Annotated in this window: 52 protein-coding genes and 1 tRNA gene (2 of these 53 running past the window's edge); 24 read left to right on the plus strand and 29 right to left on the minus strand. The window is 62.5% G+C overall.

Features of this window, described 5'->3' with window-relative positions; genetic code table 11:
• On the plus strand, window positions 1–355 hold the final stretch of the coding sequence (locus INT40_RS03210; RefSeq protein ID WP_193072495.1) for a class I adenylate-forming enzyme family protein. Its footprint begins 1,379 nt before the window's first position; only the last 355 of its 1,734 coding nucleotides appear in the window; its start codon lies off the left edge, out of view; the stop codon is at window positions 353–355.
• A gap of 130 nt (window positions 356–485) precedes the next feature.
• Window positions 486–2,192, plus strand: a complete 1,707-nt coding sequence (locus INT40_RS03215) for a class I adenylate-forming enzyme family protein (RefSeq protein ID WP_193095497.1) — start codon at window positions 486–488, stop codon at window positions 2,190–2,192.
• Here INT40_RS03215 and INT40_RS03220 read toward each other — a convergent pair.
• Both INT40_RS03220 and INT40_RS03225 read right to left on the minus strand, forming a co-directional pair.
• The gene (locus tag INT40_RS03220) at window positions 2,179–4,857 is read right to left on the minus strand and encodes an AAA family ATPase (RefSeq protein WP_193095498.1); all 2,679 of its coding nucleotides are present in this window, start codon (window positions 4,855–4,857) and stop codon (window positions 2,179–2,181) included. The genes INT40_RS03215 and INT40_RS03220 overlap by 14 nt on opposite strands.
• Window positions 4,854–5,987, minus strand: coding sequence for a metallophosphoesterase family protein (locus tag INT40_RS03225; protein ID WP_193072491.1), 1,134 nt, complete (start codon window positions 5,985–5,987; stop codon window positions 4,854–4,856). Before INT40_RS03225 ends, INT40_RS03220 begins: the two co-directional genes overlap by 4 nt.
• Before the next feature lie 192 nt (window positions 5,988–6,179).
• Here INT40_RS03225 and INT40_RS03230 point away from each other — a divergent pair, with 192 nt between their 5' ends.
• From INT40_RS03230 to INT40_RS03240, 3 genes are read left to right on the plus strand one after another with little or no spacing between them, the layout of a single operon-like run.
• Window positions 6,180–7,025 (plus strand): ABC transporter ATP-binding protein, encoded by an 846-nt coding sequence (locus tag INT40_RS03230; RefSeq protein ID WP_257929974.1) that lies wholly within the window; start codon window positions 6,180–6,182, stop codon window positions 7,023–7,025.
• A 50-nt stretch (window positions 7,026–7,075) separates the two neighbouring features.
• Window positions 7,076–8,131, plus strand: coding sequence for an iron-siderophore ABC transporter substrate-binding protein (locus INT40_RS03235; RefSeq protein ID WP_319020929.1), 1,056 nt, complete (start codon window positions 7,076–7,078; stop codon window positions 8,129–8,131).
• Between the two features lie 27 nt (window positions 8,132–8,158).
• Window positions 8,159–10,267, plus strand: coding sequence for an iron ABC transporter permease (locus INT40_RS03240; protein ID WP_226830701.1), 2,109 nt, complete (start codon window positions 8,159–8,161; stop codon window positions 10,265–10,267).
• 40 nt (window positions 10,268–10,307) lie between these two features.
• On the opposite strand, the gene INT40_RS03245 is transcribed toward INT40_RS03240, so the two are convergent.
• Window positions 10,308–11,210 carry a LysR family transcriptional regulator gene (locus tag INT40_RS03245; protein WP_101569645.1) on the minus strand — a complete coding sequence of 301 codons (903 nt, stop codon included), beginning with the start codon at window positions 11,208–11,210 and terminating at the stop codon, window positions 10,308–10,310.
• Between the two features lie 64 nt (window positions 11,211–11,274).
• Here INT40_RS03245 and INT40_RS03250 point away from each other — a divergent pair, with 64 nt between their 5' ends.
• The 8 genes from INT40_RS03250 (at window position 11,275) to nhaC (ending at window position 20,756) form a co-directional block, all read left to right on the plus strand.
• On the plus strand, window positions 11,275–12,795 hold the full coding sequence (locus INT40_RS03250) for a malate:quinone oxidoreductase (RefSeq protein ID WP_101569644.1): 1,521 nt from the start codon (window positions 11,275–11,277) through the stop codon (window positions 12,793–12,795).
• Window positions 12,796–12,907: 112 nt separating this feature from the next.
• A complete protein-coding gene (locus INT40_RS03255) occupies window positions 12,908–14,473 on the plus strand; it encodes an ABC transporter substrate-binding protein (RefSeq protein ID WP_101569643.1) in 1,566 nt (521 codons plus the stop codon).
• A gap of 2 nt (window positions 14,474–14,475) precedes the next feature.
• Window positions 14,476–15,576: an ABC transporter permease gene (locus tag INT40_RS03260; RefSeq protein WP_101569642.1), complete on the plus strand. Its 1,101-nt coding sequence runs from the start codon at window positions 14,476–14,478 to the stop codon at window positions 15,574–15,576.
• Entirely contained in the window at window positions 15,573–16,514 is a 942-nt protein-coding gene (locus INT40_RS03265; protein WP_193072488.1) for an ABC transporter permease, read from the plus strand. The genes INT40_RS03260 and INT40_RS03265 overlap by 4 nt, the downstream gene beginning before the upstream one ends.
• Window positions 16,511–17,302, plus strand: coding sequence for an ABC transporter ATP-binding protein (locus INT40_RS03270; RefSeq protein WP_193095499.1), 792 nt, complete (start codon window positions 16,511–16,513; stop codon window positions 17,300–17,302). The genes INT40_RS03265 and INT40_RS03270 overlap by 4 nt, the downstream gene beginning before the upstream one ends.
• Window positions 17,302–18,120: an ABC transporter ATP-binding protein gene (locus INT40_RS03275; protein WP_101569639.1), complete on the plus strand. Its 819-nt coding sequence runs from the start codon at window positions 17,302–17,304 to the stop codon at window positions 18,118–18,120. Before INT40_RS03270 ends, INT40_RS03275 begins: the two co-directional genes overlap by 1 nt.
• Window positions 18,121–18,156: 36 nt before the next feature.
• On the plus strand, window positions 18,157–19,299 hold the full coding sequence (gene iadA, locus INT40_RS03280) for a beta-aspartyl-peptidase (RefSeq protein ID WP_101569638.1): 1,143 nt from the start codon (window positions 18,157–18,159) through the stop codon (window positions 19,297–19,299).
• Entirely contained in the window at window positions 19,296–20,756 is a 1,461-nt protein-coding gene (nhaC, locus tag INT40_RS03285) for a Na+/H+ antiporter NhaC (protein ID WP_101569637.1), read from the plus strand. The genes iadA and nhaC overlap by 4 nt, the downstream gene beginning before the upstream one ends.
• Before the next feature lie 61 nt (window positions 20,757–20,817).
• Here nhaC and INT40_RS03290 read toward each other — a convergent pair whose 3' ends face one another.
• Window positions 20,818–21,717 carry a helix-turn-helix transcriptional regulator gene (locus INT40_RS03290; RefSeq protein WP_101569636.1) on the minus strand — a complete coding sequence of 300 codons (900 nt, stop codon included), beginning with the start codon at window positions 21,715–21,717 and terminating at the stop codon, window positions 20,818–20,820.
• A gap of 18 nt (window positions 21,718–21,735) precedes the next feature.
• On the opposite strand from INT40_RS03290, the gene INT40_RS03295 reads away from it, so the two are divergent.
• Window positions 21,736–22,155 carry a VOC family protein gene (locus INT40_RS03295; RefSeq protein ID WP_101569890.1) on the plus strand — a complete coding sequence of 140 codons (420 nt, stop codon included), beginning with the start codon at window positions 21,736–21,738 and terminating at the stop codon, window positions 22,153–22,155.
• Window positions 22,156–22,199: 44 nt separating this feature from the next.
• Here the strand turns inward: INT40_RS03295 and INT40_RS03300 are convergent, their stop codons facing one another.
• From INT40_RS03300 to INT40_RS03340, 9 genes are all read right to left on the minus strand, one after another.
• A complete protein-coding gene (locus INT40_RS03300; protein ID WP_101569635.1) occupies window positions 22,200–22,832 on the minus strand; it encodes a hypothetical protein in 633 nt (210 codons plus the stop codon).
• Entirely contained in the window at window positions 22,825–24,363 is a 1,539-nt protein-coding gene (locus INT40_RS03305; RefSeq protein ID WP_193072482.1) for a sodium/proline symporter, read from the minus strand. Before INT40_RS03305 ends, INT40_RS03300 begins: the two co-directional genes overlap by 8 nt.
• Window positions 24,360–24,542, minus strand: coding sequence for a hypothetical protein (locus INT40_RS03310; RefSeq protein ID WP_101569633.1), 183 nt, complete (start codon window positions 24,540–24,542; stop codon window positions 24,360–24,362). The genes INT40_RS03305 and INT40_RS03310 overlap by 4 nt, the downstream gene beginning before the upstream one ends.
• Window positions 24,543–24,693: 151 nt before the next feature.
• Window positions 24,694–26,268, minus strand: a complete 1,575-nt coding sequence (locus INT40_RS03315; RefSeq protein WP_101569632.1) for a molybdopterin-dependent oxidoreductase — start codon at window positions 26,266–26,268, stop codon at window positions 24,694–24,696.
• 78 nt (window positions 26,269–26,346) lie between these two features.
• Window positions 26,347–26,694 (minus strand): hypothetical protein, encoded by a 348-nt coding sequence (locus INT40_RS03320; protein ID WP_101569631.1) that lies wholly within the window; start codon window positions 26,692–26,694, stop codon window positions 26,347–26,349.
• Between the two features lie 65 nt (window positions 26,695–26,759).
• Complete coding sequence (locus INT40_RS03325; RefSeq protein WP_193095527.1) at window positions 26,760–27,554, minus strand: Bax inhibitor-1/YccA family protein; 795 nt, start codon at window positions 27,552–27,554, stop codon at window positions 26,760–26,762.
• 235 nt (window positions 27,555–27,789) lie between these two features.
• The gene (locus INT40_RS03330) at window positions 27,790–29,373 is read right to left on the minus strand and encodes an AbgT family transporter (RefSeq protein WP_193072480.1); all 1,584 of its coding nucleotides are present in this window, start codon (window positions 29,371–29,373) and stop codon (window positions 27,790–27,792) included.
• Between the two features lie 228 nt (window positions 29,374–29,601).
• Window positions 29,602–30,687 (minus strand): inositol-3-phosphate synthase, encoded by a 1,086-nt coding sequence (locus tag INT40_RS03335; protein ID WP_101569628.1) that lies wholly within the window; start codon window positions 30,685–30,687, stop codon window positions 29,602–29,604.
• A 185-nt stretch (window positions 30,688–30,872) separates the two neighbouring features.
• Window positions 30,873–32,465 carry a peptide chain release factor 3 gene (locus tag INT40_RS03340; RefSeq protein WP_101569889.1) on the minus strand — a complete coding sequence of 531 codons (1,593 nt, stop codon included), beginning with the start codon at window positions 32,463–32,465 and terminating at the stop codon, window positions 30,873–30,875.
• A gap of 127 nt (window positions 32,466–32,592) precedes the next feature.
• Here INT40_RS03340 and INT40_RS03345 point away from each other — a divergent pair, with 127 nt between their 5' ends.
• Window positions 32,593–32,967 carry a hypothetical protein gene (locus INT40_RS03345; RefSeq protein ID WP_193072479.1) on the plus strand — a complete coding sequence of 125 codons (375 nt, stop codon included), beginning with the start codon at window positions 32,593–32,595 and terminating at the stop codon, window positions 32,965–32,967.
• Between the two features lie 25 nt (window positions 32,968–32,992).
• On the opposite strand, the gene hrpA is transcribed toward INT40_RS03345, so the two are convergent.
• Complete coding sequence (gene hrpA, locus INT40_RS03350; RefSeq protein ID WP_226830703.1) at window positions 32,993–37,318, minus strand: ATP-dependent RNA helicase HrpA; 4,326 nt, start codon at window positions 37,316–37,318, stop codon at window positions 32,993–32,995.
• A gap of 110 nt (window positions 37,319–37,428) precedes the next feature.
• Window positions 37,429–38,016, minus strand: coding sequence for a DinB family protein (locus INT40_RS03355; protein WP_193072477.1), 588 nt, complete (start codon window positions 38,014–38,016; stop codon window positions 37,429–37,431).
• Between the two features lie 148 nt (window positions 38,017–38,164).
• On the opposite strand from INT40_RS03355, the gene INT40_RS03360 reads away from it, so the two are divergent.
• The 5 genes from INT40_RS03360 (at window position 38,165) to INT40_RS03380 (ending at window position 41,480) form a co-directional block, all read left to right on the plus strand.
• Window positions 38,165–38,545: a YidH family protein gene (locus INT40_RS03360; RefSeq protein WP_101569887.1), complete on the plus strand. Its 381-nt coding sequence runs from the start codon at window positions 38,165–38,167 to the stop codon at window positions 38,543–38,545.
• On the plus strand, window positions 38,542–38,892 hold the full coding sequence (locus INT40_RS03365; protein WP_193095500.1) for a DUF202 domain-containing protein: 351 nt from the start codon (window positions 38,542–38,544) through the stop codon (window positions 38,890–38,892). The genes INT40_RS03360 and INT40_RS03365 overlap by 4 nt, the downstream gene beginning before the upstream one ends.
• Before the next feature lie 59 nt (window positions 38,893–38,951).
• Window positions 38,952–39,269 (plus strand): hypothetical protein, encoded by a 318-nt coding sequence (locus INT40_RS03370; protein WP_219618816.1) that lies wholly within the window; start codon window positions 38,952–38,954, stop codon window positions 39,267–39,269.
• 104 nt (window positions 39,270–39,373) lie between these two features.
• Window positions 39,374–40,300 carry an AEC family transporter gene (locus INT40_RS03375; RefSeq protein WP_193095501.1) on the plus strand — a complete coding sequence of 309 codons (927 nt, stop codon included), beginning with the start codon at window positions 39,374–39,376 and terminating at the stop codon, window positions 40,298–40,300.
• Window positions 40,301–40,430: 130 nt separating this feature from the next.
• Window positions 40,431–41,480, plus strand: coding sequence for a TIGR01906 family membrane protein (locus INT40_RS03380; RefSeq protein WP_319021926.1), 1,050 nt, complete (start codon window positions 40,431–40,433; stop codon window positions 41,478–41,480).
• A gap of 227 nt (window positions 41,481–41,707) precedes the next feature.
• On the opposite strand, the gene ppk2 is transcribed toward INT40_RS03380, so the two are convergent.
• Together ppk2 and INT40_RS03390 are read right to left on the minus strand one after the other, a co-directional pair.
• On the minus strand, window positions 41,708–42,610 hold the full coding sequence (gene ppk2, locus INT40_RS03385; protein ID WP_193095502.1) for a polyphosphate kinase 2: 903 nt from the start codon (window positions 42,608–42,610) through the stop codon (window positions 41,708–41,710).
• A gap of 102 nt (window positions 42,611–42,712) precedes the next feature.
• On the minus strand, window positions 42,713–43,969 hold the full coding sequence (locus INT40_RS03390) for an MFS transporter (protein WP_193095503.1): 1,257 nt from the start codon (window positions 43,967–43,969) through the stop codon (window positions 42,713–42,715).
• A 163-nt stretch (window positions 43,970–44,132) separates the two neighbouring features.
• On the opposite strand from INT40_RS03390, the gene INT40_RS03395 reads away from it, so the two are divergent.
• The 3 genes from INT40_RS03395 (at window position 44,133) to INT40_RS03405 (ending at window position 45,370) form a co-directional block, all read left to right on the plus strand.
• A tRNA-Leu gene (locus INT40_RS03395) sits at window positions 44,133–44,206 on the plus strand.
• Window positions 44,207–44,285: 79 nt separating this feature from the next.
• Window positions 44,286–44,855: a dienelactone hydrolase family protein gene (locus tag INT40_RS03400; RefSeq protein WP_193095504.1), complete on the plus strand. Its 570-nt coding sequence runs from the start codon at window positions 44,286–44,288 to the stop codon at window positions 44,853–44,855.
• 89 nt (window positions 44,856–44,944) lie between these two features.
• Window positions 44,945–45,370: a hypothetical protein gene (locus INT40_RS03405; RefSeq protein WP_101569618.1), complete on the plus strand. Its 426-nt coding sequence runs from the start codon at window positions 44,945–44,947 to the stop codon at window positions 45,368–45,370.
• 15 nt (window positions 45,371–45,385) lie between these two features.
• Here INT40_RS03405 and INT40_RS03410 read toward each other — a convergent pair whose 3' ends face one another.
• A complete protein-coding gene (locus INT40_RS03410; RefSeq protein WP_193072655.1) occupies window positions 45,386–46,270 on the minus strand; it encodes a glutamate ABC transporter substrate-binding protein in 885 nt (294 codons plus the stop codon).
• A gap of 110 nt (window positions 46,271–46,380) precedes the next feature.
• Window positions 46,381–46,770 carry a winged helix-turn-helix transcriptional regulator gene (locus tag INT40_RS03415; protein WP_101569616.1) on the minus strand — a complete coding sequence of 130 codons (390 nt, stop codon included), beginning with the start codon at window positions 46,768–46,770 and terminating at the stop codon, window positions 46,381–46,383.
• A gap of 79 nt (window positions 46,771–46,849) precedes the next feature.
• On the opposite strand from INT40_RS03415, the gene INT40_RS03420 reads away from it, so the two are divergent.
• Complete coding sequence (locus INT40_RS03420; RefSeq protein WP_193072656.1) at window positions 46,850–47,455, plus strand: NAD(P)-dependent oxidoreductase; 606 nt, start codon at window positions 46,850–46,852, stop codon at window positions 47,453–47,455.
• A 137-nt stretch (window positions 47,456–47,592) separates the two neighbouring features.
• Here INT40_RS03420 and INT40_RS03425 read toward each other — a convergent pair whose 3' ends face one another.
• The 10 genes from INT40_RS03425 to mfd all read right to left on the minus strand — a co-directional run.
• Window positions 47,593–48,966 (minus strand): NAD(P)/FAD-dependent oxidoreductase, encoded by a 1,374-nt coding sequence (locus tag INT40_RS03425; RefSeq protein WP_193072657.1) that lies wholly within the window; start codon window positions 48,964–48,966, stop codon window positions 47,593–47,595.
• Between the two features lie 80 nt (window positions 48,967–49,046).
• Window positions 49,047–50,342, minus strand: coding sequence for a S8 family peptidase (locus tag INT40_RS03430; RefSeq protein ID WP_193072658.1), 1,296 nt, complete (start codon window positions 50,340–50,342; stop codon window positions 49,047–49,049).
• On the minus strand, window positions 50,339–51,286 hold the full coding sequence (locus INT40_RS03435) for a Ppx/GppA phosphatase family protein (RefSeq protein ID WP_193072659.1): 948 nt from the start codon (window positions 51,284–51,286) through the stop codon (window positions 50,339–50,341). Before INT40_RS03435 ends, INT40_RS03430 begins: the two co-directional genes overlap by 4 nt.
• Before the next feature lie 9 nt (window positions 51,287–51,295).
• A complete protein-coding gene (locus INT40_RS03440) occupies window positions 51,296–51,826 on the minus strand; it encodes a DUF501 domain-containing protein (protein ID WP_101569611.1) in 531 nt (176 codons plus the stop codon).
• A complete protein-coding gene (locus INT40_RS03445; protein WP_101569610.1) occupies window positions 51,826–52,317 on the minus strand; it encodes an FtsB family cell division protein in 492 nt (163 codons plus the stop codon). Before INT40_RS03445 ends, INT40_RS03440 begins: the two co-directional genes overlap by 1 nt.
• Window positions 52,318–52,732: 415 nt before the next feature.
• Window positions 52,733–54,013, minus strand: coding sequence for a phosphopyruvate hydratase (gene eno, locus INT40_RS03450; protein ID WP_101569609.1), 1,281 nt, complete (start codon window positions 54,011–54,013; stop codon window positions 52,733–52,735).
• Between the two features lie 107 nt (window positions 54,014–54,120).
• Complete coding sequence (locus INT40_RS03455) at window positions 54,121–54,927, minus strand: tyrosine-protein phosphatase (RefSeq protein ID WP_101569608.1); 807 nt, start codon at window positions 54,925–54,927, stop codon at window positions 54,121–54,123.
• On the minus strand, window positions 54,924–55,382 hold the full coding sequence (locus tag INT40_RS03460) for a MazG nucleotide pyrophosphohydrolase domain-containing protein (protein ID WP_257929966.1): 459 nt from the start codon (window positions 55,380–55,382) through the stop codon (window positions 54,924–54,926). The genes INT40_RS03455 and INT40_RS03460 overlap by 4 nt, the downstream gene beginning before the upstream one ends.
• Window positions 55,383–55,530: 148 nt before the next feature.
• Window positions 55,531–55,725, minus strand: a complete 195-nt coding sequence (locus tag INT40_RS03465) for a CsbD family protein (RefSeq protein WP_101569607.1) — start codon at window positions 55,723–55,725, stop codon at window positions 55,531–55,533.
• Between the two features lie 121 nt (window positions 55,726–55,846).
• On the minus strand, window positions 55,847–57,671 hold the 3' portion of the coding sequence (gene mfd / locus INT40_RS03470) for a transcription-repair coupling factor (protein WP_101569606.1). 1,766 nt of this gene lie beyond the right edge of the window; the window shows 1,825 of its 3,591 coding nt (coding positions 1,767–3,591); its start codon lies off the right edge, out of view; it ends in the stop codon at window positions 55,847–55,849.

The following is a 57,671-nucleotide window of genomic DNA, read 5'->3' on the forward strand; positions in this document are numbered from 1 at the left end:
GAAGGACATGATCAACGCCTCCGGCTTCAAGGTCTGGCCGCGGGAAGTCGAAGATGTCCTGTACATGCATCCCGCGATTCAGGAGGCAGCAGTTGTCGGCATTCCCGATGAGTATCGGGGAGAGAGTGTTGCTGCGTTTGTGACTCTGCAGTCAGGTCCCGAAGCCGACGAGGTCACAGAGGCCTCTATCGTCGAGTTCTGTCGCGAGAAGCTGGCCTCCTTCAAGGCTCCACGTCGGGTGACCATCATCGACGAGCTGCCGAAGACGAGCTCCGGCAAGATTCTGCGGCGCACCATTCGTGCCGATGCGGTTGCCGCAGCCAAGGCCGCGCAACAGGCAGCCGGCACGAACTGAACGGTACAGCACCCGATCCTGCCGCTATTCGATCGTTCGATTGCTCTCGGCAGGCAGTCGCAGTAGCGTACTTCTATGGAGCCGGTGACGTGCGCCGACCTGAAGAAACACGAAGAAGGTAAATTCGGATATGAGCGATTGGTGCGAGACGCGACCCTGGTTGGCAACACTGGGCGAGGATGCTCCACGGCCCTACAGACTGGAAGCGTCGACGCCTCTTGCGGATTTGTCCGACACCGTTGAACACCACGGCGAGCGAGAAGCCATCAGCTACTACGGCTTCTCGCTCACCTGGTCGCAGTTCGACCGCTGGTCGACAGCTTTCGCCGCGTACCTGGCGGCGCAGGGAATCACTCGCGGGGACAGGGTGGGCATCTATGACCAGAACACCCCGGAATTCGCTCTCGCCGCCTTCGGCATCTGGAAAGCAGGCGGCACCGTCGTCCCGCTCAACCCGATGTATCGCGGGGAACTCGAACATATCTTCTCAACTGCCGAGGTCAAGGGCCTCGTCGTGTCGAAAGCCGCCTACCTCGACCGGGTCAAGCCATATGCACAATCGCTTCCCGTGGTCGTGCTCAGCGATGACCTCAGCTATCAGGTTCACGGCCCGGAGGCCATCTTCTCCGGGTTCGCGAATCTACCAGCGACTCCTGAGCTCGACCTTGTCCACGAGATCATTGAGGCCTACCTCGAGACTGACTTCACTCCTTTCACTCCCTTGCCTGACGACGATGCGCTCGTGGTGTTCACATCAGGGACTTCCGGTAAGTCCAAGGGTGCGCTTGCATCGCACGGCAACGTCTCGAACAATGCTCGCCAGACCGTGCGCACCGCAGCATTCGCACCCGGTGATGGCTTCGCGACGTTGGCGCCGCTGTTCCACATCACCGGTTTCGTCAGCCAGTTCATCGCTGCTGTGGCCGGTGGTGCCCGACTCATCCTCAACTATCGCTTCGCGCCGGGTCCCATGCTGGAGCTGTGCCGGCGTGAACGGCCGACCTATATGGTCGGACCGGCGACTGTGTACACGGCGATGTTGGCGCATCCTGATTTCACGAGGGATCATTTCTCCTCGTTCACACGCCTCAAGTCGGGTGGCGCTCCGTTGCCCGAGGGCCTGGTCAGCAAGTTCGAGGACAGGACAGGTCTCTACCTCGCTCAAGGCTATGGTCTGACTGAAACCTGCGCTCAGGCCGCGACAGTGCCCACGAATCTGCGTGCTCCGGTGGATGAGAACAGCGGGAACCTCGCGTGCGGACTCCCCCAAGCGGACACGATGATCCGGATCCTCGATGCCTCGGGTCAGGCGCTGGGGCCCAACGAGATCGGGGAGATCGCAATCTCCGGCCCTCAGGTGATCTCCGAGTATCTCAATGACCCGCAGGCCACAGCCGAGCAGATTCCCGGCGGGGAGCTGCGCACGGGCGACGTGGGTTTCATGGATTCCGAAGGGTGGCTCTTCGTCGTCGACCGGATGAAAGACATGATCAACGCCTCCGGTTTCAAGGTCTGGCCGCGTGAGGTCGAGGATGTCCTCTACACTCATCCGGCCATCCAGGAGGCCGCAGTTGTCGGCATTCCCGATGAGTACCGTGGCGAGGACGTTGCTGCGTTCGTCACGCTCGCGCCCGGCGCCGAGGCCGACGCTGTCAGCGAGTCCGACATCATCGCCTACAGCCGCGAACATCTCGCTTCGTTCAAGGCTCCGCACCGGGTGACGTTCATCGGTGAGCTGCCGAAGACGACTTCGGGCAAGATCCTCCGGCGGACGCTGCGAGAGGATGCTGTCGAGGCAGCTCAGGATGCGCGCGAGGCCGCGCTCAGCTCAGACTGACCGTCGTTGCTCCGCCGATGTTCCCGAAGCGGTCGGGCTGGCAGGTGAGCAGGATGACCTGAGCGCGCTGACCGACTGTACCGAGGATGACGTTGAGAGCGTTGAGACGCTCAGCATCGGCGAAGCCGAAGGCATCGTCGAGAATGACCGGTGCCCCAGAATCACTGTCGACGAGCGTGGCCACAGCGAGGCGGCCGATGAGTGCCAGCTGCTCCTTCGTGCCTCCGGAGAGTGATTCGAATGCAACGGTGCGTTCATTGAGGGTCCGTGAGACGATTTCGAGGTTCTCCGACACATCGACGGAGAGTCCCGGTCCGAAGACCAGTCGTCCCAGTCGCTCGATCTGCTCCTTGAACGGAGCCACATATTTCCGCTGTGCTTCTTCCTTGTGCGCAAGAACCGTGGACCGCAGCAGGTCGATTGCTCGGGCCTGGCGTCTCAGACGTGACAGTCTCCGACGTGCCGATTCCATGGTCTCTTCGGCGGCAGCGAGCTTCTCGTAGATGCCTTCGCTCGCACGGTCGTCGATGAGTGCCGACAGCTGGTCGACTTTCTGCCGGTCGGTCTCCCGCTGCGTCTCCTTGCTGAGCACCAGTTGGCGGGCGTTCTGCAGCTGCATCTCCAACGTCTCGGGGTCGGCAGCCTCGTAGTTCGCTCTGGCCTCTGTCACCTTCGCAGCAATGGCCTCGGACTCCGATGCCGCCGCCTTCACTGCAGTTTCGAGATCCTCATCCGCTGCTGCGGCTCGGGCCTGTTCAAGTGATTCCTTGAGACGAACGTGCTGTGCGCTCGCTTCCTGCAGCGTCGTCTGGGCGCGGACGGTGGCGACGCGTGCTTCATCACGTGACGTGCGGAGACGGTCGAGACTTGTCCGGGCAGCATCGAGGTCACGCTGTGCTGTGTCGGCGGCCTTCTCTGCCTCCTCGACGGCAGCTTCGAATTCCTTGATGCTGCGGGTGGCGGTAGTATCAGCCTCATCAGCCGTATCGGTCTCACGTTCTGCAGATGATTCGTCGTCTGCACTGTCGTCGTCGCCTGCGCTGTCTTCGACGTTTGCACCGGCCAGTTCCTGAGCTCGGGCCAATTTCGCTTCGAGGGTCGTGCGCTCTTCGTTGCCCAGCAGCGCCTTGAGAGTCGACGTCGCTTCGGCCAGGACAGCTTCGGCATCGGCCCGCCGGTGGGCCCGCTCTCGTGCCTGCTCGACCGAATCGACTCCAAGCCGTTCACACTCGGTATCGAAGGCCCTCTTCGCCGAAGTGATCGCTTGGTCCAGTTCTGCTGGTGAGATTCCCGGCCGGATGGTGATGTCGGCGATTCCGCCGATCGTGATATGCACGTCTTTGACGACAGCAACGTCTTCAGTGGCCCCTTGCCCGACGACCGCATCATCGACCGTCACCGCTTGGTCTCCGACTTGGGTGGCGACGATCCGCGCCGCCGCGGACGTCTTCGCGTTCTCGGCGATGCGCAGGTCTGTCGCCAGCGAGTTCAGTGTCTCAACGTCCCGGCTGGTCACCGCGATCGACGCGATGGTCGCCTGCGCTTGGGTTCGACGTTCGTCATGGTCTCTGACGGTCTCGAGGCGCTGGCTCAGATCGGTCAGATCTGCCCGGGCACGAGCCCGTGTGAGTTCGCGAGTCAGATCCTTCGCCGAGGAACGCGAGGCGTTGAGCACCTCCTGCTTCGCATCGACGGCCTTCTGCGCTGTTTCGAACTCTGTGTCCTGTTCCTTCTGAGAGGATTCCAGCTCGGATACTTCTTTGGAACCAGCGTCCACGGCGTCTTCGGCTGCGGTCACTTCTTCGATGAGCGTTGTACGGCGGTCCAAGGACTCCCGGGCGATCTGTTCATCCCGAGCAGCGGATTTCGCGCGATCAGTGACCTGGTCGAGGACGGTTTTGAGCTCCGCAATCGCTGCCGAGGCCTTCTCTGCCTCTTCCTTGTCCTCGCTGGCCTGCGTCAACTGGATGCGCACGGTCTCCAATCGTGCCGCGGCCCGTGCATGATTGTCGACGAGGTCATCCATTCCGCGACTGCGTTCGAGCAGGTCCTCATAGGCGGCCTCGACGACAGGCACCTGCGCGATGAGTTCCTTGTACTCCCCCGTCTCCCGCCCCTTGGCGGTGAAGTACTTCAGGTACTCGGCCTCAACCCGGTCGAGGAAGTCATCGTGATCAGCGACTTCGGCGCCGGATTCGCTCAAGGCGCTGTGAAGCGCCTTGATCTGTGCCAGGGGTGCCTGTGCCAGGCTCTCCCCCTGCGCCACGTCGAGTGCAACGAGAAGGTCGACGTCGACGGTCTCGTCGAGGATCGCAAGGAACCTGTCGTGGGCATCGTCGCTGCTCAGCTGCTCGGGGGCCGGCCGCAGGACATTGAGCTGCGTCTCCTGCTGTTTGAGCCACCGTTTGCGATATTTGAGCTCATAGCCGCCGGTGCTCAGATGCAGCTCGACTTCAGGGCCCACATCGGCTCCGACGGGCTGTATGTCTTTGATGCTGCCTTTGCGTGAGCTCGATTTGTCGTCACGAAGGTGAGTGATGGCTTGGTGGATCGAAGATTTCCCGACCTCGTTCGGCCCTTCGACGACAGTGACGCCATCCGTGAATTCGACGCGCGCATCCGTGATCCCGCGATAGTTCTGCAGGTGGATGGAATGGAGTTTCATGATCCGCTCCTTGCAAACCGGTAGAGCAGTCCCAGGGCATCCTGTGCGACCACCGCGCTTTCCTCGTCGCCGGCCGCCTGCGTGGAGAGTTCGTCGAGCGATTCCTGCAGGTATCCGCTCAATCCCAGTCCGGCGAAGTCGTCATCGGCGGCGATGACTGCGATGTCGGTGTGTCGTTCCCACAGGGAGACGACAGCGAAGAGGTCCGAGGCGTGGTCGAGGACTTCATCGAGCTTCGTCTTAGCTGCAGTCGAGAGTGTTCCGCGCAGGATCAACCAGACAGCCGTCCGGTCCTTGTCGGGAATATCGGCCAGCCGCTGCTCGAAATGGGTGATGTCGTCATAGGAGTTCACGTCCTCCTCGACGACGAGATAGGACCAGGCTCCGACGTGCACCTTCTCCACGGAACTAGCATGAGTTTCGGGGTCGATGTCGACAAGGAGGATATTTCCCGGATCGTCCTCGCGGCGCGATGTCACCTCGGGAGCGCCCGGGTACCAGATGCGTTCAGTCACCGCATGGGTTGCGTGCCTATCACCCAATGCGACGAATTGGGCTCGGTCCTCGATCAGCACGCTTCGGAGGGAAGCGTCATCGATGGTCGCCAGCGAATCCCGGTCGGGGTCAAGGGAACTCACGGCCCCGTGACCGGCGATGATGCGCACATTCCCCGGGGCCACCTCGACGAGGTTCCGGGTTGCCTGAGCCAGCAGATCGGCCTGAGGACGCTTGGAGAACCATGGGGCGCCGACGATTTCGACGCCGGGGATGACGTCGAACGGTTCGCTGTCACGCAGGACGTGCACGTGGTCTGGCTGACGAGAGGTGAAATCCGAGGAGTCGTAGATAGAGGCAGCGTCGAGAGGATCGTGGTTACCCGGCAGCAGAACGACGGGCACAGTGAAGGTGTTGAGGACTTCGAAGGTGCGGGAGACGATCGCACGGTCGAGCTGGTTCGACTCGAAGACATCTCCGCAGACGAGGACGAATTCACAGTCGCGTTCGGCCGCGATCTCACCGATCCGCGCGACAGCGTCGAGGCGGGCACGGTGGAACCGGGGGCGGGCTTCGGCGCTGAGGTAGTGAGCCGTCATGCCCAGCTGCCAGTCACCAGTGGCGACGAATCTCATGGGTTCCTCCTCGGGGTCTCCCCCATCCTATGTATTCAGACCCCACCCTACGATTCGACACTGACATGGCATGTGAGGCGAGTCATATTCACCGGGAGTGCACCCAGCAAATTTGCCGCATGACGCGGTCGACCCTCGCTCGCAGGCTCGAATTTCAACCCACCCCACCCTTACTTAGGTTAGGCTATGCATGTGAACCGCACAGAGACCTTGAACCGAGCCCAGCTGCAGGCTTCGGGCCTGCACCTGGGCTACAACCATGCGTCGGTCGTCCATGACGTATCCGTCTCGATCGCCCCTGGGAAAGTCACAGCACTCATCGGCCCCAACGGAAGCGGGAAATCGACGGTGCTGCGGTCCCTGGCCCGCCTGCATCCCATCAGCTCGGGCGAGGTCACCATCTCCTCGGCAGGATCGACCACGCCGGCGGCTGCACTGTCGGTCCGCGAATTCGCTCGCACGGTCACCCTGCTCTCCCAATCGCGCCCCCATCCATCGGGGCTGAGCGTGCGCGAGATCGTGGCCTATGGCCGCCACCCGCACCGCCGCCGGTTCGCCTCACTCACCACCAACGACCGGGCCGCCATCGATCAGGCCCTGGAACTGACCGGCACCGATTCGATGGCCGATCGTTCCGTCGATCAGCTCTCCGGAGGCGAGCTCCAACGGGTGTGGCTGGCCACCTGCCTGGCCCAGGAGACCGGCGTCCTGCTCCTCGACGAGCCCACCAACCACCTGGATCTGCGCTACCAGGCGGAGATCCTGGACCTCATGCGCGACCTGGCCGATGATCACGGGACCGCCGTCGGCGTCGTCCTCCACGATCTCAACCATGCCGCTGCCGTCGCCGATGACATCGTCCTGCTCAGCCAGGGCCGGGTCAGGTCCGCCGGCACTTGCGAGGACGTGTTCACCGCCAATGTGCTCACCGAAGTCTATGGTCTTCCGATCACCACCCGCCTCGATGAGGACACCGGAATGGTCCGGATTGAGGCGCTGCCACGTCGGCGTCGTCGGACCCTCGACGCAGCTTCCTGACTTCTTCACTGAAATACCGCCGTTTCACCTCTCAAGAAAGAGACACCTCCGTGAAAATTTCGCCTCAGACACATCTGCGCAAGCCCGTATTCGTCCTCGCGTCCGTCTCGGCTGTCTGCGCCCTCACACTGTCGGCCTGCGGCACGACCTCCACCGATGTTTCGGCCGATGATGGCTCATCCACATCGACATCCGAAGCGTGTGCCGACGACTCAAGCACCACCTCGGCGGACCCTGTCTCCGTCAAGGACGACACTGGCCACCAGATCGATCTCGACAAACCTGCCGCGAAGGTCGTCTCACTCGAGTGGCAGTACACCGAGGATCTGGTTTCACTGTGCATCGACCCGGCTGCCGTGGCCGATGCGAAGGGCTTCACCACCTGGGACACTGCGGAGAAGCTGCCTGAGGGCGTCACCGATGTCGGTACCCGGCAGGAACCCAATGTGGAGTCGATCCTCTCGGCGAACCCCGATCTCGTCATCATCGAGACGACCTCTCGCGATGACAAGATCGTCGGTCAGCTCGAGGACCAGGGCATCCCCGTCATGGCGATGACCGGAGCGAACGGCAAGGATCCCATCGGCTACATGAAGGACACCTTCTCCACCCTCGCCGAGGTGACCGGCCGTGGCGAGCGCGCGAAGACTGTCCTGTCCGACTTCGATGCCAAGGTCGAGGAGTCGAAGAAAGAACTCGCCGACGCTGACCTGCCCACAAAGGACTTCGTCTACTTCGACGGCTGGGTCAACGGCTCCAATGTCGCCCTGCGCCCCTTTGGTCAGGGTTCCCTGTTCGGTGAGCTGGGTGAGGAACTGGGACTGAAGAACGTATGGACCGGTGAGGTCGACCCGGCCTATGGCCTGGGGCAGACCGATATCGAGGGCATCTCGAAGGTCGGTGACGCGAACTTCTTCTACACCGGTACCGACGACCCGGAATCAGAGGACTATGTCGAGCTGCTGAAGAAGAACGACATCTGGTCGAACATTCCTGCTGTCAAGGACAAGCGCACCTACCCATTCCCCTCCGGCATCTGGACCTTCGGCGGGCCCAAGTCCTCTGAACAGGCTCTCGACGCCTACGTCGAGGCGCTGACCAAGTAGTCCATGTCCGCTCACACACCCACGAAAATGCCTGCGAACACCTCGGCGATGTCGACGCCCGACGCTCCGGCACGGAGGTTCGGAGCCATCGGCGCACTTTCCGCCGGCGGCGTCCTGCTCGGACTGGCTGTCGTCCTTGCCCTGATCTCGGCTTGGCACATCACTCAGGGCACCTCGGGGATCGGATTCCGGGATCTGTTCGCTGCGCTGACAGGGGCCTCGGACTCCCCCGCCGAGGTGGGACCGAGTGCCCGTGACATCCTCATCGGGTCACGGCTGCCGCGCGTGGGTGCCGGAATACTCGTGGGCGTCGCCCTCGGCGTGGCAGGTGCACTGTTCCAGTCACTGGCACGCAACCCGCTGGCCTCACCGGACACCCTCGCCGTCACCGGAGGCTCGTACTTCGCCGTCACCGTGGTCACGGCATTCGGGATCTCGATTCCGATGTGGGCCTCCGGTGGTGTCGCCTTCGTCGGTGGCCTGCTCGCTGCCGCCCTCGTTCTCGGCCTCGCCGGAGGCGCAGCGTCCTCGACTACTCGCCTGGTGCTCGCAGGCACTGCGACCGCATTGGCCCTGCAAGCCGGCACCTCGACGCTGCTCATCCTCTTCCAGGAGGAGACGACGAGCCTCTACTCCTGGGGATCGGGTACCCTCAATCAGCTCGATGGGACGGCCGCGATCCGCAGCATCCCTGTCATCGCCGTCATCACCGCCGCCGCCATACTGCTCTCACGCCGCCTCGATCTGCTCAGTCTCGGTGATGATGCCGCCTCGGTTCTCGGCGTGCCGATCCGCTCGACTCGTGCGATCGGGATATTGCTCGCCGTCATCCTCACCGCCACGGCAGTGACCCTGGCCGGGCCGATCGGGTTCGTCGGGCTCTGCGCCCCGGTCATCGCCAGGCTGCTCACGCGCCTCGTTCCAGTGCTCGGCAAGCATGCGGTGATGATTCCGGCCACGGCGCTCATCGGCGCGATCATCGTCATCCTCGCCGACGCCGTGCTGCGCGCCATCGTCGGAGCCACCGAGGCGATCACCCTGCCCTCAGGGGTGACCACTACGGTGCTCGGCGCAATCGTCCTCGTGGTCCTGGCTCGTTCCATGCGCTCCTCGGGACCTGCTCAAGCGACCTCGGCCGCCCGATCGCGGGTGTTCGGCATTCGTCGCGCAGTCGTCATCATCGCCACCGGGGTCGTCGTGCTCATCGCCGTCGCCGTCCTCGCGCTGCTGACCGGTGAACGGTTCTACCTCCTCGGCGACGTCGCGCTGTGGCTCCAGGACCGGGCGGCACCGGTCATCTCCTTTGCGCTCGACTCCCGCGCACCGCGTGTAGCTGCTGCTCTGGCTGCTGGTGCCGCCCTGGGGCTGTCGGGGACGTTCGTCCAGGCCAGCGCCCGCAATCCGTTGGCGGAGCCGGGACTGCTCGGCATCACGGGTGGCGCCGGTCTCGGTGCCGTCATCGTCATCACTCTGATTCCCGGAGCCACCGTCGTCCTCATCTCGAGCGCCGGCGTCATCGGTGCTCTCGTGGCCTTCGCCATCATCTACGGACTCTCCTGGCGCGGTGGGATGAACACCGACCGACTCGTGCTCATCGGCATCGGCATGTGGTTCGGCTTCACCGCCCTGACCACCTTGTTCCTCGTCCGCGCGAATCCCTGGGACACTCCAACGCTCTTCACCTGGCTCTCCGGTTCCACCTATGGCCGGGCCTGGGCGGATGTCGCGCCTGTGGCCCTCGTTCTCCTCGCAGCGATTCCCTTGGCCTTCGTGTGGACCAGGGAGCTGGACTTGCTGGCACTTGACGACGATACGCCGAGGTTGGTCGGGGTTCCGCGTGAACCCGTGCGCCTGGGCGTGCTCGTCACTGCGGCGGTGCTGGCCGCTGTCAGCGTCTCCGCCGTCGGCGTCGTCGGATTCATCGGACTTGTCGCTCCGCATGCGGCCCGTGCCCTCGTCGGCAGCCGGCATGCCCGCGTCGTTCCGACCGCGATGCTCCTGGGTGCGCTCGGACTGGTCGTGGCGGACGCTTTGGGACGGACGGTCATTGCTCCCGCGCAGATTCCTGCCGGACTCATCGTCGCACTCATCGGCGCTCCGTACTTCGTGTACCTATTGGCGCGCTCGCGGGCCTGAGAAGGAGTGCTCCTCACCGCTGGTCAGGCTGCCGCCGAGGTTACGGCATCGCCTCCCACTGCTGGGCTCGCTCGTGGATGAAGTCGCGCAGGCGGCCAACGACGCGACTGGGATGACGGACAGCCGAACACACAGAGACCTCACGGACATAGTCACCGCCACGCAGGACAACCTCGGCGATTCCCTCCATGTGGCGCACATTGCGCGGGATCAGCGCGACACCCATTCCCCGGCTGACGAATTCGCGGATCGTTGAGAACTCCGTGACTTCGGTCTTCACCTGTGGCCCGAACCCGGCATCCGCGCACCACTGGTCGGTGAGGCTGCGCAGATTGTAGGTCGCTGGATTGGCAATGAATTCCTCGTTCGCCAGCTGCGCCACGGTGACACTTCGCCTGCCCGCAAGCCGATGATTAGCAGGTACTGCGGCCACTATCTCTTGAGAAGCGATGACCTCATGCGGCATCTGGAACGGTGTCGGGATGATGATCGCCAGGTCGAGTGCCCCCTTCTGCAGATCCCGGACAAGCTCAGCACCATGTGCCTGCTTGAGATCGAGTCGGATTCCTGGGTGTCGCGAGCTGAAGGCGGCCAGAAGGTCGGGGATCTGGCCCGCACCCATCGTGAGCGGAAACCCGAACCGAATCGTTCCATGATCTGGATCGGCAGCCTCGGCGAGGTCCGCGATCGCGATTCCGATCTCTCGCATCGGCCCCCTAATCGAATCTGCGAGCGCCCTGGCGGCCCCAGTCAGGCTGATCGCCCTTCCATCGGGGACGATGAGGGGCACGCCGAGATGGTCCTCAAGACCGTGAATCCGCCGACTCATCGTCGACTGGGGAATGCCGAGTGCCGTAGCAGCCTCAGTCATATGCCCCTCCTGGTCGACAAGTTCCACCAGAGCGCTCAGCTGCGGGATCTGGCCCGCCACCCATCCATCCATATTCGGATTATATCGATACTATTCCGCATTGGACGGATGATTCGCTGCGGCGCATGGTGAGAGCATGAAGCGAAATACTGCTGCACCCCACACCCTCCCCAACGCAGATGTCGTACTCATCGGAGGCGGCGTCATGTCGGCCACCCTGGGCTCAATGCTCACTGTGCTCGACCCCGAGCTGCGCGTCGTCGTCCTTGAGAAGGCCGACACCATCGCTGGCGAGAGCAGCGACCCCTGGAACAATGCCGGAACCGGACACTCCGGGCTCTGCGAACTCAACTACATGGCAGACCCTTCGAACGGCGCGAAGCCGGCCGCGATCGCCGAGCAGTTCCACCTCAGCCGCCAGTGGTGGTCATACCTGGCTCAGCAGGGCCTCATCGCCGCAGACGACTTCATCCATTCCACGACCCATATGAACCTCGTCTTCGGAGCCGAGGATGTCGCCTATCTGCGTCATCGAGTCGAAACGCTGCGGGAGAATCCGCTGTTTTCGACCATGGAATTCACCGCTGACCCTGAGCAGATCGCGAAGTGGGCGCCGCTGACCATGGACGGGCGAGTCCGCGACGGCGAACCCATCGCCGCATCACGCGATCCGCGTGGCACCGACGTCGACTTCGGAGCACTGACGAAGGCACTGATGTCGATCGTCACCGACGATTCGGCCAATAAGATCCTTGTCGGCCATGAGGTCACCGGGCTGTCCAGCACCGCCGAGGGATGGGAGATCACAGGCAAATCACACCATGGCCGATTTTCACTTCGCGCAGGAACCGTCTTCGTCGGCGCCGGCGGATTCGCCCTGCATCTCCTGCAGAAGAGTCACATCCCGGAGGTGCGGGGCTATGCCGTGCTGCCGGTCGGCGCTTCGTTCTACCGCAGCTCCACTCCCGCTGCAGTCCGGCACCATGAGGCGAAGGTCTACGGTCAGGCCGATGTCGGCGCTCCCCCGATGTCCGTGCCCCATCTCGACAAACGCATCATCGACGGCAAGGAGCATCTGCTGTTCGGCCCCTATGCGACGTTCAGCACCAAGCTGCTCAAACACGGCAAGCTCAGTGACTTCTTCACCACGCTGCGCCTGGATAATCTCCACGTCATCGCCGCCGCGGGCCTGCAGAACCTCGACCTCGTGAAATTCCTCGTCACGGAGCTCGCCGCCGGTCCGAAGAAGAAGTTCGCACAGCTGCGTCGCTACTATCCGAAGGCACGATTCAACGAATGGCAGCTCGTTCCCGCCGGGCAGCGAGCACAGCTGGTGAAACCGGATGCCAAGCACATCGGCGTTCTGCAGCAGGGCACGGAACTCGTCGTCGGTGCCGACGGTTCGATCGCGGGACTCCTCGGCGCCTCTCCTGGAGCCTCGACCGCCGTGCCGATCATGCTCAATCTGCTGCGCTCGGCTTTCCCCACCCGGTGGCATCGCGGATGGAAGGACATCATGAGCCAGGCGATCCCCGACATCGACAGAACAGACTGGGACACCGAGGCTGTAGCGCGCAGTTCCGCCGCCACCGACGCTGCACTCGGGCTCGGCACCTCCGCCCGGCTGAAACCGCAGGTTAAGGCTCCCACCTGGTGAGACATTGGTGGAATGCCACAGCATAGAACACTCAGCGTTGTGGCATGGCAGATTGAACGGAGGCCGATGGGGATTTAGTGTGAGCTACAACACCTAACGTAAGGAAGCTCACATGAAGGTCCGTCTCCCCCGCCGAGCGCTCGCGATCGGTTCCGCCCTGGCTCTCACCTTCGGTCTCGCAGCATGCAGCGGAGGCGACAAAGGAGGAGGCGAGGCCGGCGACACGATCGTCGCCGAAACCGCCTTCAACCTCAAGACGATCGATCCCCACCGACAGTTCGAGTTCACCGGTTCCACGATCGACACCGCGATCTATCAGACGGCGCTGGAGTTCAAAGACGGCGATCTCACCAAGCCGACCGATGGCCTGTGCTCCTTCGAGATGTCCGACGACAACAAGAAGATGACGCTGAAGCTCAAGGAGAAGGACGCGAAGTTCTCCAACGGCGACCCTGTCACCATGGATGACGTCGTCTTCTCCTTCGAACGGCTTAAGGGCATCAAGGGCAATCCCTCGTTCTTCCTCGACGGCGTCACCATCAAGAAAGTCGACGATGAGACCGTCGAGCTGACCAGCAAAAAGCCCAATCCTGCGCTCCCCTACATTCTGCCCAATGCCTCGATCGGCATCGTGAATTCGAAAGTTGTCAAGGAGAATGAAGGCACGACCGATGAGAAGGACGGTGCCGAGGCATTCCTCAACGAGAACTCGCAGGGCTCGGGGCCGTACAAGGTCGACAAATATGATGCCGACAGCCAGGTGGTGCTGACGGCGAACGAGCATTACAACGGCCCGAAGCCGAAGTTCAAGCGCGTCGTGCTGCGCAACGTCTCTGCAGAGACCCAGCTGACCGATATTCAGTCCGGTCAGGCGCAGGTCGCCTATGACCTCAATGCCGACCAGGCGAAGCAGATCGATGACTCCATGGGTGAGATCGCGAGCCTGCCATCGACACGCAGCCTCTACATCTTCAACAACACCGATGAGAAGCTCGGCGGACCGGCCGCCGACCCGAACTTCCGCAAGGCCGTGATGTCCGCCATCGACTACGACAAACTCACCGACCTCGCCGGGGAGGGATCTCAGCGCATGGCCAGCCTCGTCCCCAACGAGTTCATCGGTGCCGTCCCGAAGGATCAGGCGCCAGAGAAGGACCTTGCCAAGACGAAGAAGCTGCTGAAGAAGGCCGGCTACAAGGGTGAGAAGATTCCCTTCCACTACTCGAGTGACCAAGCAGTCAACGGAGTCGATCTGGCTCAGCTGGCAGAGACTCTGCAGGCTCAGCTGAAGGAGGCCGGCATCAATCTCGCGCTGAAACCGGCACCGAGCTCGACACAGCTCGACGGATTCCGCTCGGCCAAACAGCCCATGGGCATCGGCACCTGGGGTGCCGACTACCCGGATCCCACGAACTACAACGTCTTCATCCCCGGCGGCAGTGTCGCCGATCGCGTCAACTGGGACTCCGATCCGAAGCTGAAGAAACTCGCCGCGGAGGCAGAGAAGGCCACAGACAGCGACCGTGACGCCGCCTATGCCAAGCTGTACAAGGCGACCACGGACACGGGTGTCTGGATTCCTCTGGTCCAGCCCGTCAACACCGTGGCAGTGGGATCGAGCATCAACAAGTACGTCTCCAATGCCGACATCTCATTCGACTTCGCGAAAGCCGAGTAAGAATGTCGGTCAGCACTGCCGATAGCTCCACCGCACACCCGCCGAGCTCCGACGAAGCGCAGCGCATCAAACCCCCGCTGCTGCCTCCGCTGCTGCGCTACATCCTCATTCGGATTGGGATCAGCCTGATTCTCATCTGGGGTGTCACCGTCGTGACGTTCCTGCTGACGAACCTGGTTCCCACCGACCCGGTCGCCGCCATCCTCGGCGACCGGGCGGCCGCGGATCCCGCTATCGTCGCGGCTACCCGCGAGCGCCTCGGCCTCGATCAACCCCTGATCGTGCAGTACTTCACATATCTGAGCAATCTGCTTCACGGTGATATGGGTGTCTCGAACCAAACCCGAACACCAGTCCTCCAGTCGATCGGGCAGGTCTTCCCTGCCTCGATCGAACTGGGCATCGGAGCCATCCTCATCTCGGTGATCATCGGCCTGCTGCTGGGTCTGGCCAGCGCGCTCAATCAAAACCGGTTCCTCGATCACGCCATCCGTACGCTGAGCCTCATCGGCATCTCCGCCCCGACCTTCTGGATCGCAGCCGTCGGCTACTACGTCTTCTTCTTCAAACTCCGTGTGGTTCCCGGTGCCGGGCGCCTCGACCCTTGGATTACACCACCTCCTCGGGTCACCGGCCTCTACACCCTCGATTCCCTCCTGGCCGGCCAGATGTCGACGTTCGTCAACGCCTTCGGGCATCTGATCCTGCCCTCATGTGTCCTGGCACTGTTCACGATCGGCCTGCTCACACGGTTCAGCCGCTCCAGTGTCCTCGACATCATCAGGCTCGACTACGTCACAGCGGCTAAGGCCAAAGGCCTGTCTGCGCGCACCGTCATTTTCAAATACATCTTCCGCGGCGCCCTCGTCCCCATCATCACGGTGGTCGGCCTGGCCTTCGGCTCACTGCTCTCCGGTGCGGTGCTCACGGAGACCGTCTTCGCTTGGAATGGTCTGGGTCAATATGCATTCCGCGGTGCTACGACACTCGATCTCCCGGTCATCATGGGCGTGGGCCTCGTCATCGGCATCGTCTACATCATCGTCAATTTCATCGTCGACCTGATCTACGGCTTCGTGGATCCGAGAGTGAGGGTGCGATGAGCATCGGGACTCCCAAACAGCCACCGACGAACACCCATGACACCGGCGCCGAGGTGCTCGATCGCAATCCCGTCGACCTCGGTGTCAAACGGTGGAAGCTGAGATTCCCGAAGGCACTGCGCACGCCCCTGGGCTTCGTCGGCGCCGTCATCCTTGCCCTCTGGCTGATCGTGGCGATCTTCGCCCCTCTCATCGCCCCGTTCAATCCGCTGGCCCAGGATTTCCCCAGGCTCAACGCTCCTGGAAGCGGGAACCTGCTGGGCACCGACACCCTGGGCCGAGACGTGCTCTCCAGACTCGTCGTGTCCGCACGCACCACCCTGCCCGCGGCGGTCTTCGTCGTCATCTGCTCATCACTGCTCGGATCAGTTCTCGGTGCGATCGCCGGCTATTTCGGACGCGCAGTGGACGAGGTCATCATGCGCATAGCCGATCTCGTCTTCGCGTTTCCGACCATCATCCTCGCCATGGTCATCGCAGCAGCGCTGGGACCGGGTCTGAAGAACGCCATCATCGCAATTCTCCTTGTCTCTTGGCCCTCCTATGCCCGTGTCACCAGGTCTCTGGTGATGTCAGCACGCAACAGCGAATACGTCGTCGCCGGCAGACTGCTCGGCTTCAGCGCCGGGAAGTCCCTCATCCGCGAGATAGCGCCGAATGTGCTCTCCCCGGTCGTGGTTCTCGCCACCCTCGATGTGGGTTCGGCGATTCTCACGATGGCCGGACTCTCGTTCCTGTCTCTGGGCGTCGTCCCACCGACTCCGGACTGGGGAGCCATGATCAGCGAAGGAGTCTCGCAGTTCGCCTCATGGTGGATCGCGTTCTTCCCCGGACTGTGCATCCTCACCATCGTCATGGCCTTCAATTTCATCGGTGACAGTCTGCGCGATGCACTTGACCCGCATACGGCACAGGAAGTCGGAGAGACCACCTCATGAGCATGATCAGCATCAGAGACCTCAGCCTGTCGGTGACGACGGGCAAGGACGAGAAGCACATCCTCCGCAACGTCTCCTTCGATCTGGAGGCAGGAAAGATCACCGGAGTCGCCGGTGCCTCCGGCTCGGGCAAAACCCAGACGGGACTGGCGATCATGGGCCTCTCCCCCGCCGGCGCCCAGCTGAGCGGCAGCATCGACTTCGACGGCACCGAGTTGGTGGGTATGCCTGCCAAGGTCCACAACCGGCTGCGCGGGGTGCAGCTGTCGATGGTGTTCCAGGATCCCTCCTCCGCGTTCCATCCCATGCTCACCGTCGGCGATCAGATCACCGATCACCTTCGCCATCATAAGAAGGTCTCGAAGAAGGAAGCCCTGGAACGCGCGGTCCATATCCTCGAACGTACCCGCGTGCCGCACCCTGAGGAGGCGATCGGGAAGTATCCCCACCAATTCTCCGGCGGTCAGCTCCAACGCATCGCCTTCGCCTCGGCGATCATCTGCGACCCGAACGTGCTCATCGCCGATGAACCGACCACCGCCCTCGATGTCACCGTGCAGGTGGGAATCCTGCGGCTGCTGCGTGAACTCTGCGATGACCTCAACTTGGCCGTCCTCCTAGTCACTCACGACTTCGGGGTCCTGTCCTCGGTAGCCGACACGATCGTCGTGATGCAGAACGGACTGGTCGTCGAAACCGGTGATCGCGAACCTGTGATCACAGCACCCCAACACGAGTACACCCGCTCACTCATCGAATCGCTGCCAGGAGCAGAGGTCTCACGCTGATGACAACGACGACAACGACCGAGGGTGCTCCTCGTACGTCCCAGACGCCGCTGCTTGAACTCAACAATGTGTCGTGTGAGTACAAGCTCAATGGCGGCGGCCGGTTCCGTGCCGTCAGCGACGTCTCCCTGCAGCTGCGGCATTCGGAAGTCCTGGGCCTCGTGGGCGAATCCGGTTGCGGCAAGTCCACGCTGGCCAAACTCATCTGCGGACTCGAGAAGACCGCGGGTGGCTCCATCACCTTCGAATCCCAGCCGGTGAAACCCCTCGGCCTTGCCCGCCGGCCCAAAAACCTGCGGGGAGTCCAGATGGTCTTCCAGAATCCCTACGCATCATTGAACCCGCGCAGACGCATCCGGGATCAGCTCACCGACGCCCTTGCTCTCGACCCGGAACAGAACTGGAGCGTGGAGTCCCTCCTCGAAGCCGTCGATCTGCCCGTCGATGCTGCGGAGAGGTTCTCGCATTCCTTCTCGGGCGGGCAACGGCAGCGCATCGCCATCGCGCGTGCGCTGGCGGCTGGCCCTAAGGTGCTCGTCGGCGATGAGCCGATCGCCTCTCTGGATGCGTTTCTCCAGGCCAGGATCGCGCGGATGATGAGAGATCTGGCCATTGACTCGGGCGCGTCGATGATCTTCATCAGCCACGACCTCTCGGTCGTGCGTGACATCGCGGACCGTGTGGCTGTCATGGAGGCAGGTAGGATTGTCGAGGTCGGTTCGACAGAACAGATCTGGAATGACCCTCAGCATCCCTATACGCAGAAGTTGCTCGCTGCCATCCCAAAGGTCGACGGCAAAGGAATCATTCCCGGATAGCCATTGCGAGGAAAGACCCCGAGGAGAAGACGAACCATGGTCACATTGCTGCGCGGCGCCGACATCTGTGCCCCGGAACGACTCGGTAAGCAGGACGTCCTCATCGAGGGACGGCAGATCACCTTCATCGGTGACCTCCCCGCCGAGGCCCTCGACGGTCTTCCCCACGCCACCGTCATCGATGCACAGGGACTCACAGCCACTCCAGGCTTCATCGATCCTCATGTCCACATCGCTGGCGGCGGAGGCGAAGGCGGCTACGCCAACCGCACCCCCGAGATCGTGGTCAGCGACATCGTGGGCGCCGGAGTCACCACCGTCATCGGCTGTCTGGGAACCGACGGTGTGACCCGCAGCCACGCCGATCTCCTCGCCAAGGCCAGAGGGCTCGAAGCCGAGGGCATCTCCACCTACATCTATACGGGCAGCTACCAGGTCCCGGCACGGACCCTGACCGGTGCTGTCGTCGATGATGTCGTCCTCATCGACAAGGTCATCGGCGTCGGAGAGGTTGCGATCTCGGACCGGCGTTCGTTCCAACCCACAATCGAGGCTCTGGCCGAGCTCGTCAGTCAGTCTCATGTCGGTGGACTGCTGTCCGGCAAGGCCGGAATCACCCACTTCCACGTCGGCCCCTACGAGACCCGGCTGGCCCCGCTGCATCGTCTCCTCGACGAATATCCGATCGCGCCGCAGGCCATCTACGCCACCCACATCACCCGGTCCCCCGAGCTGCTGGCCGACGCCGTTGATCTGGCCGCCAAAGGCGCCACAGTCGATATGACGGCCTCGTCGACAACGACCAGGTCGCTGACACGCTACATCGACCTCGGCGGTGAACTTGGCCGTCTCACTCTCTCCTCCGATGCCAACGGCAGCCTGCCGGAGTTCGACCCCGATGGACGGCTCATCGGCATGGACGTCGCCAAGCAGACGACCCTGTATGAGCAGGTGTGGGCGTGTGCCGACCTCCCTGGTGTCGACCTGTCTGCGGCCATATCTCTCGTCACGTCCAATACGGCCGATGCGCTCGGCCTCAGCCACAAGGGACGCCTGCGTGTCGGAGCGGATGCCGACATCCTGCTGACCGATGATGACCACACCATCCAGCTTGCCTTTGCCCGGGGACGAGAGGTCGTCCGCGACGGCACACCACAGATCCGAGGAACCTTCGAATGAGCCATGAGCACGACACGACGGCTCTGCCCGATGATGTCGAGGAGAAGCGCCCGTCCCTGGGCTGGTCACTGGTGCCCCTGGCGGCGATGCTCGCGCTGCTGGCTGTGGGCTACGGCGTTCTCGGGCTCGCACCCGAACCGCTGCTGATCCTCTCCGCCATCATCGCCGGCCTGGTGGCTCTGCGGATGGGACTGAGCTGGGAGGAGATGCTCCTTGGCATCAGGGAGAAACTCGACACTGCAATGCCGGCGCTGCTCGTGCTCATCTCCATCGGCATTCTCATCGGCACCTGGATGATCGCCGGCACCATTCCGATGATGATCTACTACGGCTTGGGACTCATCAGCGCACAGTTCATCGTGCTCATCGCCTTCGTCATCTCCGCGATCGTCTCGGTCATCACCGGCACCTCGTGGGGATCGGCAGGAACAGTGGGCGTCGCCCTCATGGGAATCGCCGCGGGCTTGGACGCACCGCTGGCGGCCACCGCCGGAGCGATCGTCGCCGGTGCGTACTTCGGTGACAAACTCTCGCCGCTCTCGGATACGACCAACCTGGCTCCGATCGCTGCCGGCACCACCTTGTGGGAGCACATTCGGCACATGCTCTACACTACGATCCCGGCCACAGTCGTGGCCCTGGCGCTGTACCTGATCGTCGGCATCAACCAGCAGTCCGGCGGGACCGATTCGGATCAGATCAGTGCCGTCACCGGAACCTTGGACAGTCTCTTCTCCTTCAACGTCCTCCTGCTCCTGCCGATGCTCATCGTCCTCGGCGGAGCGATTCTCAAACTGCCCACTCTTCCCACGATCATCGGTTCCTCACTGGTTGCCGGCATCCTCGCCGCAATCTTCCAGAAGGTCAACATCGAATCGATCTTCGCCTCCACCGTCGACGGGTTCACCCCGGACATGCTCGAAGTCGGGCCCTCGACCCTGAAGAATCTGGACCCGCAGGTCGTCGAGTTGGTGACCCAGGGCGGAATGGCATCGATGACCGGTGTCATCCTCATCGCATTCAGCGCTTTCGCCTTCGCCGGCATCATGTCCAAGTCCGGTGCTCTCGAGACCATCATCCGGTCCCTGCTGACGTTCGTGAAGCGCACAGGTGACCTCGTCCTCTCCACGGTGCTCTCATGCATCACGATGGCCATCGTGACCGGCAATTCCTACCTGTCGATCATCGTCCCGGGCGAACTGTTCAAGAAGGCCTACGCTGATCGGGGCCTGGATGCCAAGAACCTCTCACGCACACTCGAAGACTCCGGCACGGTCGTCGTTCCACTCGTTCCCTGGTCCTCGGCAGGCGTCTACATGGCCGGCGTACTGGGCGTCTCCGTCCTCGACTACGCCCCGTGGGCAGTGTTCTGCTACGTCGGCTTCGCCTTTGCCATCATCCTCGGATACACCGGATTCGGCATCGCCAAACGTGTCGCGACCTCTGACGCTGATTGAGCGTGCTGCGACCTCTGACGCCGCTCCTCTCCTGCGTCCTGCTCTCGTCGCCGCCGCACTCCTAGGCGCTCGTCATCCGGGAGCCGAGATACTCGGTTGGTGTGCATCCGGTCACGCGGTGGAAATCCGCTGTGAAGTGCGACTGGTCGAACCAACCGAACAAAGCAGCAAGCTCGACAAACGACCGATCCCACCCCTGATCGATTGCCGCTACAGCATCTCTGACGCGGGCACGGGTGAGGATCTTCTTGACACCGACACCGCAGTATTCGTGAAACATCCGCTGCAGCGACCGTTCACTCATTGCACAATGCGATGACAGTTCGCCGAGGCTGATGACGCTCGGATCGTCGAGGAGTTCCAGCACGCGTCGGAACCGGGTATATCCCTCGGTCATCCTCGGGTGCAGAGACAGCAGCCACGCCTGAAGCACCTCAGCTGAGGAGGCCAGATCAGCTTCACGCACCTGGTCGACATCCAGCTGCTCGTCAACGCCCAGTTGTTCATCAATTCCCGGAAACCAGTCACCGGCCCGCACAGTTGTGTCCCGGATCAGTGCCGGCGACCCATTCGCGAACGCCAGTGTCCCGCCGAGGTGGAAGTTGACCCCGATGACACCACCACGACCGTAGAGCCCGACATCGAATCGACGAGTAGTCACCGGACCCGTCAGCCACGTCCCGGCACCGTTCGTGTTCGCCCGATAGAGATCGCCGAACTCAACGGTGAGGTTGATGCCTGGTTCCGACACTGTCGCCGTCTGATAGCGCTCGCCCTCGGGCAGGTCCCATGTCACCGACCACAACCGCTTCACCCAGGGACGCAGCTCTTCGACGACCACCGCCGGCACGGAATAGTTGGCGTGCTGAAGCATCTCCGCCGGCCTGAGCACACGCCCGAAGAAATGTTCGGGCGGTGATTCGCTACGTGGCGGATTTTTCCTATCGACGACATCGTCCATGGAACAAGAATGGCAGACATGACTGACACAGAGATGAAGGAAGCCCCTGCCACTGCCTCCACCACCGAGGCAACACCTGTCGCGAAATTGGCCATGGTCACGCTCGACGCCCCGGACGCTTCGGCGCTCGGCGACTTCTATTCCGCGGTGCTGGGTTGGCCGGTGGCGTACTCAGATGAGAACTACGCAATGCTCACCGGCCCCAGCAACGCTCTGGGCATTGGGACGATCCCGGACTACAAACGCCCGGATTGGCCCGACGACGGACGCAAGCAGTTCCACCTCGATCTCGCCGCCGATGACATCGAAGCTGCGGCCGCTCGCTGCATCGAACTCGGAGCGAGCAGGGCCTATCCTCAGCCAGGCGAAACCTGGGTAGTGCTCATCGATCCCGCAGGGCACCCATTCTGCCTCTCTGATGCGAAGAACTGGGGCTGACGCATCTGCGCTGTCCCACCGAAACGTCCCCGCGGGGACGCGTCTCAATCTTGGGTCAGCTTCTCGACCCGAACGATGTAATGGGAGGAGTCGAGGCCGTCGACGAGGATCGTGGCCGAGAACTTGTCGTTGTCGCCGGTGACCACCCAGTTGGGTTTGAGGATTCCACTGGGTGCGGCAATCTCGTCGAGGCTCAGCCCCATGCCCAGTTTCACCGTCTTCAGCACCTTCGTGCGCACCAACGCACGTGCTGTTCGCCTCACATCATCTGGGCCAGGTTGTGGGCCCGCCTGATCAGAGGATTCGAAGGCATCCAGCCACTCTGTCACGGCCACCGTCTCACCACGAGGATCGAAGTCCGCGAGATACCCCTTGCCCGAATAGGCGTTGACCAGGACGTTCATGCACTGCCCTGGGCTTGCCTCCGCCCTAGCACGACCGGCCGGTTCAGGTTTTCGGTTCCGCCGAAATATGCTGCTCGTCTGGGCACTGAGCACCGTCGACCAGAAGGGGTGGAGGACCTCTCTGACCTCGGCGTCGGCATTGGGCAGCTTGCGCCTGAAGACGGCGAGCGCCTCGGCGGCGGTGATGTTCGGTGCCAGCTTCAACGCCGTCTCCGGGGCGATCAGCTCTGGCTTCTCTCCCCCACCGGCGAAACTGTCCGGGTGCTCACGCATCCTTGGGCACCTGTCCGGCGAGCGCATCGTTTTGGCCGATGAGCATGCGTGCGGGGATGGCGCCGATCTTGTCGGTCTCCTTGAGCGCGTCGATGACATGTGCCGGGACAGGGTGCGACTTCTGCGTGGCCAGAGACACGACGATGAGGCCCAGGGTCGAGCACACGATGCCGACACCCATCGGATCGACACCGGTGACGTCGACGAGGCCAGCCATCTGCCAGCTCACCGAGGACACGGTGCCCAGGATCATGGAGACGATGGCTCCGGGAACATTTGCCTTCTTCCACCAGGCGGCCGCCACGTAGACGGGGACGAATGCGGCACCGAGGACTGTGGTGGCGAAGATGGCCACCTCGGCAACCGAGGGCGGGTCGTTGACAGCAACCCAGTAGCCGATGATCGCGAGGATGAGGACGGTGAAGCGTGAGACCCACACTGACTGCCTGTCGCTCATATCCTTCTTGATGAAGCGCTGGAACAGATCCTGGCTGGCGATCGTGCCCGACTGCAGCAGCAGCGCATCGGCCGTGGACATGATCGCGGCCATGATGCCTGCCATGACGATACCCACGGCGAAGTTCGGCAGAACCGTGTCCGCGACCTGGAAGACTGCGAGCTCAGGGTTGTCGAGGTTGGGCAAGATGATCAAGGCCATGATGCCCACGATGTAGGGCGCCGGAATGAAGAGCAGGTTGAAGCCGGTGGCGTACAGGCTTGCTGTGCGCGCGACCGAGGGGCGCTTCATGGCCATGTGGCTGACGTTGACGTGCGGCCAGCCCATGTAGCCGATGGAGAAGACGAGGACGGCGCCGATGATGACGCCCCACTGCACCGAGCCGAATCCCTCGGGCCCCCACATGGTGAGCAGGTTCGGGTTGATCTCTCCCACCGCATTGTTGCCGGCAGTCCAACCGCCGACGGCCTGCAGGGTGCCGATGAGGATCCAGACCATGCCGATGAGCATGATGATGGCCTGGACGAAGTCGGTGTACGCCACCGCAAGGTAGCCGCCGAGGAAGGTGTAGAAGACGATGACGCCGATGGCGACGAGCAGGGCCCAAGCGTAGGGAATGCCGGTGACCATCTCCAAGCCGCGACCGCCCGCGATGAACTGAGTCATCACGTAGAAGAAGATGCAGAACACCGCCACCGGGGCCGCGATCATCCGGATCCACTTCGAAGGGTAGCGATGCTCGAGATATTCGATCGAGGTCAGCGATCCGAGGATCTGGGAGAGCTTGCGCATGCGCCGCCCCAGGATCGACAGGTTGAGCACTCCGCCGCCGATGTCGCCCATCGCGTACCAGAGTGAGAAGTAGCCCTTCGTGTACGCCAGCGATCCGGCACCGAGGAACATGTACCCCGACATCGACGAACTCTGCAGGCGCAGTGCCGTGACCGCAGGACCCAGGCTGCGCCCGCCCAGCAGGTAGCCTTCGCTGTCCTTATTGCCGATCTTGAGTGTCCACACGCCGATGCCGGCCATGGCGATGAAGTAGATGACGAGGAACCAGGTTTCGAGGTTCATGCCAGTCCCCCGTTCTCAGTCCCGGAGCGGCGCTCCGTCGCCGAGGGGGTGAGCTGGTCCTCGGCCACATCCTCGGCTTTCCAACCGCGTGAGAGGTAGACGAAGATCAGCGTGTAGATCACCCATATTGCGGGGATGCCGAAGATGATGACGACGGTTGCCGTCGGGAGACCGAACATTGAGACCACCTCGTTGTGTCACTGAACAGGACTGGCAGGTGCGGCCCCTACAGCGACCGCACCATAGGTGACCATACAACGTTTTGTCAGTCAGCTCACACACTTCTCACGCGCGGGGCGTGCCGCTGTTCAGGACACCGCGACCAGCCTCTCAGTCCACGACGAATTGGCGGTCGTGGAGGCCGGTGGCGCTGCCGGGGATCGCGGGGCGGCGTTCGGAGATCTGAACGTTGCCGTCTTCGTCGACCGCTCTGACCGTCACGGTGTGGGTGCCCGGTTCCAAGTCGTCGAAGGGGCATCGCCATTGTCGCCAGGTGTCGGTGGTCAGCTCCTCACTCAGCTCCGCTGTGTGCCAGTCGCCGTTATCGATGCGCACTCGCACCTCGGCGATGCCGACGTGTTGGGCCCAGGCCATTCCCGCGGTGACGATCTGCCCGTCTTTGTTGGGGCTGACATGGACACCGGCGCGGGGAACGTCGATTCTAGAAGCGACGAGTATGGGTCCGTGGGTGGACCATCCTCGTTTCGTCCAATAGGCCTGTTTGTCGGCGAAGCGGGTGACTTCGAGTTCGGTCACCCATTTGGTCGCGGAGACGAAACCGTAGAGTCCGGGGACGACGAGCCTGGCGGGGAACCCGTGGTCGCGGGGCAGCGGTTCACCGTTCATCCCGACTGCCAGCAGGGACGCCCGATCATCTGTGAGTGCTTCGAGAGGTGTCGAGGCAGTGAAGCCGTCATCGGATGTCGAGAGCACCATGTCTGCGCCTTTCTTCGGGCCGGCGCGTTTGAGCAGCTCACGCACCGGGTAGCCCAGCCAGGTGGCATTGCCCACGAGGTCGCCGCCGACCTCGTTCGAGACGCAGGTCAGGCTCACACGATGCTCCTCCAGCGGCAGCTCGAGCAGCTGCGCCATGGTGATCGTGACTTCGTCTTCGACCATTCCGTGGATGTGCAGCGACCAGGACGCGGCGTCGACGGAGGGCGGGATGAGTGCGGTGTCGATGCGGTAGAAGTCATCGTTAGGTGTCATGATCGGTGTGAGCCCCTCGATGTCGAAGTCTGCTCCAGCTGGAATCTTGGGCGCCGAGGTGGCCGGCCGTGGCAGCACCAGCTTAGTCACCGCTCCTGCCGCATTTCGGGCGAGGATCGAAGCCGACTGACCTGCAGCGATCGCGGCCATGCCGACCGCGCTCAGACCTGCGGCGAGACCGAAGAAGGCGCGACGGTCGGTGCCCGGTTGATTGTCAGCACCGAAGTCCTCATCGCGTCCGACAGAATTTCGGGCAGATGACTCGGTGCCGTTGCTGAATCGGATCAGTGCCACATAGGCTGCACATCCCAACGCCACACCCACGAGTGCCGGAACCGTGTCGAGGATCGTTCCTCCTGTGCTCAGCAGCACCACGACGGGCAGGATTCCGAGGCCGATGAGGAGGACGAAGGACAGGGCCCTGCGGTGCAGGCCGATGCGCCCGATCACACCGCCGAGGATCGCTCCGACGATGACGAGGGTGATGACGAGTGCGAGCTTGTCGTTCGTACCGAATACGCTGATGGCGGTCTTGATCATGGCGGTAGGCACGAGTGGGATGATCGTCTGCCCCAGGATCAGCAGGGGCGCTGAGGTTGCAGAGACGGCGCCGGCGATGAACTCTGCAGTACCGAAATACACCAGGGTCGCGACGATACCGGCGAGGGTGAAGAGTAGCGGGCGGCGATCTGTCATCGGATTTTCGCACCTTCTTAGGGCAAGTGATGGTGCCCTCGATTATCCTCCTCCGCGACCGTCAGCGGGCAGGAACTTCTAGGCGAGGTTTCGGCGCAGTCGTACTGCGGCGTCGAGCAGCTGCTCCAGGCGTGCCTGTTGCTGCACCTCCGGCAGATTCGCGGTCGAGGCTATCCCCTCATCGATCAGGACGACGACCTGATCAGCCAGGCTCTGATCTCCCAGGTCAGGGACCGTACGGCCACCGGAGCCGATGGATGAGAACCGTGCGAGCGCCTCGGCGATGGTGTCTCTCCTGGACATGGAGCCGACGTCGGTGGGGGGAGAATTCGGGCCCGCCGCGGCGAGCTGACGCGGGTTGAGGCCGATGATGCGGATACGCAGACGGCGGACCTCCGTTTCGAGGTCCGCCGTCACGTTGTTCATGGCCCAATCATAGACGCTGTCCCCGGGACCACACAGCTGGTGTGGGGTGCCGGGACCAACGGTGTCTAGTTCCTGAAGTAGGAGATGAGACGCAGGATTTCGATGTAGAGCCACACGAGGGTGACCATGAGGGAGAAGGCGCACATCCAGGAGTACTTCTCCGGAATCCGCTGCTTCACACCCTGCTCGATCATCTGGAAGTCCATGATCAAGGTCATGGCCGCCAGCACGGTGGCGACGATGCCGATGATGACACCGAGCGGCATTTCAAATCCCATGATGTTGATCGGCACGCTGCGGGCACCCCCGGTGCCGGTCATCATCGCGATGCCGAAGTTGATGAGCGAGAAGATGGCGTACCCACCGATGGCGATCATCATGAACTTCTTCATCTTCGAGCCGTAGCGCACGCCCTTGAACTTGAACAGGGCGAGCATGACGCCGAAGACGCAGAGTGTGGCGAGCACGGCTTGGATGACGATACCGGGGAACATCGTTTCGAACATCGAGGAGATGCCGCCGAGGAAGACTCCCTCGAACGAGGCGTAGCCGATGATCAGGGCCTTGCTCGGTTCCTTCTTGAAGGCGTTGACAAGACCGAGGACCAGTGCGATGAGCATCGCAGGGAAAGCCAGTGGCGGAACGAACCAGCCGAGGACGGCACCGGCGAGAAGAATGGTGAAGAGAACACCGGTCTTCATCATGACGTCGTCGTAGGTCATCGCCCGGTCAGCAGTCTGCGGACCGGCATTGCGGTTCTGCGCGGCTGGCTGGTCGAACAGGTTGTTGAGCTCCTGGTCGGACATGACCGGTTCGTTGCGTCCGGCCTGAACTCCCTGGTTGAGAGCCCGGTTCATCATGGGGTTACTCACGGTCGAGATCCTTTCGATCTGAGCAGGTTGCTCGCGCAGTCGAAATGCCGCACGAGAGTTGAATCTTGGTCTCAGTCTAGTCACTTGAGCTGGACAGTCACTGATGACCCGGCGCAAGAGCCAGTGAGCGTTGCACGATCGTAACGCTCGTCGGCGGCAAGGTTATTCCCACATCCACGGCAGGCGTTGTGTCCGCCCCGCCTCGCGAGCCCAGCCAGAACCCTCAGCCCATGTGGTAGCTCGTGGCTGCACCCGGGCCCCATGGGATTCCTGTGGCCCACCAGATGAAGAAGAGGAGTCCCCAGAGAATGAACATTGCGAACGAGAGCGGAATGGTGAACGACAGAACGGTGCCGATTCCCGCGTCCTTTTTATATCGCTGGATGAAGCCGAGGACCACAACGAAGTACGGGCTCATCGGGGAGATGATGTTCGTCGTGGAGTCACCGATGCGATAGAGGGCCTGCGTGGTCTCCGGGGCGATGGACAGGAGCATGAACATCGGCACGAGGACCGGTGCCATCAGGGTCCACAGTCCCGATCCCGAGGTCAGGAACAGTGCGCCGAGGGCAACCAACAGCCACCCGCCGAGGAGGATGACGAAGGGTCCGGTGTCGAGTGAGCCGAAGAATTCGGCGCCGCGGATGGCGAGGATCTCGCCGAGGTTGGACATCTTGAACAGTGCGAGGAACTGGCTGGCGGCGAAGAAGAGGACGATGACGGGGACGAACGGCAGCAGTCCCTTGCCCATCATGTCGGGAATGTCCGAAGTCTTCTTGATCGATCCTGTGGCGTAGCCGTAGACGATGCCGACAATGAAGAATCCGAAGCCGATGATGGCTGCGATTCCTGCCATCAGTCCCGATTCGGGGCCGAAGCCACCGGCTTCATCGCGCAGGAACGAATCCTGGGGCAGTGCAAGGAAGAAGAGGAGTGCGGCGCAGGCGACGATGCTGAGCACAGCGAAGACCATGCCGCGCTTCTCGTTGGCATCCAGCGCCATTTTGACATCGAAGTTGTCGGGATCGTTCTCGTCTGGTTCGTCGAGTTCGATCTGGTCGGCTCGCTTCGACAGCAGCAGTTCGGTGACGAGAGTGACGGCGGCGGCGACGACGAACATCGAGACGAAGTTGAAGTAGAAGTTCGCAATCGGGCTGACCACGTAGTCGGGGTCGATGATCTGAGCCGCCGACGTGGAGAGCCCGCCGAGGATGGTGTCGAGGGAGTTGACCATCGGCGCCGCAGAATACCCACCCGAGGTGGCGGCATAGGCGACAAGACACCCCAGCAGCGGATTGCGACCCACAGCTTTGAACGCGAGCCCGCCCAGGGGAATCATGATCATGTAGGAGGCGTCGGAGGCAATCGAGGAAGCGGTTCCGGCAAGTGCCACGATGAACGTGATCCACTTCGGTGAGGCACCGGCGATGGTTCCGCGCAGCATCGCCGGGATCAGTCCGGACTGCTCGGCCACGGCTACGCCGATGAGGACGATGAGCACGAGACCCAACGGTGGGAACGTGACGAAGTTGTTCGTGGCTCCGGCGACTATCTCCCGCAGGGACTCTGTGCTGAAGAGGTTGGTGACGCTCACCGTCTTGTCGGTGGCCGGGTTGACGGCCTCCAATCCGACGGCGGAGAAGATCGCGGAGAGGACCATCACTACGACGGCCAGGGACAGGAACAGCCAGAAGGGGTGCGGAAGTTTGTTTCCGGCCTTTTCTATGATGACCAACAGGCGCATCAGCCAGTCGAGTTCGGCCGGTTTCTTCTTCGCGGTGTCGGTGGCAGCTGCATTGCGTGACATCGATACTCCTCGGTGATTCGTCAGAAGGGGTGTGCAGATGGGCCGAAGCTCATCCAGTGGTCGAGTCACGGCTCGTCTGTGGCAGGGACCACTGTGTGCACGCCCCAGTGTTATGGACAACACCGATTACAGGCGAGCCGATCTCATATCCTGGATCGCCTGAGCGCAGCGAAAATGCCGACCGCACGTAGGTGCGATCGGCATTCTCAGGTTGCGGGGGTCTTCAGCTCAGCGTTCGAGGTTTCCCTGGATGAAGGCTTCGACTGCGTCGTGAGCTGCGTCATCGCCATTCTGCTCCGGGGGCGACTTCATGAAGTACGACGAGGCGGAGATGAGAGCTCCGCCGACGCCGCGGTCGAGTCCGATCTTGGCCGCACGCACGGCGTCGATGATGACTCCGGCCGAGTTCGGTGAGTCCCAGACCTCGAGCTTGTATTCCAGCGACACCGGAGCATCACCGAAGTTGCGGCCTTCGAGACGGACGAAAGCCCATTTGCGATCGTCGAGCCACTCAATGTAGTCGCTGGGTCCGATGTGGACGTTGCGGGGCTCGAGCTCGGCCGAGGTGTTCGAGGTCACGGCCTGGGTCTTCGAGATCTTCTTCGACTCGAGGCGTTTGCGCTCGAGCATGTTCTTGAAGTCCATGTTGCCGCCGACGTTGAGCTGGTAGGTGCGGTCGAGGACGACGCCGCGGTCCTCGAACAGCTTGGCCATCACACGGTGAGTGATGGTCGCACCGATCTGGCTCTTGATGTCGTCGCCGACGATCGGCACGCCGGCGGCACGGAACTTTTCGTCCCATTCCTTGGTGCCGGCGATGAAGACAGGCAGGGCATTGACGAAGGCGACCTTCGCATCGATGGCGGCCTGTGCGTAGTACTCGACGGCTTCCTGCGAACCTACGGGCAGGTAGCAGACGAGAACATCGACCTGTGCCTCACGCAGCGCCTGTGCGACGTCGACGGGTTCGATGTCGGATTCGACGATGGTCTCGCGGTAGTACTCGCCGAGGCCGTCCAAGGTCGGTCCGCGCTGAACCTCGACACCGGTCGATGGCACGTCGGCAATCTTGATCGTGTTGTTCTCACTGGCCGTGATCGCCTCAGCGATATCGGCGCCGACCTTTTTGCCGTCGACGTCGAATGCGGCGACGAATTCGATATCACCGACGTGATAATCGCCGAACTCAACGTGCATGAGTCCCGGTACTTTACTTCCTGGGGCCGCATCCCGGTAATACTCAACACCTTGGATCAGGGAAGAGGCGCAGTTGCCCAATCCGGCAATCGCGACTCGAATCGATTTCGTTCCCACGTCTGTGATCTCTCCTTTGTCATTTCGGGTCTCCCCGAGCGTCAGGTCTCCCCAACTGGGGCCATCTTGAAATGACCCCGACTATTCATCTTAATGTCCTCGTCAAAACGGCGAGACGTCCTCGTCGAAACGTCGAACGTGTGATCGGCGGAAGTTTATTCCCCTGCCGATCGCGGTGTGTGGGCTCAGCTGACGACGAGCGGTTCCAAAACCAGATCCGGATGATTCTTCTGCACGCCCTGGAGGCGCCACCTGTCTGAGAACAGGGCGAGCAGCTCACCGTCAGAGCGGTGCAGAACTTCAACTGATCGTTCCCTCGCCAGCGTCGGCACGCATTCTGGTGTGGTGCGCCGAGCCAAGGAGAAGTTGAGGCGCTCCAGCGAACAGGGCGCGTGGAATTCGTTGTTCATCCGGTCCTCGGCGACCTCGAACTGCATCGGTCCAACGGCTCCGAGAACCGGGGCCTGGTCACCGCGCAGGTCAGAGCGAAGCACCTGAATGACTCCTTCGTGGTCGAGCTGTTCGATACCGCGGCGGAACTGCTTGTACTTCGAGGAGTCCTTGGCCTTGATGACCATGAAGTGTTCGGGAGAGAACGTCGGAATGCCGGGGAATTCGACCTTCTTGTCCAGGTAGAGCGAATCGCCCACCCGCAGTGCACTGGCGTTGACCAGTCCGACGACGTCTCCTGGGAAGGCTTCATCGACGACGTCGCGGTCACGGCCGAAGACCTGCTGCGCATACTTCGTAGCGAAGGGTTTGCCGGTCGCGGCGTGGGTGAGCACGGAACCGCGTTCGAAGACACCGGAGCAGACTCGAATGTAGGCCAGCCGGTCACGGTGGTTGGAGTCCATGCCTGCCTGGACTTTGAAGACGAATCCGGAGAACGGATCGGCCACGTCGCGCGGCACATCGTTCTTGTCCAGACGCGCCTCTGCCGCGGGCGCCAGGTCGACGAGCATGTCGAGGAGTTTGTGGATACCGAAGTTGAGCACCGCCGAGGCGAACATCACCGGGGTCGACTTGCCGGCCAGGAACGTCTCCTGATCGTGGTTCTGATCCTCCATGTCGAGAAGATCGGATTCGTCGACAGCAGTCTGCCAGGCATCGCCTTCGAGCTCGACGGCTTTGTCCGCGCCATAGGTCTCTTCGCCGGCGATGGTGGCACCGGCATTGGTGCGGTCGTACTTCGTGTAGTCACCGGTGAGACGGTCAAGGACTCCCCTGAAGTCACCGGACTGGCCAACAGGCCAGGTCAGCGGGGTGGGCAGGAGTCCGGTGCGTTCCTGGACCTCATCCATGAGCTCCAGCGCGTCGAGACCGGCACGGTCCCATTTGTTGATCACGGTGATGATCGGGATGTTGCGGTGGGCACAGACTTCGAAGAGTTTCATGGTCTGCGCTTCGAGGCCCTTGGCTGCGTCGATGAGCATCACGGCACAGTCGACGGCGGAGAGTACTCGATAGGTGTCCTCGGAGAAGTCCGCGTGACCCGGGGTGTCGACGAGGTTGAAGACCGCATCCCGATACTCGAACTGCAGCGCCGCTGAGGAGATCGAGATGCCGCGGTCCTGCTCCATCTTCATCCAGTCGGAGACAGTGGCGCGGCGGCCGGCCTTGCCATGGGTGGCGCCGGCCTTGCCGATGGCTCGTGCGTGCAGTGCGAGCGCCTCGGTGGTCGTCGATTTACCCGCGTCGGGGTGCGAAATGACAGCGAACGTCCGGCGGCGAGCCGCCTCGGTTCGAATGTCCTTGTCAGAATACTGGCCAGAAGTCACCAAAATATCTTATCTCTCTTCTGTCGTTGAACGGGTGTCCGGTCAGTCACAGTTGTGGTTAGTGTGCGCGGTCGGCTCTGCGGGGTGTCCAGCGTCTTGTCGGATTTCGCGTTTATGCTGGATGGCGATGAATGAGGAATTTGTTGAATACGCCGGACGCTCCGAACCGAGGGAACGCCTGCTCAAGGCCCTGCCGCTGATTTTCGCGGCGATCCTCGGCATCCCTGCCCTGGTGTACGCGATCAAGTTTTCGCTCGAGATCGGTCAAGTCACCAGTTACCTCTTCGACCTCGGGACATCCGGGTGGGAGGCCTTCAGCATGGTGATGCTCAGTCTCTCAGGCGCGTTCTGCCTTGTCTTCTACCTCGTGTTCCTCTTCGTCGGGACCCGCCGACGGACGTGGAAATGGCGTATCTGGTGGTCTGTCGCCGCATTCCTCGCCGCCGCGGTCCTCCCCATCTGGTGGTTGTTCGCCGGCTACTTCACCTCCGGCCCCGCCTAGTCGCAACTCTCAGCGCCGCGACCCATCACAGTTGTGCGAGTGCCTTCGCGATCCTCTTCTCCGACACCGGGTGGGCAGTTCCCAGCGAATTCGCGTAGAGGCTGACGCGCAGCTCCTCGAGCATAATGATCACGTCCCGCCACTCACTGGGCACCGAGACCACGATCCGTGACCAATTCGCTTTGGCCAGCTCGGGGAACCTGTTGCCGACCTTCTTCAACACGGCGTCGCTGCTGCCGCTGATACGGTCCATGAGCTGCTTGTCGCGCATCGGCGAGTTCTGCATTCCATCGATGCGGACTACCTCAGCCTGCACCCACCGGGGCAGATCGCGGAGCATCTGCCCGGTCATCGCGGCCACCGACTCACCTGTGACTCGTGCTCCCCGCCATGTCTGCACATCTGCCAGGTTGGACAGGATCGCCAACGATGAGGCCTTTGATACGCGCCGGTCGAGTTCGGTGGTGGACCGCAGTGCCTTCATCAGATGAGGCAGCAGGTTCGAGCACATGTCGGTCAGGGCCGCGTGCATCGCGGCTTCCAGCTTCCCGAACTCTCCGGCATCTGCCACCCAGCTGGTCTCAGCAGCACCCAGCTCGGTCTCGACGACGCTGCGGATTCCTGCCCTGATGAGGGCGTGGAGCATTTCGTCCGAGGACTGCTGGTGACCGGCGAGGACGAGTTTCTCATCGGTCGTCAGTCCTTCTCGCAGGTATTTCAGTGCCTCGTTCGTGCGCAGGCCCAACAGGGTGATGAGCCCCTCGCGTGAGGCCAAACGGGCCTGGGCAGCCGTGTCGAAGGCTACGAGGTCGACGCTGGTTCCACGGTCGACCAACCCGGGCACAGCCCCGACTTCAGCCTCGTCCGGGCTGGTCAGCGTGCCGAACGACCATGAGGTGAGTCCCGTCTTGGCATTGAACGAGACCTGCTTAGCCCGGGCCCTGCGCACCTGAGGTTTCGCCGTCGCCGTCAGCTTGGTCAGGTCCTCGCCGATACCCACTGTTGTGGTCCCGTCGATGACGCGGAAGCGGATCCGCAGGTGCGGCGGAATACGATCTTCGTCGAAGTCCGCGGCGGTCACGGTGATGGGAACCAGGTCGTTCAGGCCTCCCCCGCCCGCACGTTCGCTCAGGTGAGCGGCGAGCACCTCGGGCAGAGCCCCGCGGTAGGGAGTGAGCATGGGCAGGATGTCGCGGGCGACGTCAGGCGCGGGTACGAAATAGCGGCGCTTGTTCTTCGGAAGCGACCGGATGTAGGCGGCGACGAGTTCCTCACGCAGGCCCGGGACCTGCCAGGAGAACTCATCGGAATCCACCAGGGGCACGGACGCTGCCGGGAGTTCGACGGTCACCCCGTCCTCGGTGCTGCCGGGTTCGAAGGAATACCTCAGCTTCGCCATCGAACCGTCGACCAGTTCCCATTCCATCGGGAAATCGTCGGCCACCGAGGCGGTGAGTTCCTCGCTGTCGTCGCTGAGCAGGATCGACGTGTTCAGATCCAGCAGATGCGAGTCGCGACGCTTCTGCTTTTTCCACCAGGCACGGAAGTCCGCCGCCGAGGTGATTGTGGAAGGAATCCGTTCATCGTAGAACTCGAAGAGCGCATCGTCCTGGTCCAGGACCCTGCGGTTGCGTGTGCGTGAGGCGAGCGCTTCTGCCTCATCGATGACCGTCACATTGTGTTCGAGGAATCCGAAGCGTTCGTGCCAGTCACCTTCGATGAGGCCCTTGCGGATGAACATGTCCCGTGCGGCCTCCTGGTCGAAGGTCCCATAGCCGACCCGCCTGTCGGAGACGAGAGTGACGCCGTAGAGCGAGATCTTTTCGTAGACCATCGAACCGCCGGCCTTCTTCGACCAGTGCGGGTCCGAATACTGTCTGGTCACCAGATCACCGGCTGCTTCGACAACCCAGTCGGGTTCGATCGCTGAAACGGTACGGGCCCACAGTCTGGAGGTTTCGACGAGTTCGGCGGCCATGACGAAGTCGGGCTTCTTCTTGAACAGACCCGATCCGGGGAAGATCGCGAAGCGGGTACCTCGGGCTCCCTGATAGTCCTTGTTGCGTTCGGACCGGGCACCGATCATCGACAGCAGCCCCGTCAGCAGTGCCCGGTGGATAGCCGCGGCATGAGGGTCGAGTCTCGCGCTTGCAGCACTCTGTCCGGAGTCCTTCTCCGCATCCTGCCCGCCGTTCTTCTTCGCGCTGCGTTTCTGTGCGCTGAGTTCGGCGAATCCGACCTTGCCGCTGGCGCTCTTCGAGCTCGTCGGAGCAGCGGCAGTGTTCGACGTGCTCGACTGAGGCCCGGAAGCCTTTGCCGGCGACGCCGATGCGTCGGCAGCAGACGCCTCGACCGGGCGCCACACCGACTTGTTGACACGGATGCCGGAGGAGCCGAGCAAAGAGCGCAGCTGGCCGACGAGGTCCTGCCATTCGCGGATGCGCACGAAGTTGAGGAACTCGGCCTTGCATTGGCGGCGGAATTTCGAACTCGTCAGCGCGAACTGCTGGTCGTCGAGGTAGTTCCACAGGTTGAGGTAGGACAGGAAGTCGCTGCCCGGGTGGGTGAAGCGGGCGTGCTTCTCATCGGCGGCCGCGCGCACCTCGGTAGGTCGTTCGCGGGGGTCCTGAATGGACAGCGCGGCCACGATGACGGTGACCTCTCCCCCACATCCCGCCTCGGCGCCGGCGATGACCATGCGCGCCAGCCTCGGATCGATCGGGAGCAGGGACAACTGTCGACCGGTCGGGGTGACCGTGATCGTTCCGGCCTTATCGCTGGTCAGAGCCCCCAGTTCGGAGAGCATGGTGCGCCCGTCGCGGACGGCTTTGGCCTCTGGTGGGGTGAGGAACGGGAACTCGAGGATCTCCTTGTCACTTGAGGCGAACCCCAGGTCGGCCATCTGCAGGATGACGCTGGCGAGGTTGGTGCGCAGGATCTCCGGGTCGGTGAACTCGGGTCGCGACTCGAAGTCCTCCTGCGAATACAGGCGGATGCAGATGCCGTCGCTGGTGCGACCCGACCTGCCCTTGCGCTGGTTCGCGCTCGCCTGGGAGATGCGCTCGATCGGCAGTCGTTGGACCCGGGTGCGGTTGGAGTACCGGGAGATGCGGGCGGTGCCGACGTCGATGACGTATTTGATGCCGGGCACCGTCAGCGAGGTTTCGGCGACGTTCGTGGCCAGCACGAGGCGTGGCCTGGAGTGAGGTTTGAAGACCTTCTGCTGTTCACCGGCGGAGAGCCGGGCGAAGAGCGGCACGACTTCCCAGTTGCTCAGACGCGGACGTTTGCGCACGTGAGCCTCGAGGGCATCGGCGGTGTCGCGGATCTCGCGTTCCCCGGAGAGGAAGACGAGGATGTCGCCGGGTTCTTCTGCGCTGAGTTCGTCGAAGGCGGCGATGATGCCCTCGGTCTGTTCCTCGGGCCCCGTTTCGTAGCTCCCGGATTCCCCTGGACCGTCGTCGCCGTCTTCCTCGTAGTCGTCGACAAGTGGACGGTAGCGCACCTCGACCGGATAGGTTCGGCCGGCGACCTCGATGATCGGAGCGTCGTCGAAGTGTGCGGCGAAGGACTGCGGGTCAATGGTCGCCGAGGTGATGATGACCTTGAGCTCGGGCCGCTTGCCCATCACCTCTTTGAGTGAGCCGAGGAGGAAGTCGATGTTGAGGCTGCGTTCGTGCGCTTCATCGATGATGATGACTTCGTAGTCGCGCAGCAGCTTGTCCCGAGAGAGTTCGGAGAGCAGGATGCCGTCGGTCATGACCTTGACCCGGGTCGAATCCGCGACCTGCGCGGTAAATCGCACCTGGTAGCCGATGGTCCCGCCGAGATCCTCACCGAGTTCGTCGGCGATGCGCTCAGCCACGGTCCTGGCAGCGATTCGCCGAGGCTGCGTGTGCCCGATCAGTCCGTTGACTCCCAGCCCCAGTTCGAGGCAGATCTTGGGCAGCTGGGTGGTCTTTCCCGATCCCGTCTCGCCGGCGACGATGACGACCTGGTTGTCTCGGATAGCCGTGGCGATCTCGTCTTTGGCGGCCGAGACCGGCAGGTTCGCCGGGTAGGTGACGTCGACAGACCGGGACTGCCGGGCTGCCGTCAGCCGAGCCCGACGTTCACGGTGAGAGGCGCCGGTGTTCTTGCGTCGCTCATTCTTCCGCCGAGGTGAGCGCTTGGCGGATCGTGCGTCCTTGCCCACGGTGTGACTGTCTTTGTCTGGGACTTGGGAGCCCTTGCGCGAGGTCTTTGAGCCCTGACGCGGTGGCTGTGTGCCCGGGCGTGGTGACGGCGTATCCGTCCGCGGGGTCGAGTTGCCCGTGTCCGGGCTCGACGATGCTGAGTTCTCATGTGCCATTTCAGTTCCCAGCTTAACGTCTGCCCCGCCGAGGCGGAGATCCTCGGTGTCTGGACCCGTCCGGCTGCCGCGTGCATGCAGGTGCTCAGGCGCTATTGGCCACCCACTGCTCAGTCGTTGTCGGCCAGCGCCCGCAGCTTGGCAAGGTAGGCCTCCCAGTCCTGACCCTCGGGCATGTTCGGACTGCGAGGGTTGAGTCCGACCTTCCCATCGATGCTCTCGCGCACGATGTCGGCCTGACCCACATGCCTCGCAAGGTCGACAATGACGTGCACCATGATCTGCTGCAGAGACACCGCCGCCTTCTCAGCCTGCCAATGGGGAACCGTGCCCTGCGCCTCGAGCGCGTGGGTATCGATCGTCTCGTCGGCGAAGTCCCACACACGTCGGTAGAAGTCGAGGATGGAGTCCGCAGTTTCGCCCTCTGCCGCGTACCAGTCGGCTTGTGGGTCGGCCTCGAACTGCGCATCGGTGATGGCCTCACCGGGATGTGGCCAAGGCCTGCCGAAGGTGTCACCGAAGTACCCGATCTCCACATTCGCCATGTGTTTGACGATGCCTGCGAGATTGAGCCCCGTAGCCGTCTGCGGCAGCCGCAGGTCGCGTTCGCTGAGTCCGATGAGCTTCCACATCAGATCATTGCGGCATGCCTGCAGGTGGTTCTTGAGTATCGTCTTCATCGCATCGTCGCGGGCCATGCTTTTAGTCTGCCGCACCCTCGGGAAGAAGGATAGGTCCTTCGCGGCGATCCACCACGAATATCTCCCATCCGCCCGATGGAAGAACTATTCCGCCGCACGGCGGAACCTCGGCGCGCTATTCGACCACACCAGTTATCCTCGATACGTGACCCCCGATGACTCTCGCAGCAGGATCGCCCGACGGTTGTTTCCCGACGGCGAGGACCCCGACCCTCGTTTCACCCTCGCCAACGAACGCACGTTCCTGTCCTGGATCCGCACAGCCTTGGCGTTCATCGGCGGAGGCATCGCGGTCGAGGCCTTCACCTCGGAGATCTTCACCTCTGGACTGCGTGCGACCCTGTCGATCGTGCTGATGGTCATCGGGTTCATCCTCGCCGCCGGTGCCGCCTTCAGATGGCACCGCATCGAGTCGGCCATGCGCCACAAGACCTCGTTGCCACTTCCCCTCATCATTCCTATCGTCAGTCTGGCCTCCGCGCTGGGTGCTGGCCTCCTCGTTCTGGTCTTCGCCGGAGTCCTGTGACCGCGCGGCGTCCCAGACGGCCCCAGCCACACCCCGATCCTGGGCTGCAACCGGAGCGAACGACTCAGTCCTGGCTGCGCACCAGCCTCACGATGACCGTTGTCAGTCTGCTGTTCATCCGGTGGATCAATGTGTTCGAAGGTCTCTCTGTCATCGTCTTCGTCATCTGCATCGCATTGGCGATGGCCGCAATCGCTCTGCAGGTCAGGCGCTACCGCCTCGGCTCGGTGTCCATCCGTGCTGAGCGGGGTCGCCCTACTCCCTGGGCGGTCCTCTTCCTCACAAGCTCGGTCTGCCTCATCGCGGCCCTCGGAATCGCCTCGGTCATCAAGATCTCCCTCAATTGAGGTTCCTCGTTGTGAGACCGCCGTCCAGTTCCCGACCGGCATTGCCTAAACTGGTCTTCATGAAGGACGCACGTGAAGTTTCGACCGCCCCACTTGTCGCCGTTGGCCTCGTCGGCGGATTCCTGACCGCCCGCGAGACCGGGATCCGCCCTCTCGGCGGTGTCGTGCTCGCAGCAGCGGGCGCCTATGCCGCTCGGACCTGGTTCACCAAGCAGGGCTGGCCCATCGGCACAGCGCTGACCTTGGGCTACCTCGGCGGGTTCGGTGCCTCTCATCCTCTGGCGAAGAAGATCGGTGCATGGCCTTCGGTCCTCAGCGTCGCTGCCGTCACGGCGGCGACAGCCTACGTGGCTGTCGACTCCGTCGAAGCTGACTGAGCAAACACAACCCACTCTGTCTGGCCACGGCAGTGCGCCCAGACCACGCCCCTGCACCTCGGCCGAAGCCGACTGATCCGGAAAGCGAGGACCACCGGTAGCCCATGCTGGCTGTTTTCGAAGGCTTCGCCGTCATCGCAGGTGTCATCCTGGTCGGATTCGTGCTCGGACGATCCGAGGTCCTCGGGCCCAATGGGCAGCAGGTCATCGCGAAACTCGTCTTCTATGCAGGTACTCCCACCCTGCTCTACGTCACTGTTGCCGACACCGACCTGGGGCTGATCTTCAACGCGGCGCTCCTGGCCACAGGCGGATCCGCCGTGATTGTGGGTGCGCTCCTGTTCGTCCTCACCCGCTACATCCGTAAACGCAGCACCGGCGAGGCAATGTTCTCCGCCTGGGCCGTCAGCTACGTCAACATTGGCAACCTCGGCATCCCGATCGCGGCCTATGTGCTCCACGACATCGGATATGTCGCACCGGTGCTGCTCTTCCAGTTGCTCATCCTCGCCCCCATCGGCATGGCCGTCCTCGATGCTTCGGGGAAGAAGAAGCTTGATCAGCACTGGTATTCGGGTGTGCTCCAGATTCTCCGCAACCCGATTGTCCTGGGTGCTGCCGCGGGTGTGGCCGCTTCGGCGACGGGTTTCGAGCTTCCGCGCTTCATCTTCGAGCCCATCGACATGATCGGCGCCACCGCAGTCCCCGGAGCGCTGCTGGCCTTCGGCATCTCGCTCAAGGACGGGTGGGCCCTGCCGGCTCCGGGAACCAGGAAACAGCTGACGTACATCACGGTCGGCAAACAGGTCATCCAGCCTGCTCTGGCCTGGATCATCGGCGGCCCCCTGCTGGGGTACTCCGGCATCGCCCTGTTCGCCATCGTCGTCACCTCGGCGCTGCCGACCGCGCAGAACGTCTACATCTACTCCATGCAGTACCGACAGTCCGAGGCACTCATGCGTGATGCGGTCTTCATCACGACCGTGCTGGCGGTGCCCACTCTCGTCATCATCGCAGCCCTGTTGGGCTGACCTCTCCGGCGGACTGGGGAACTGAAATCGGGACGGCGAGCCACCTCGGCGATCCCAGCCTCCTTCCTGATCTGGAGTTCTGTGGCGTGTCGGAGCCCGCTTGCCCACTCGGGTCAATGACAATGGGGATGTGGCTGGAGACGAGAAGAACGAGACCGAAGACCTCCTGAGCAGGCGGATGAGTTCAGGATCCAGTAGTGCTGCCGAAAAGCAGACGGAGCCTCCCTTGGAGGCCGCGAACGATCCTTCGACGGACACCGAGGCGTTCGACCCGATCAGGGAACCGATCGCCAAGGACGAGCCGAAGCCCTCAACCGGGCCGGTGCGCGTTGCGCCCGCTCATTCGTCGACTCCTCCCGAGACTGCCCGGACACGTGAGGTTCCTGCCAACTCCCGCACAGCGGTGATGAGCGAAGCCGATTGGGCCGCTGTGACTCAGGCCGCGACGTCCACAGACACCCACGACCCTGAGGTGCCCGAACGTCGCAGCAGCGTCCTCGATGTCATCGGGACCATCTGGATCACGCTGGCCACGCCGTTCATTCTCCTGGCTTTGGCTGTCCGATTCGTGGCCTCTGGGCTGTTCCTCAAGTTCGAGTACTTCCGTCCCGGGTTCCCGGCCGACCAGTTCGGCTTCGGCAGCGCCGACCGCGAACACTACGGCACCTACGTCATCGACTATCTGGCGAACCTCGACTCCCGGCGTTATCTCGCCGACGTCATCATGCCCAACGGCGAACCCATCTTCATCTCCGACGAGCTCAACCACATGGCCGACGTCAAGGATCTCATCTCCCTGCTGTACCTGGTTGCCCTCGTCGGCCTCATCGGCGCCATCCTCTTCGGCCTCTACATGTCACGCACACACGGCCTGGGCATCCACGTCGGACTGCGCTTGGGTGCCATCATCAGCATCATCGGCATGGCCGGCGCGGCAGTGCTCGCATTCCTCGGCTGGGACACCTTCTTCCGCGGATTCCACAAGATCTTCTTCTCCAACGGAACCTGGGAGTTCTACAGCGACGACTCCCTCATCCGACTGTTCCCACCCCAGTTCTGGGTCGACGCAGGAATCGCCGGGGGCGGGCTCTTCGTCCTGCTGGCCGTCATCCTCTTCTGGCTCAGCTTCGCCGGCCACAAGAAGCGCCGCGCAGTGAAGAAGGCTCGGCGAGAGGCCTGAGCACAGCGGGCTTTACGCCCAGCACAACGGGCTGCTCGCCCAGATGAGTACTGCGGACTCTGTCCGCTCCACGGTTGTCGGCCGGGTGGTCTTTCCCCTTCCACCCGGCCGCAGTATATTCATCGCTCCGACTCGTTCCTCGCAACATCAGTACCGGCACCTGCCGCCAGGTCGCTTCAGTCAAGGCAGGTCGCGTCGGCCGCCGCGGTTGCTTCAGTCCAGCTACTTCAGTCGTCGACGGCGTCGCGTCCGCGGCGGACGATGATCGGGTCCGGTTCATAGACGATCGAGGTGTCCTTGTCCTCGTAGTCGAACTGGTTGAGGAAGTAGCGCATGGCATTGAGGCGTGCCCGCTTCTTGTCATTGCTCTTGATGGTGATCCAGGGAGCATGATCGGTATCCGTGCGGCGAAACATCTCTTCCTTCGCTGCAGTGTAATCGTCCCAACGGCCCAAGGACTCGAGGTCCATGGGAGAGAGCTTCCACTGTCGCACCGGGTCGATCTGGCGGATCGCGAAACGGGTGCGCTGTTCCCGCTGAGTCACAGAGAACCAGAACTTGGTGACGTGGATGCCGGAATCGATGAGCATCTTCTCGAATACCGGGGCCTGCTCCATGAACGTCTCGTATTCGTAGTCCGTGCAGAAGCCCATCACGCGTTCGACGTTGGCTCGGTTGTACCAGGACCGGTCGAACATGACGAACTCGCCGCTGGTGGGCAGGTGGCTGATGTAGCGCTGGAAATACCACTGGCCCGCTTCCTTGTCAGACGGCTTGTTCAGGGCCACGACACGTGCCGCACGCGGGTTGAGGTGCTCGGTGAAGCGTTTGATCGTTCCACCTTTGCCGGCGGCGTCACGGCCTTCGAAGACGATGACGTGCTTACGGTCGGTGTCCTGCCCCCAGTACTGGAATTTCAGCAGTTCGACCTGTAGCCGGTATTTCTCGAGCTCGTATTCTTCCCGGTCCATGAGCTCCGGGTATGGGTAGCCCTCACGCCAGGTTTCAACCGCGCGCCCCATCGGATCGATGAGGTTCGGGTCCGTGGTGTGAGAGTCCTCGACCGTATAGCCTTCGATCCGAAGCTTGTCGATGTATTCGCGCAGGTTCTCATTGAGCAGATTGTTCACAGGCGCTCCTCCATATCGACAGCGTTCGTCTTCTTCAGCGGCCTGGCCTCAATATTGTGGTCATCACCAGTCCCCAGGCACAGTACTGAGTAGAGATGAACATCAGGCTATCCGATCGATGTCCTGTTTCGGAATGAATCCCAGACTCAGCAGGGGCGCCACGGCGACGAAGGCGAATGACAGTGGGTATCCGAACACTGTGATCAGCGTCCCGAATCCCGGACCCAAGATCGCAGACATGACGAACTGTCCCGTGTTCTGCGTGCCCATGGCCTTGCCTGACCATTGGGGACCAGCTGCCTCGGCGACCGAGGCGAAGGCCAGCCCGTTATCGGCCACCGATACGGTCGAGGCCAGGATGAACACCACCGCCGCCACTACGGGCATCGGAGTGATGGAGATGAGCGCAATCGCCGCCACGAGGACGACGGCTGCAATGGCCACGATCCGCATCAGCCCGACCCTGGACCCGAGGCGATCGGAAAGTGCACCGACGATCATGCGCCCGATCGCTCCCACGATCTGAGAGGCCGCGACGATGCCGCCGGCGATGCCGGGGCTGATGTGCTGATTCGCGATGAGCCAGATGAGACCGTAGGTAGAGAACGCGAACTGTGGGATCACCAGCAGCGCGGAGACGGCGTGGATGCGCCACAGGAACGAATCCATCCGGTAGGGGTTGTTCGTCGCAGATGGCGCCTTCACCTCTCCCCTCGCCGAGGCGGAGCCTGGCCCGGCATCATCGGTGGCCGTGTGTACGACGGTGGGTGCCACCTCGGCGCGGGGAGGGTCCCGGACGAGTCCGAGACAGATCACGGACATGACCCCGGTGACGATGACGACGAACCACAGGTAGCCGGTGAACCCACCGGATGACGCGATGGGTGGGACGCTCAGTGCCGCGACACTTGTGCCAAGCGGCTGTGACATCTGCCTGATGCCCATGGCCAGACCGCGGCGGTGCCGGGGAAACCAGCCCATGACCACGCGTCCGCTGGCCGAGTTCACGGACGCGGCGGCGGCACCGGAGGCCGCGATGATGATGACCATCCACACTGGTGAGCCGACCACAGCCACCGCCAGCCCCGAGGCCAAAGCCGTTAGGGCGATGCCCAGAGTCATGGCCAATCGTTCACCGAACTTATCGGCGAAGGCGCCCCAGGCGATGAGGGTGAGGATGAGGCCGAAGCTCGGAGCTGCGGCCACAGTGCCAGCTTGGGTGAGCGTGTAGCCAAGATCCGTGTGCATATACGGAATGAGGAAAGCTGGTCCGGTGATCGCGACCGTGGCCGCCATCTGCGAGAGCACTCCGATGACGAGGATCACCCAGGCCTGTCTGCTGGGCGAGTTCTCTGTCATAAGTTTGAGACTAGTCGTCTCACATACGATCCGTCTTTGCGTCTCAGATCGCGGCGGACGCTCTGCCGTCGTGTCCCGGATCGCGGCGGGCGACTTTTCGCTATAAAGTGAGTGCTGGCGCTGCCCTTGCAGTGCCTGCACAATGGGCTGCAAGCCCAAATATCCCCCTATAGCCCAATCGGCAGAGGCAGTCGACTTAAAATCGATCAAGTGTGGGTTCGAGTCCCACTGGGGGGACTTTTTCTGCCTGCTGTTCTCTTCACTCCTGCGTAGAATCGGATCATCCGCCGCAGGTAATCAAGGGAGATTCAGCGCTATGGCCGAGATCATGCTCTACCACCACGTCCAGGGACTCACCGACGGGGTCGCCGCATTCGCAGAGGGCCTGAGGGCCTCGGGGCATACCGTGCATGTCCCCGACATGTTCGCGGGCCGCACGTTCGCCTCCATCGAAGAAGGGTTCGCTTATGCCCGCGAGACCGGATTCGATATTGTCCGACAGCGCGGGCTTGCGGAAACACCAGAACCGGGCGCCGGTCTGGTGTTCGCAGGCTTCTCCCTCGGAGTCACGATCGCCCAGCAGCTCGCTCAAACCCGGGACGACGCCCGCGGCGCGCTTCTCATCGATTCCTGCCTGCCGGTCGCCGAATTCGGATCGGCATGGCCTGAGACTGTGCCGGTGCAGATTCACGGCAAGGAAGACGACGAATTCTTCAACGAGGATCTGCCCTCTGCCCGAGCCTTAGCCGACTCCACGCCGTCCGCAGAACTCTTCGTCTACCCTGGCAGCCAACATCTCTTCGCCGACTCGTCCTTGGACTCGTTCGACGCGGACGCAACCGCGCTTCTGCTCGACCGTGCCCGCGGGCTCCTCGCTGCAGTTTGAGTCTGCTGGATGTGCCGCTGCCTGGGCGTCGTTCGAGCATGAAGGTATGAAGTTTCGCATCCGTCAGTCCGTCCGGGCAAGATAGTCACATGACGAATGTGCTGCTCACCTCACAGGGCCCGCCTCTGTCCGCCGGCGATCTGGAAGATCCCGACGTCGCCTCCACACCGGGGCCTGCCGTACTTTTTGCGACCCTGGCGACCCGGCGTGCCGAAGACACCATGGCTACTGGGTCCAACCGTCCGTTCGCCTACCGCGAGGCGGGTGCCGATTGGCATGAGCTCGGCTACGAGGCAGCCGACCACTGGGAGGGGCTGACCCCCGAGCTGCGCCAACGGCTGATCACAGACCGGACAGCGCAGCTCAGCCGCGAGGAGTACTCCGTCACCACCAGCGGAGCCAGCGCTTCGATGATCACGAGCAACTGGACGTACTCCGACTCGCCGCGCATGTACCGCGTCGCTGGCGAGCTCCGTGAACTCGCCGAGGTGCTCGCGGAGATCACCAGCGACTGACTCCTGCGTGTGTGACTAGTATCGATCAACTGTCGGCAGTTTCACGCCTTCCGAATCCCCCAGGGTATGCTCGAACGCCTGCGTCCAGTCCCCGTTCTCGAATGCTGACTCAACTGCGTCGTTGACGGCGTTCCGGAGTTCATCGTCGCCCTTGGGCAAGCCGATTCCGTAGTGGTCTTCGGAGAAGGGCTGACCGACGACGGTGAGCTCGTCTGAACTCTGTGCAGCATAGCCGCGCAAGATGGCATCGTCAGTCGTGACCGCGTCCACGGAGCCTGACTGCAGGTCGGTCACACATTTTGAGACGGTGTCGTAGGTGACGAGCTCTGCCTCAGGATGCTCCTTTTCCATCCTCTGTCCCGGCACTCCCCCGACAGTTGCGCATACAGTCTTGTCATCAAGGTCGTCCGGACCACCGATGTCGGAATCAGAGCGAACCATGAGGTCCTGCCCTGCTGTGTAATAAGGGCCAGCGAAGTCGATGATCTTCTTTCGCTCATCGTTGATGGTGTAGCCGGCCACAACGAGATCGACACTGCCCTGCTGCAGGAAGGTGTCTCGATTGGACGTCACGGTTTCCACCCACTCGATGTCCTCGGGAGCGAACCCGAGCTGACCGGCCACGATCGTGGCGATCTCGACGTCAAAACCTTCTGGCGTTTCGGCTCCGGCGGTGAGGTTCCCGATACCCGGCTGATCATGAAAGACACCGATCGTGATTGAGCCCTGATCGTGAGCGCTCTTCCATGTCGGCGAGGCCGCGATATCGGCACCGTCGTTCACTTCATAAGAAGGCCTATCCGCACCGCCATCGGGGTCGGCAGGAGTCCCACCCTGACCACATCCACTCAGGACGAGCCCGAGCGCAGCAGACCCGATGACCCAGTTGACCTTGAGCATGCACACTCCTTTGTGAGATTCTATCTGCTGCTCACCGTTGAGCAGATGTGATTCGATAGTACCGGCGAACCGGAGGAGCGAAAGACCGCTCGGAACAAGTCCGAGTTGCCTCAGGAGCCCCGCAACATGGTGGCGTCCTCATGGTGGTCCCTGCTCTCCGAGATGGCTGCCACATTGAGTTCAGCCCACCGTCGCAGAGCAGCCACGGGTTCTTGAAGGGACCGGCCCAGTTCGGTCAGTGCATATTCCACTCGTGGAGGAACCTCGGCAAAGACCTCTCTGGTCACGAGCCCATCGGCAACCAGCGATCGCAGGGTCGAAGTGAGGACCTTCGGTGTGATCCCACCGATTGCCACACGAATTTCGCTGAAGCGCTTCGGGCCTTCATCGAGGATCTCGATGATGAGGACCGTCCATTTGTCACCGACGCGGTCGAGAACGACTCGAGTCGGACATTCAGGATCGAAGGCATCGCCTTCCCAGGAACTGCTCACACTCATATTCCAATAGTATCTTTGAGGTACTCGATATCAAAAGGGTATCTTTGTGGCATCATCCGCATCAACGAAAGGACACACCATGAAGATCGCACTGTTCGGGGCATCCGGAATGATCGGATCCCGGGTCACCAAGGAAGCCGCAGAACGCGGACTCGAAATCACCGCCATCACCCGCACCGGTGCCGAGGTCCCTGGAGCTGCAACGAGCCTCAAAGGCGACATGGGAGATGTTGAATTCGACCGCCAGGTCGTCGCCGATCACGACGTCATCGTCTCGACGACCGGCCCCAGCCGCACCGGCGGACCCCACGAAGAGTGGCTGAAAGGTCTCGAGACACTGGCTCAGGCCAGTGGAGACAAGCGCATCTTCGTCGTCGGCGGCGCCGGATCCCTCTTCGTCGGCGGCACGATGCTCAAAGACACCAAAGGCTTTCCCGAAGCATATAAGACCGAGTCAGAGACCGGCACGAGAGCACTCGAACTGATGCGTGCCGGCAGCTACTCCCCCTGGACTCTGATCTCCCCGGCCCCGGAGATCGGCCCCGGTGAACGCACTGGAACCTACACAACCGAGCTCGAGGTGCCCGCCGGTGATTCGATCTCCGCCGAAGACTTCGCGGTGGCCATGGTCGATGAGATCATCAACGCGAAACACATCGACACTCGCTTCACCGTCGCCAACTGAGACCCCCGGGCGTTTTGAATCCCTCGTCCTCTTGAATGACAAGAACGCTGGGAGTGCGATTGCACTCCCAGCGTTCTTCAGACCTCATCAGGGTTCACATCACGGTGACGGCCGGACGCGAATCCTGCGCTCAGGTATCAGGCCTTTGCGGTTTCCTTCTTTGGAGCAGGCTTCGAGTTGGCTGCCTCGACGAAGTTCTTGCGAGGAACATCGAGATCGGCCAATGGCATGGTGTCGCGGCCGACGACGGCGTTGAGGATCCAGTTGCCGAAGACCTTGACCTTGCGGTCAACTGTCGGGATCGCGTAGCCGTGGTAGGCACGGTGCATCAGCCAGGCGAGGACGCCGCGGGCTTCGAAGTCGCCCATCTGCGAAACGCCCTTGTACAGACCCAGGCCTGCAACGGTGCCGATGGTCTTGTGGAAGTACTGCTTGAACTCAGTCTCTCCGCGCAGAGCGGCGAGAACGTTGGCAGCCAGCACTGGCGCCTGGCGCACGGCGTGCTGAGCGTTGGGCACGCAGTAGCCACCCACGCCGCCACCGGAGAGATCAGGTACAGCTGCGTTGTCGCCGGCGGCCCATGCGCCCTCGACCACACCGTTGTCACCCTCGACGCGCAGATCGGCGCGCACGGTCACACGGCCGCGCTCATCGAGAGGCAGGTCTGAATCGACGAGGATCGGGTTGGCTTTGACGCCAGCCGACCACACGATGGTGTCGGCGTCGAATTCTTCGCCGCTGGAGAGCTTGACGTGCTTGTCAGTGCAGTCCTGGAGGAAGGTCTCGAGGTACACATCGATGCCGCGTTCGCGCATGTGCTCGACGACCCACCGAGCCTGAGCTTCGCCGACCTCAGGCATGACACGGTCAAGTGCTTCGACGAGGACGAAGCGGACATCAGCTTCGGTCAGCGTCTCGTACTGAGCCACTGCGGAGCGGACAACGTCTTCGAGCTCGGTGAGGAGTTCGATGCCAGCGAATCCGCCGCCGACGAAGACGAAGGTCAGTGCCTTGCGACGTTCCTCGTCATCTTCCATCAGCGAGGCATCGGACAAGCGGCTGAGGAGGTGATCGCGCAGTGCGACAGCTTCCTCGATGCGCTTGAGCGCGATGGCGTTCTCCTTGAGGCCGGGGATCGGCAGAGCACGCGCCACCGAACCGGCAGCCATGATGATGTGGTCGTAGTCGAGCTCGAACGCTTCGTCGTTCTCGGGCTCGACGGTGACGAACTTGTCGCTGTGGTTGATCGAGGTGACCTTCGCGGTGATGACTTCAGCACCGGAGAGGTTGCGACGCAGCGGCACGACAGCGTGACGCGGTTCGATGGACCCGGCTGCCACCTCGGGGAGGAACGGCAGATAGGTCATGTACGGGTTGGGATCGACCACGGTCACTGTGGCTTCGCCACGACCGAGGTTCTTCAACAGATTCTGAGCGGTAACGAGACCAAGGTAGCCGCCACCAACGACGAGGATTCGAGGACGCAATTTTGAGTTTCTGATGAGTGCCATATCCCCATCTTAGGCCCTTGTGAAAACTTTCACTAATTGCATCTCGACGCTCCAGATCAGAGGTTCAGCGCCGGGTTTCCTCACCGTCTGCGACGGATGAAAGCCACTGCCGAGAGCACGAAGAGGATGATCGCGATGAGGCCCCCGGCGCCCAGAATCGCGAAGCCCAGCTGGGGCGTCGACTGCGATGAGACAACGTCCTTGGGCGCGACCGCTTTCGGGTTGTTGTCCTCCGCGGGAGCTGCGTTGTCAGTCTCAGCCGGGTCCGATTGTCCGCGTCTGTGCATCTTCACCCAGTCGGCGAGAGCATCGGCCGCGCTGGGCACCGTCTTCGGGACATCGGATTTCATCGCGGCCTTCGGATCGAGGCGACCCCAGCCGACGATCGGATCCGGTTTGCCCTTCTTGCTCTGTCCCTTGTGTCCGGGGACAGGTTTGGCCGTCGAGGTCAGTTTTGCGGCGACCTCGTCGGCGCTGAGGTCGGGGTCTTCGGCCCGGATCAGCGCTGCCACGCCGGAGACGATGGGTGAGGCGAAGGAACAGCCCTGCCCCTCTGCATAACCGCCCGAGTAATACGGGATCGGAATGTCTGCCGCCGGTCCCATCAGGTCCACGGCCGTTCCGGGAGCGGTCGATTCGGACAGAACACGGTTGTTTTTGCCCAGCCCTCCGACGCCGATGACTCCGGGCACCGTCGATGGCGACCACGCCTGTGTGGCCCCTTGGGAGGCATTGCCGACGCAGGCGACGATGACGACGTCCTTCTCATAGGCGTAGGCGAAGGATTTGTCCCAGCTGGAGGGCCAGGCAGGATCGTCCCAGCCCAACGACATGTTGATGACCTTGGCTCCGGAGTCGACGGCCCATCGGATGGCCTTGTCGGCCTGCTCACGGGTGGAGCCTGATTTCTTCGGCCGGTCGGGCCCCAACCACATCGAGGCAGAAAGGATGTCGACGTCGGGGGCGACTCCTGTCGGCCCGGCGCCTTTGCCCTGCCCGGCGATGACACCGGCGACTGCGGTGCCGTGGTGGATCGTCGTCTTGCCGCCGATCGGCGTCCTGCCGTCTTTGTCGAGCCCGCTGAAGTCTTTGGATTTGGTCACCACGCCACCGAGGTCGTCGTGCTTGGCGTTGACTCCCGAGTCGATGACGGCGACCTTCACGCCTTTGCCCGTGGATTTCTTCCACAGATCGTCGATGCCGTAGTCCTTGATGAACCACTGCCCTGGCCCGGCCTCCGGCGCTGCCATGGCCGGCTGCGTCGTGCCCATGAGCAGACCCAGCACGAGGGAGCCGACGAGGGCGAGTTTCGCGGTGCGCTTTCCAGCGCGTGGACGCCTGGGTGCTGTCGATGTCCGCGCGGTGGCGGACCTCACGACTGCTGGCGCGCGAGGTCGAGCGCGGTGCCGTCGAGGATGTCCGTCTCCGAGACCATGATGTCGAGTTCGGCCCCGGAGCTTTTAACCGCAGCATCGATGCGGGCCGCAATTCGGGCGAACAGCATTCCCCCTGCCGCAATGACGTCGACGCGTCCGGGATGCATGTATGGCAGTGCTGCGCGGGCCTCACGCTCCATGCTCAGCAGCTTCTGGGCCTCACCGTCGATGTCTGCCACGCGCAGATGGGTCCCGTGGATGCGCTCGCGCTGGTAGCTGTCGAGGTCGAGAATTCCTGCGGTGAGTGTGGTGACGGTGCCCGCGACTCCGATCATCGTCCGTGGAGCGCTGATATCGACGATCTCTGCGGCCTTGTCGAGGTTGGCATCGATATCGTCGATGGCGGCCTGGATCTGGGCCTGGTCGGGGAGGTCGACGGACATGTGGCGTTCGGTCAGGCGCACGGACCCGATGTCCATGCTGACCGCCGAGGTGACTCTGTCGGTTCCGAGGACCAGTTCGGTTGAGCCCCCGCCAAGGTCCATGACGAGGAACGGGCCACTGTCGGCGCCGTGTCCGACGGTGGCTCCGAGGAACGACAGATGAGCCTCTTCGTCTCCGGTGATGACGTCGGGCACGACGCCGAGGATGCCGAAGATGCCTGCGAAGAATTCGTCGCGGTTCTTCACGTCACGGCTGGCGGAAGTGGCGACGAATCTCAGCTTCTCAGGTGAGTACTCGGCAGCAACCTCGGCGAACTCCCGGGCCGCGGCGAACGTACGTTCAAGGGCTTCAGGGGCGAACTCACCCGTCGCGTCCACACCTTGGCCGAGGCGCACGATACGGGTCTCGCGACGAAGCTCGGTCATCCGTCCCTGTGCGTCGACCTCGGCAATGAGCAGGCGCAGGGAATTGGTCCCACAGTCGAAGGCGGCAACTCGCATGAGTCTCTCCTATTCGCTTGCCTCGGCGGAGGCATTTTCTGCGCCCGCAGGGCTGGGGACGTCTGTCATGAAGGAGATGGCGCGGTCGCCGATCGGGTTGACGCCGGCTCCTGCTGCCAAGGAGTGTCCGACCAGAGCGTGCAGGCACTTCACTCGAGTGGGCATGCCGCCGGCGGAGTAGTCCTTGATCTCCTCCACCTCGGCGATGCCGGCGCTCTTGCCGATCTCCGATCGCGTCGCGAGGTAAGCGGCGTGGGCCTTGGCGTAGGCTGCGGCGAGTTCTTCGTCTTCGATGAGCTCAGCGGACCATTCGGTCATGATTCCCGACGCTTCGAGACGCGAGCACTCGGTGACGAAGGCCGGGTGGGTGAGGTAGAAGGTCGTGGGGAACGGCGTGCCGTCCTCGAGTCTCGGAGCTGTGGCAACGACCAGAGGCTCTCCCGACGTGCTGCGGGCCGCAATCCCGACGACGCCGCGCGGAATCCGCCCGAGCTGGTCCTTCAGGATGGCGAAGTCCGCCTCGGTGCACTCTGTGATCATCAGCCCTTCTCCACGGTATTGCCGACCTCTTGAATCGACTCCAGCAACTCAAGGTACCAGGCTTGTTTGCGTTGCGGGCGGTCCGTATCCGAATCGTCACCCTTGATCGCCTCCTGGTTGGTGACGATGACCGCGTTCTTGCCCTCTTCCACGTAGTACTGGTCCTTGCGCGCCTTGCGTTTGATGTACGCAGGGTCCTTGAGGTTCTCGTTCTTCTCTTCCAACCCCTGGACTTCGGATTTCGTCGATTCGATCTCGCTGTTGAGTGCCGCAATCTGCTGTGCCTGCTTGAGAGCGGAGTTGATCGAGGGCAGGAAGGTGACGAGCACGATGGCGACGACGAGAAGGAAGACGCCTGTCTGCCAGGACAGCTTCCGCTTGCGAGTGTCCTCGCTGGCCTGAGCCTCAACGACCGGCGTGGGACGTCGACGGGGAGCGGCTCTGCCTGGAGCGGATTTGGGGGCGCTGTTTCTCGGCTTGCTCGGAACCATGTCTCTTTCCTCTGCGACCGGGGATGGGGGAAGGCTGTCGCAACACATCTAAGTCTGCCGTGTCAGTAACCCGACTTCGAGGATTTGAGTGTCGTGGCGTGTTCTATTTTTCGAAAGCTTCCATCGGGCCGGTCGCTGAGGTTATTCTCTGGCAACAGTCGCTCATCCGATGCGCACTGAGGAGTTGGGAAATACCCGGGGGTGTTCTGTGCGGGGCGGGCGGTTTTGTGATCGCCGGGTGCCGAGGTATTCGCCATCGTCAGAGCATTCGCCGGGAGAATTTGTCGATGAATATCGCCGAGGCGGGGGCCGGGTGACCGTTGATGATCACCCGGCCCCCGCCTCAGGGACGAAGCTATTCAGCACCGCGGTGCCTTAACGCCTCAGCGCCGTACCGCCTTAGCTCCGCAGCGAATCAGCCGTCGAAGCGGGGGAAGGCTCCCCGGCCGGCGTAGCGAGCTGCGTCGCCGAGCTGCTCTTCGATGCGCAGCAGCTGGTTGTACTTGGCCACACGCTCGGACCGTGCCGGAGCACCGGCCTTGATCTGGCCGGCGTTCGTGGCCACTGCCAGGTCGGCGATCGTCGTGTCCTCGGTTTCACCCGAACGGTGAGAGATCATCGTCGTATAGCCGTTGGTCTGTGCCAGCGACACTGCGTCGAGGGTCTCCGTCAGCGTGCCGATCTGGTTGACCTTGACCAGCAGAGAATTGGCGGTGTTGTCGTCGATGCCGCGCTGGAGACGCTCGGGGTTCGTCACGAACAGGTCATCGCCGACGAGCTGAACCTTCGAGCCGATGGACTCGGTCAGGGTGGCCCAGCCTTCCCAATCGTTCTCATCGAGTGGGTCTTCGATGGATACCAGCGGGTACTTGGCGAGCAGACCCTCGTAGTATGCGGCCATGTCCTGTGCCGACTTCTTCTCACCTTCGAACTCGTAGGCTCCATCGGAGTAGAACTCAGACGAGGCCACATCGAGTGCCACCGCGATGTCACGGCCCGGACGGTGCCCGGCAAGGTCGATGGCTTCGAGGATGAGATCGAGTGCTGCGGCATTGGAGTCAAGGTTCGGTGCGAACCCGCCTTCGTCGCCGAGCCCGGTGGACAGACCCCGCTCCTTGAGCACGCCCTTGAGCGCGTGATAGACCTCGACGCTCCACTGCAGGCCCTCGTGGAAGCTGGCCGCGCCGATCGGGGCGATCATGAATTCCTGGATGTCGACGTTGGAGTCGGCGTGCGATCCACCGTTGAGGATGTTCATCATCGGAACCGGCATGACGTGGGCGTTCGGTCCGCCCAGGTAGCGGTAGAGCGGCAGGTCAGCGGACACTGCGGCTGCTCGAGCCACAGCCAACGAGGTGCCCAGCATTGCATTGGCGCCCAGACGGGACTTGTTCTCGGTGCCGTCGAGCTCGATCAGTGCCTGGTCTACCAGACGCTGATCATCGCTTTCGAGACCGACGATGACTTCGTGGATCTCATCGACGACTGCGTCAACAGCACTGGTGACGCCTTTGCCCAGATAACGTTCCGGGTCGCCGTCGCGCAGCTCCACAGCTTCGAACTCACCGGTGGAGGCGCCGGAGGGGACCCCGGCACGGCCGACGGATTCATCGGCTAGCAGCACTTCCACCTCTACGGTGGGATTTCCCCGGGAATCCAGGATTTCACGGGCGTTTGCGGCAACAATCTCAGCCACTGATTACTCCTTCGCAATTGGTTTCACATGGGGAACATGTGCCTGCAGGACAGCTTAATGCACCAGAGGACCGAGCTCATTCTCAGCCCAGGATGGTTGCTTCGCTGTCAGGGGGCGACAACGTCGGCAGGCGTCAACAGCTGCCGCCGTAGTTTCTCCGGACTTGCCGGGTCCATTCCATGGTCGAGCAAATATGCTTCGACACCATTCTCGCCATACTTCGCGTCGATGGAGTCGAGGGTCTTCGCCATGAGTTCCGGCGGTGCCGCAGTTGCGGTCTCGGCGAGGTTCCCGGAGATCCCGGCATCGGCGAAGTTCCTGACGATGTTCTCGAGGAATCCTCCTGACAGGTGCTGTGAGGTGATCGAATACTCGTCGAGGATCTCGTGACGCCCGACGCCGAGGAGGGTGAGGATGAATGCGGCGACCACACCTGTCCGGTCCTTGCCAGCAGAGCAGTGGAAGACCACTCCGCCCTCGCAACGCTGTGCAATGACGTCAACGGCCAAGGCGAGACGGGTTCCGAAGTGACCGATCATGAGGTCATAGATCTTGCTCAGCGAACGATCGGAGAGGTCCATTCCGGTCTCCTCGGCGGCCTTCTTCATCTCCTCGCGGCTGAGCTGCTTCGCCGGGAAGAAACGATCGTCGAAGATGGGCAGCTCAATGAGCTCCGCGTCGATGCCCTCGAGCGCGTCGGGAAGTTTGGAACGTTCCCCGACGTCACGCAGATCGACGACGGTGCTGACGCCGAGCGCTCGGATGTCGGCTCGTGACCTGTCGGTGAGTTGGGCGAGACCGTCGGAGCGGTAGACCTTGCCCGTGCCCACGTTCGACTCCCCCGCCGAGGTGGGAGAGCCTCCGATGTCACGGAAGTTGAACGTGCCTTCGATATCAATGCGTTCCAAGCTCACTGCTGCGTGTCTTTCTGCTGTTTCTCTTCGGTCTTGATCCGGCGGTATTCGGCCTCGACGTCTTCGAGGGAGGCCATGTGCTCGTCGCTGGCGTCCTCGCCGAAGGCCAGAGGATGGCGTCGGATGAGTTTGGCTTCCAAGCCTTCGACTATCAGCCCCAGAGTATGCCCGTAGGGAACGGAACCGCTCTCGTCCAACAGCGCGGAATGGAAGAGGACCTGGTAGAAGACGTCGCCGAGTTCTTCGACGACGGCGGCACGGTGGCCCGGATTCCGATCACCTCGGAAGTCCTCGAGTGCTTCGATGAGCTCCTCGGTCTCTTCCCGCGCATACTTCTCGAGGCTTCCATGGTCCTGACGGCTCGACCACGGGCACCGGCGCCGCAGCGTCGCCATCGCCTCGGTTACTCCCTCGGTGCGAGCACCGATGACGCCCGCTGACTCTGCCTGCTCCACTGCAGTGCCCCTTCCGATTCCTGCTTCGCTGTGACGGTTCGACTCTCCAGCCGATAGCCGGACTCGCAAGCCGACGGTCCGACGCACGAAGCGTGTCGAACAATAAGAACGGCCCCCACCGCGGGCGCGATGGGGGCCGAGTTCCGCATTACTTGCTGAACTTGTCCTTGATGTCGTTGCCGAGGTCCTTGACCTTCTCGCCGACCTGTTTGGTCTTGCCCTTGAGCTGGTCTGCAGAACCCTCTGCTTTGAGCTCGTCATCGCCGGTCATGTCGCCGACGGTCTCCTTGGCTTTGCCGGAGAATTCTTCAGTCTTGTTCTCGAACTTATCGTCAAAACCCATAGTGGCTCTCCTTAAGTCGTACGGTACGTCTGTACCCGTATTCGCACTCTACGCTAGGAACAGCTGTTGAAAGTGCACTATCAGAATACGTACAGATTGCCTCTGCGTCGATCACCGCAGCTCAGACTCCAGCCTCGACGACCTCGGAGGCGACGACTGGGACGATCGCGTCGAGGAATTGGTGAGCCCAACGCAGGATGTCGGAATCCGTCATCTCCTTCGCATCGAAGCCGTTGCCTGTCATCGGCTTGGGCACGAGCACCGACCTGACCGCCGGCTTGAGCAGAGACTTCGGGTACAGGCGCTTGAGCCGCACGACCTGCGAATCTTCGAGTTCGACCGGACCGAATCGGACGAAGTTGCCTTGGACGACGATGTCGTTGATGCCCGAGGCTTTGGCTCTGATCCGCAGTCTGGCGACATCGGCGAGCACACCCACGGCCTCCGGGTAGGGACCGTACCTGTCGACGAGTTCGTCGAGGACTTCCTGCAGCTCGCTCTCGTTCGCCGCAGCGGCGAGTTTCCGGTATGCCTCAAGTCGCAGTCGTTCATGATCGACGTACTCTGCCGGCAGGTGTGCATCGACTGGCAGCTCGATGCGCATGTCCGCTTCGGGTTCGGTGTCCTCGCCGCGGAATTTCGCGACGGCCTCCCCCACCAGCCGCACATAAAGGTCGAATCCGACTCCCTCGATCTGTCCTGACTGCTGTCCGCCGAGGAGGTTGCCGGCGCCACGGATCTCGAGGTCCTTCATCGCCACCTGCATACCGGCGCCCAATTCGGTGTGGGCGGCCAGCGTCGTCAGCCGGTCGTGGGCAGTCTCGGTCAGCTGTGTGTCTGCAGGGTAGAGGAAGTAGGCGTAGGCACGTTCCCTGCCGCGACCGACGCGGCCGCGCAGCTGGTGCAGCTGGGAGAGTCCGAAGCGATCCGCGTGATCGATGATGAGCGTGTTGGCATTGGAGATGTCGATGCCGGTCTCGACGATGGTCGTGCACACAAGCACGTCGAACTTCTTCTCCCAGAAGTCGACGATGACCTGCTCCAGGCGCTGCTCGTTCATCTTTCCGTGGGCAATCGCGATCCGAGCTTCGGGGACGAGTTCGGCGATGTGGCCGGCCACGGCTTCGATGTCCTTGACACGGTTGTGGATGTAGAAGACCTGGCCTTCGCGCATCAGCTCACGGCCGATAGCGGCCTTGATCTGCTTGTCCTCTTTCTTACCCACGTAGGTCAGCACCGGGTGGCGTTCCTCGGGCGGGGTGGCCAGGGTCGACATCTCTCGGATGCCGGTCACAGCCATCTCCAGGGTCCTCGGGATCGGGGTCGCTGACATCGCGAGCACGTCGACGTTCGTGCGCATCGCTTTGAGCGTCTCCTTGTGCTCGACGCCGAAGCGCTGCTCCTCGTCGATGATGACCAGTCCCAGGCTCTTGAACCGCACTTCTCCGCTGAGCAGACGATGCGTGCCGATGACGAGGTCGAGCTTGCCAGCTGCGAGATCCTCGACAACCTGCTCCGACTCCTTCTTCGTCTGGAAGCGTGAGAGCGCGCCGACTGTGACGGGGAAGCCCGAATAGCGTTCGGCGAAGGTTTCGAGGTGCTGCTGAACGAGCAGCGTAGTGGGCACGAGCACGGCGACCTGCTTGCCGTCCTGGATCGCCTTGAACGCGGCACGGACTGCGATCTCGGTCTTTCCGTAGCCGACGTCGCCGCAGATCAGACGGTCCATTGGGACCGCTTTCTCCATGTCCCCCTTGACCTCGTCGATGGTCGTGAGCTGATCGGCGGTCTCCACGTAGTGGAAGGCATCCTCGAGTTCACGCTGCCATGGCGTGTCCGGCCCATATGTGTGGCCGACGGTGGCCTGTCGTGCAGAGTAGAGGCGGACGAGTTCGCCGGCGATCTCCTTGACGGCCTTCCTGGCCTTGGTCTTCGTGGCCTGCCAG

The organism is Brevibacterium sp. FME17, from assembly GCF_014897515.1.
GTDB lineage: Bacteria > Actinomycetota > Actinomycetes > Actinomycetales > Brevibacteriaceae > Brevibacterium.

What these genes read in the sequence shown, in the direction of transcription:
- INT40_RS03275 (WP_101569639.1), top strand. Translation starts at nt 17,302, where the DNA reads ATGACAACGACGACAACGACCGAGGGTGCTCCTCGTACGTCCCAGACG.
- INT40_RS03440 (WP_101569611.1), bottom strand. Translation starts at nt 51,826, where the DNA reads ATGATCACAGAGTGCACCGAGGCGGACTTCGCCATCCTGAAGGACCAG.
- INT40_RS03375 (WP_193095501.1), top strand. Translation starts at nt 39,374, where the DNA reads ATGCTGGCTGTTTTCGAAGGCTTCGCCGTCATCGCAGGTGTCATCCTG.
- INT40_RS03400 (WP_193095504.1), top strand. Translation starts at nt 44,286, where the DNA reads ATGGCCGAGATCATGCTCTACCACCACGTCCAGGGACTCACCGACGGG.
- INT40_RS03445 (WP_101569610.1), bottom strand. Translation starts at nt 52,317, where the DNA reads ATGGTTCCGAGCAAGCCGAGAAACAGCGCCCCCAAATCCGCTCCAGGC.
- INT40_RS03315 (WP_101569632.1), bottom strand. Translation starts at nt 26,268, where the DNA reads ATGACAGATCGCCGCCCGCTACTCTTCACCCTCGCCGGTATCGTCGCG.
- INT40_RS03220 (WP_193095498.1), bottom strand. Translation starts at nt 4,857, where the DNA reads ATGAAACTCCATTCCATCCACCTGCAGAACTATCGCGGGATCACGGAT.
- INT40_RS03370 (WP_219618816.1), top strand. Translation starts at nt 38,952, where the DNA reads ATGAAGGACGCACGTGAAGTTTCGACCGCCCCACTTGTCGCCGTTGGC.
- iadA (WP_101569638.1), top strand. Translation starts at nt 18,157, where the DNA reads ATGGTCACATTGCTGCGCGGCGCCGACATCTGTGCCCCGGAACGACTC.
- INT40_RS03405 (WP_101569618.1), top strand. Translation starts at nt 44,945, where the DNA reads ATGACGAATGTGCTGCTCACCTCACAGGGCCCGCCTCTGTCCGCCGGC.
- INT40_RS03320 (WP_101569631.1), bottom strand. Translation starts at nt 26,694, where the DNA reads ATGAACAACGTGACGGCGGACCTCGAAACGGAGGTCCGCCGTCTGCGT.
- INT40_RS03265 (WP_193072488.1), top strand. Translation starts at nt 15,573, where the DNA reads ATGAGCATCGGGACTCCCAAACAGCCACCGACGAACACCCATGACACC.
- INT40_RS03305 (WP_193072482.1), bottom strand. Translation starts at nt 24,363, where the DNA reads ATGAACCTCGAAACCTGGTTCCTCGTCATCTACTTCATCGCCATGGCC.
- INT40_RS03330 (WP_193072480.1), bottom strand. Translation starts at nt 29,373, where the DNA reads ATGTCACGCAATGCAGCTGCCACCGACACCGCGAAGAAGAAACCGGCC.
- nhaC (WP_101569637.1), top strand. Translation starts at nt 19,296, where the DNA reads ATGAGCCATGAGCACGACACGACGGCTCTGCCCGATGATGTCGAGGAG.
- INT40_RS03240 (WP_226830701.1), top strand. Translation starts at nt 8,159, where the DNA reads ATGCCTGCGAACACCTCGGCGATGTCGACGCCCGACGCTCCGGCACGG.
- INT40_RS03225 (WP_193072491.1), bottom strand. Translation starts at nt 5,987, where the DNA reads ATGAGATTCGTCGCCACTGGTGACTGGCAGCTGGGCATGACGGCTCAC.
- INT40_RS03420 (WP_193072656.1), top strand. Translation starts at nt 46,850, where the DNA reads ATGAAGATCGCACTGTTCGGGGCATCCGGAATGATCGGATCCCGGGTC.
- INT40_RS03425 (WP_193072657.1), bottom strand. Translation starts at nt 48,966, where the DNA reads ATGGCACTCATCAGAAACTCAAAATTGCGTCCTCGAATCCTCGTCGTT.
- INT40_RS03270 (WP_193095499.1), top strand. Translation starts at nt 16,511, where the DNA reads ATGAGCATGATCAGCATCAGAGACCTCAGCCTGTCGGTGACGACGGGC.
- INT40_RS03245 (WP_101569645.1), bottom strand. Translation starts at nt 11,210, where the DNA reads ATGGATGGATGGGTGGCGGGCCAGATCCCGCAGCTGAGCGCTCTGGTG.
- INT40_RS03215 (WP_193095497.1), top strand. Translation starts at nt 486, where the DNA reads ATGAGCGATTGGTGCGAGACGCGACCCTGGTTGGCAACACTGGGCGAG.
- INT40_RS03345 (WP_193072479.1), top strand. Translation starts at nt 32,593, where the DNA reads ATGAATGAGGAATTTGTTGAATACGCCGGACGCTCCGAACCGAGGGAA.
- INT40_RS03410 (WP_193072655.1), bottom strand. Translation starts at nt 46,270, where the DNA reads ATGCTCAAGGTCAACTGGGTCATCGGGTCTGCTGCGCTCGGGCTCGTC.
- INT40_RS03465 (WP_101569607.1), bottom strand. Translation starts at nt 55,725, where the DNA reads ATGGGTTTTGACGATAAGTTCGAGAACAAGACTGAAGAATTCTCCGGC.
- INT40_RS03435 (WP_193072659.1), bottom strand. Translation starts at nt 51,286, where the DNA reads ATGCGAGTTGCCGCCTTCGACTGTGGGACCAATTCCCTGCGCCTGCTC.
- INT40_RS03295 (WP_101569890.1), top strand. Translation starts at nt 21,736, where the DNA reads ATGACTGACACAGAGATGAAGGAAGCCCCTGCCACTGCCTCCACCACC.
- INT40_RS03290 (WP_101569636.1), bottom strand. Translation starts at nt 21,717, where the DNA reads ATGGACGATGTCGTCGATAGGAAAAATCCGCCACGTAGCGAATCACCG.
- INT40_RS03415 (WP_101569616.1), bottom strand. Translation starts at nt 46,770, where the DNA reads ATGAGTGTGAGCAGTTCCTGGGAAGGCGATGCCTTCGATCCTGAATGT.
- INT40_RS03325 (WP_193095527.1), bottom strand. Translation starts at nt 27,554, where the DNA reads ATGATGAACCGGGCTCTCAACCAGGGAGTTCAGGCCGGACGCAACGAA.
- INT40_RS03310 (WP_101569633.1), bottom strand. Translation starts at nt 24,542, where the DNA reads ATGTTCGGTCTCCCGACGGCAACCGTCGTCATCATCTTCGGCATCCCC.
- INT40_RS03355 (WP_193072477.1), bottom strand. Translation starts at nt 38,016, where the DNA reads ATGGCCCGCGACGATGCGATGAAGACGATACTCAAGAACCACCTGCAG.
- INT40_RS03255 (WP_101569643.1), top strand. Translation starts at nt 12,908, where the DNA reads ATGAAGGTCCGTCTCCCCCGCCGAGCGCTCGCGATCGGTTCCGCCCTG.
- INT40_RS03260 (WP_101569642.1), top strand. Translation starts at nt 14,476, where the DNA reads ATGTCGGTCAGCACTGCCGATAGCTCCACCGCACACCCGCCGAGCTCC.
- hrpA (WP_226830703.1), bottom strand. Translation starts at nt 37,318, where the DNA reads ATGGCACATGAGAACTCAGCATCGTCGAGCCCGGACACGGGCAACTCG.
- INT40_RS03300 (WP_101569635.1), bottom strand. Translation starts at nt 22,832, where the DNA reads ATGCGTGAGCACCCGGACAGTTTCGCCGGTGGGGGAGAGAAGCCAGAG.
- INT40_RS03390 (WP_193095503.1), bottom strand. Translation starts at nt 43,969, where the DNA reads ATGACAGAGAACTCGCCCAGCAGACAGGCCTGGGTGATCCTCGTCATC.
- INT40_RS03250 (WP_101569644.1), top strand. Translation starts at nt 11,275, where the DNA reads ATGAAGCGAAATACTGCTGCACCCCACACCCTCCCCAACGCAGATGTC.